Origin of the sequence: Aciditerrimonas ferrireducens, assembly GCF_023130475.1 — a bacterium.
Taxonomy (GTDB): domain Bacteria; phylum Actinomycetota; class Acidimicrobiia; order Acidimicrobiales; family UBA8190; genus Aciditerrimonas; species Aciditerrimonas ferrireducens.
In genome coordinates, this window is record NZ_JAKHEX010000007.1 from 1 (window position 1) to 57,415 (window position 57,415).

Here is a 57,415-nt window from a genome sequence, read left to right on the forward strand (position 1 = left end):
GGCCGAGGCCGTCGCCCAGCTGGCCCCGGCCGCCCGGGTGGTGGTGGGCATGTCGCTCGGGGGCCTCACCGCCCTGGCGCTGGCCGGCCAGCGCCCCGAGCTGGTCCGGGCCCTGGTGCTCGTGGACATCACCCCGGGGGTGACCCCGGAGAAGTCCCAGGCGGTGAGCGCCTTCGTGCGGGGCCCGAGCACCTTCCCGAGCTTCGAGGCCCTCCTCGAGCGGACCGTGGCCCACCACCCCCAGCGGTCGGTGGCCTCCTTGCGGCGGGGCATCCTCCACAACGCCGTCCAGCTCGAGGACGGCACCTGGCGCTGGCGCCACGCCCGGGGCGGGACCGGGGTGTTCGACGCAGAGGCCCGCATGGATCCCCGCCCCCTCTGGGACGTGCTGGGGTCCTCCAGCATGCCCCTGCTCCTGGTCCGGGGCCTGCGGGCGGACTCGGTGGTGGACGACGAGGACGAGGCGGAGCTGCGCAGGCGGCGACCCGACGCCCAGGTGGTCCACGTGCCGGGGGCGGGCCACTCGGTCCAAGGGGACGCCCCGGCCGAACTGGGCAGGATCCTCCGGAGCTTCCTCGACCAGCTGGCCTGAGGGTCGGACCGACGAGCGATCCGGCTCGCCTCGGGCGGTCAGCTGGGGCACGCTGTCCCCGACACTGGGGGGGACGCGAGGAGGGGGGCGAGATGATCGCTGCGGAGCTGGTCCACCGGGGAGCCCGCCGCTTCGGCGAGCGGACCGCGGTGCGCTTCGAGGGCCGGGAGCTGTCGTTCCGGGAGGTCGAGGCCAGCGCCTCGCGATTCGCCCACGTCCTCCAGGGGGTCGGCGCCAGCAAGGGCGACCGGGTCGCCTTGCTGGTCGGCAACGAGCTCTGGTCGATCCCCTTGGACTTCGCCTGCCTGACCGCCGGGTTGGTCCGGGTGCCCTTGAACCCTCGGCTGGCCGCCGAGGAGCAGGTCCGGATGCTCGAGGAGACCGAGCCCCGGCTGCTGGTCCACAGCCCCGAGCTGGTCGAGCGAGCCGAGGAACTCCTGGCGCGGACTCCGGGTCTGGTGGCCCTGGGCCTGGGGTGTCGCGGGGCCGGGGGCGGCCTCGACCTCCTGGCGGCGGCCGAGCAGGCCGCGTCCACCCGGCCGGCGGTGCACCTCGAGCCGAGCGACCCGATGCTGCTGCTCTTCACCTCCGGCACCACCGGGCGCCTGAAGGCCGTGGAGCACACCCAGGGCTCCTACGCCGCCATCTGCGCCAACATCCTCGCCAACCTGCTCTCCCCGGGCCCCGACTCGGTCATGCTGCACGCCGCCTCGCTGATCCACGCCAGCGGGACCTTCGTACTGCCCTACTGGATCCGGGGCGGGGCGGCTGCCGTGCTGCGGCACTTCGAGCCCGAGGCATACCTGGCGGCCATCGAGCGGGAGCGGGCCAGCGAGGTGAACCTGGTCCCGACCATGCTGGCCATGCTCCTCCAGGCCCTGCCGGACCATCCCGCCGACCTCTCGTCGTTGCGGCTGGTGGTCTACGGCGCGAGCCCCATGCCCCGCCCGGTCCTGCGCGAGGCCATGGACCGCTTGGGTCCGAAGTTCCGGCAGTACTACGGGCAGACCGAGGCTCCCTTGTGCATCAGCGTGCTCGACGAGCGGGACCACCAGGACCCGTCGCTGCTCGGCTCCTGCGGCCAGCCGGCGGTGGACGCCCAGGTGCGGCTGGCCGACGACCAGGGCCAACCGGTGGCCCCCGGGGAGATCGGGGAGGTGCAGGTCAAGGCGCCGTTCCAGATGGCCGGCTACCACCGGGCCCCGGAGCTGAACGCCGAGATGCACACCCCGGACGGCTGGCTGCGGACCCGGGACCTGGCTCGGGAGGACGAGCAGGGGTACTTGACCCTGGTCGACCGGGCCAGCGACATGATCGTGACCGGCGGCTACAACGTGTACCCCCGGGAGGTCGAGGACGTGCTCCTCGCCCACCCGGCGGTGGCCGAGTGCGCCGTGGTGGGTGCGCCGGACCCGACGTGGGTCGAGGCGGTGGTGGCGTTCGTGGTCCCCGCCCCGGGGCGCTCGGCCGACGAGGACGAGCTGCGATCCTGGGTCCGGGCCCAGCTGGCCGGCTACAAGGTTCCGAAGCGGATCGAGTTCGTCGACGGCATCCCGAAGTCCGCGGTCGGCAAGGTGCTGCGCCGCGCCCTCCGGGACCCCCTCTGGGCGGACCGCTGAGCGACGGCACCCCCCCGGGCGGGCAGCGGGTCGCCGACCCGCTGGGTCCTCACCCCTCGGGACGGTCCTGGAGCACCCAGCTGGCCCCCCCGTCGGTGGTCTTCTCGATCACCCCTTGGCTGGGCTGGAGGCTGCCGCCGGTGGCGGCCACGCCCACCACCCAGCCCTCCTGCCCGGACAGGAAGGCCAGACCGGTGGGGTCCCCGAGGCTGGGCACCCCCCGGGCCGGCTGGAGGACCGTGCCGTCGGTGCGGAGGACCTCCACCTTGGCCATCTCGGGAGCCGAGGCGGCCGGGGTCCAGCCGGCAGCGGCAAAGACCCCGTTACCGATGACCGAGACGACACCGGGATAGCTGCCCGGGCTGACCGGCGTGTCGAGGGGAGCCCCGTCGAACATGTCGGCCTGGAGCACCCCGAGGCTGGTTCCCCCACTGCCAGCAGCCAGAGCCCAGGGCTGGTTGCCGGCAGCCGCCCCTCCGGTGTTGACCACCGCCGCCAGCTCGGTTGGGGCCCCGCAGTCGAGGTCCACGAGGTCGGTGCCGGCCGGTGCCCGTCCGCTGGCTGCCCCCGGGTCGGCGACCAGGGTCCAGCTCGTGCCCCCGTCGGTGCTGCGGTAGAGGCCACCGCCCGCCCCCAGCCAGCCGAGGGTCGGGGAGACGAAGCAGACGCTCTGGGCGTTCGCTGGAGCGCCGCTCAGCACCGTCCAGTGCCGGCCGCCGTCGCTCGTCATGACCAGCTTGCCACCCTGCCGGGGCGGCACCGGGGCGAAGGCTTGCCCGAAGCCCTCGTCACCCGGCGGCGTCTCGCCCTGGCCCAGCAGCGGGGCGGTGCCTCCGGCCACCCCGAAGCCCAGGGTGGGGGAGACGAAGTGGACGGTCCGAAGGTGCCCGACGCTGGGCTCCCCGAGGGCCTGCCAGCAACGGCCCCCGTCGGTGGTCCCGAGCAGCTCGTCCTCGGCGACGGCCCAGCCGTCGGCGGCGGAGACGAAGTCCACCTGGCCGACGACCTGGCTGGTGCTCAGCTGGGTGCGCCAGAGGGTCCCGCCGTTCGTCGTGGCCAAGATGCCCGCCGCCCCGGCCGCCCATCCCGTGCTGGTCGAGACGAACTGCACGCTGGCCAGGGCCGGGGCGGTGAGGGACGAGGGGGTGGGCTCCGCGTCGCGCAGGCAGGCCGCGGTGGTCGAGCTCGGCGTGCTGCTCGAGCCGCGAGCGCTGCTGGTGCCCCCGGCCGCGCTGGTCCCGGCCGAGGACTGCCGGGGGGTCGAGCTGCTGGCGGTTCGGGCCGGGCCGCTGCTGCCGCAGGCCGCCAGCACCAACCCGACACCGGCTAGGACGCCGACCGCCCAGCCCCGGCCCGGCCGGCGCCGAGTCGGCGAGAGGCGGAAGCGGACACGAGAAGCGCTCACCTCCGCCACCGTAGTGAGCGGCGAGACCCACTGGGTGCCAGGGCTCCGGTCACAGCCAGGGTCGCGAGCAGCGAAGGCGCCGACCCTGACCGGGAGCCAACCACCACGGGCCGCTCGGCACGAGCGCCGCCGAAGGAGTTGTCCGGAGGGGACGGGGGCGTGGGAGACTGGGCCATGGCCAGGGGCCAGGGGGAGGGGCAGATCAGCACGGTGCCCACAGCCCTTCCCGAGCCCGTGGCCCTGCTCGTGGGGACCCTCGGCCCGGACCGGGTCCTGACCGACCCGGACCTGGTGGCGAGCTACCGCTTCGATCGTTCGAACGACCCCTCGGCCGGCTGGCCGCTGGCGGTGGTCCGGGCCACGAGCGCCGAGGACGTCCGCCGCACCTTGCAGTGGGCCAGCGCCCACCGGGTGCCGGTGGTGCCCCGGGGAGCGGGCACGAGCCTGGCGGGCGGCTCAGTGGCGGTGCAGGGCGGCGTGGTCCTGAGCCTGGAGCGCATGCGGGCCATCACGATCGACCGGCTCGCAGGGGTGGCTATCTGCCAGCCCGGGGCCCTGAACGTCGAGGTGAAGCGGGCCGCCGCGGCCGAGGGCCTGTGGTACCCGCCGGACCCCTCCAGCTTCGAGATCTGCTCCATCGGGGGCAACGTGGCGACGAACGCCGGGGGCACCTGCTGCGTGAAGTACGGGGTGACCACCGACTACGTCCTGGGCCTCGAGGTCGTCCTGGCCGACGGCCGTCTGCTGCGCCTGGGGGGCCGAACGGTGAAGGACGTGGCCGGCTACGACCTGAAGCGGCTCTTCGTGGGGTCCGAGGGCACCCTTGGGGTGGTGACCGAGGTCACCCTCCGCCTGCGTCCCCAGCCCCCGCCGGCGGTCACCATGGTGGCGAGCTTCGCCGACGTGGCCGACGCCGGTCGGGCGGTCAGCGCCCTGACCGCCACCCTGCGACCCTCGGCCCTCGAGCTCATGGACCAGGTCAGCGTGCGGGCGGTCGAGGCACAGCTGCGCATGGGCCTGGACACCACGGCCGGTGCCCTCTTGCTGGGCCGTTCCGATGCCGGCGGGGATCGGGGGCAGCGGGAGCTCGAGCAGATGGTGGCCTGCTGCCGGGCCGAAGGCGCCCTGGAGGTCTTCTGGACCGCTGACGAGGAGGAGGGGGAGCAGTTCATGGCCGCCCGCCGCCAGGCCATCCCGGCGGTCGAGCGCCTCGGCCGGGTCCTCATCGAGGACGTGGGAGTGCCGCTCCCGAAGGTCGCCGAACTGGTCAGCGGGGTGGCGGCGATCGGGGAGGCCCACGAGACCACGATCGCCACCATCGGCCACGCCGGCGACGGCAACTTCCATCCCCTCGTGGTCTTCGACCCCCTGGACCCCCAGGCGACCGAACGGGCCCAGCGAGCCTTCGGCGCGGTCATGGACCTGGCTCAGCAGCTGGGGGGCCTGGGCATCCAGCGCCAGCTGAAGCAGCTCTTCGACCCCCTCGGCATCCTGAACCCCGGCAAAGCCCTCTGAGCGGGGCCCCGTTCGCTCGGGTGCGGCGGGCGGCCCCCGGGCCCGGCCAGCACGACGGGGCCAGCGGGTCCCCGGCCGTTGTTCGAACCCCTTGTGACCTCCCCGACCTCTTCCAGGCGGCTGATGACGCGTGCTACCAGGCCAAACGAGACGGCGGTGGCGCAGTCGCGGTCGAGTCGACCGGCTCGGACAGTCGGGTCCGCACCGCGTCCATCGCCTCGGCCAGCGGGGCATCCCCGATGGTCCAGACCAGGACCCCGGTGCCCTGCTCCCAGGCGTCGGGCCCCTCGTCGGCGCCGGTCTCGGGCGGGATCGGCCGGGCCCCGGCGGGAGCCCGCAGGAACACCAGGCTGGCCTTCCTCACCGGTCGGTCCAGAGCCAAGGAGAACGCCAAGGCGTAGGCCGCCAGTTGGGGGGTGTAGCGGGCCACGGCGTCCCGCAGCGCCCCCTCGTCGGCCAGCCGGTCGGTCTTCAGGTCCACCAGGTGCAGCCCATCGGCGCCCTCGACCAGCAGATCGGCGATGCCCTCGAGGAGACGCTCCCCGACGGGGACTGCTACGTGGACCTCCCGCCGGGCCCGGCCCGCGCCCAGCAGCGAGGCCACCGCCGGGTCCTCCAAGGCCCTTGTGGCCAACCGGGCCACGAGGCCAGCCTGGGCAGCGACCCCCTCCTCCCGGGCCACGGCGCGGGCCAAGGCGTCGATCGGGGTGCCTCGAAGAGCCCCGAGGGCCACCGTCCGGTGCACGGCCCGGCCGAGGGCCGCACCCCCCCGGTGCGCGGCCCGGCGTGGCGGCCGGTCGCACTCCTCGTCCGTCGGCGTCGCAGCAGAGGCGGTGCCGCCGAGCTCCGCGGCCAGCTCGGTGGCGCTGACGATCCGCTTCGCCGCCCACGTCGCCCGATCCCGCAGCTGCCGCTCCTCGGCAGCGAGGGCCTTGGCGTCGCCGACCCCGGCGAGGGTCGCTGGCCCATCGGGCGGGAGCGGCACCGGACGCTCGTGCTCGGCGCCCGGCGGCGCCCCGGCGGCGGCCGGCCGGGTGCTGGGGGGAAGCGGCCTCGTGAGCTCGGGCCGCTCGGCCACCAAGGCGGCCACCCGCTGGGCGATGCTCGGATCCCCTTGCTCCTTGTCGGACCGGTGCAGGGAAAGGACCACGTGATCCCGAGCCCGGGTGCAGGCGACGTAGAAGAGCCGTGCCCGCTCGGCGGCCTGGGCCCTGGCCTCCTGCTCCTTCGCGGCGTCGTAGCCGGGGGTCGACGCCCTGCCGACTCGGAGCTCCAGACCCTCGGGCCCGGCCAGCACGACGGGGCCAGCGGGTCCCCGGCCGCTGTCCCCGAACCCCAGCACGGCCACGATCGGGAACTCCAGGCCCTTCGCCCCATGCACCGTCGTGACCTGGACCGCGTCGTGCCCCTCCTCGGGCAGCTCCAGGTCCGGCACTCGCACCTGTTCGTGTTCCCGCTCCCCGATCCAGGCCAGCAGGGCCCGGAGGTCCCCACCCTGCTCGGCCTGGTGCCGCTGGACCTCCATGCACAGGAACCGCAGCCGCCGCCATCGCTCCCGCCACTGTTCAGCCGCCAGGGCTCGGCCGACGATCCCGAAGGTGGCCAGCACCCGGTCCAGCACCTCGTCCGGGGCCATGGCCCAGCACTGCGCTGCCAGGTCGGCCAGGGTGCCCAGACCGGCCACCACCGGGTGGGTGGTCGGCAGACCCCTGGGGGTCGGTGCCCGGCAGTCGAAGACTCCCCCGGCCAGCCGGTACTCCGCCAGGGAGGTGTCCGAGCAGCGAAGCAGCTCGCTCCGCAGCGCCCCGACCGTGGCCACCGGGTCACCGGGGTCGGCCAGGCAGCGCAGCACCGCCAGCACGTCCCGCACGAGGCGGCTCTGGTAGAGCAGGCCGCCCGAGTCCAGCCGGTACGGCAGGCCAACCGCCTCCAGGGCGGCTTCCAGCTCGCTCAACCCCGTCCGGGTGCGCAGCAGGACACAGAGGTCGGACGCCCGTGCGGGCCGCTCCTCGTCGCCGACCGGCCAGGTCCCCACCGCCCCGGCCAGCACCTCGGCGACCTCCTGCGCCGCCAGCCGCCGCCGTTCCCTGGCCGAGGCCGCCACGGCGTCCCCCACCACCACGACCCCTGGAGCGAGGCTCCCCTCGTCTCGGACCGCGACCGCGTCGACCGGTCCCAGGCCGTCCAGCACCGTCCCGTCCGCTCCCCCGGTCGATCCGATCGCCGTCATGGCCTCCCGCACGAAGGTCACGATCGACGGCCTCGAGCGAAAGTTGGCCCGCAGGGTCAGCGGCGCTGTCCCGACCACCTGTGCCGTGGCGCCCATCACCGCCGGATCGGCCCGCCGGAACCGGTAGATCGACTGGGTCGGGTCCCCGACGACCACCAGGCGACCGGACCCCACCCTGGCCTCCTCCCAGGCGTCCTCGGCGAGGAGCGCCGGCTCGGCGGTCAGCCGGACCGCCAACTCGGCCTGGATGGGATCGGTGTCCTGGAGTTCGTCGACCACCACCAAGCCGATCCGGCTCCGGACCATCCCCAGGACCGCCGGGTGCTGCCGGAGGAGCCGCCTGGCCAGGACCACGAGATCGTGGAAGGTCAACGTGCCCTGCGAACGGCGCTCCTCGGCGGCCCGCACCACCGCCTGGCCCAGCCACCCCTGCCACGCCCGCAGGCACCAGACCTCCGCGGCGCGCAGCTGCTCGCTCCGGGCTCGCGACGCAGTCGCCAACGCGTCGCGGACTCCCGCCAGGCTCTCGCCCCAGTTCTCCTTCTTCCCCAGCTTCGTCCGGATCGTCGGCATCGCGCCGAGGGCCCGCAGGAACCGTTCCTCGTCGTCGCCGGCCTCCTCCAGCGGGGTGAGCGACTCGGCCAACGCCACCAGATGCTGGGCCAAGAGGTCGCTGCTGTCCCGACAGTCCTCCAGGAACCCCAAGGCTCGCCGGAGGGGGTCGACCACCGCCGTCGGCTCGACCCCTGGCCAGGGCCCGGGGTCGGGAACCGGCTGGTCCTCCAGGAGATCCCAGTTCCCGCTCAGCCACTCGAACACCTCGGAGAGCTGCCGGCTCCGGATGCCGCGCAGGACCCGGGCCCGGCGGAAGGCCTCGGTCGCCGTGTCGCTCGACGAGAGCGCGCCAAGCGTCCGCTCCCACTGGGCGACCAGCATGCGCCGAGCGGCCGGGCCGTCCAGGACCTCGAAGGTCGCCGGCAGGCCCACCGCCTGGGGCTGGGCTGCCAGCAGCTGGCGTGCGAACCCGTGGACAGTGGTCACCACGGCCTCGTCCAGGCTCTCCAGGGCGAGGGCAGCTCGCTTCGTCGCGTCCGCCGGCACGTCAGCGGGCAGGCCCGGCAGGCTCCGGGGATCCTGCCCGTCGGCCACCATCCGCAGCACCCGGCGAAGCCGCCGGCGCAGCTCGCCAGCCGCCGCCTCCGTGAAGGTCACCGCCACCAGTCGGTCCGGGGTGACCCGACCGCTGAGCAGGGCCCCGACGATCCGCCCGACGAGGGCCGTCGTCTTGCCTGACCCGGCCCCTGCGCTCACCACCACGCTCCGGTCGAGGGTGTCGGCGAGGAGCCGGCGGGCCGTCTCGTCGGGGATCGTGCCGCTCATCGGGTCTCGTCCTTCTCCAGGTCGCTCGGCTCGGTCTCCTCGAGCAGGGCCACCAGCCGCCGGAAGCCGGGGAGGGACTCGGCTTCCTCCCAGGCGTCACGCCGGTCCGGAGGACAGGCCGCCGCAACCGGGCACCGGGGACACTGCCCCTGCCCGTCGCCCCGATCCGCTCCGCGTCGCTGCGGGAAGGCCCCCGAGGCCAGGGCTTCGGCCAACGCCCCGAGGACCTCCGTCGCCTCTTCCCGGGCCTCCTCGTCCCAGGCCAGGGGCAGACGCCGACCCGGGTCGTCACCGACCACGAACTGGTACGCCCCCCCGGCCACCGCTTCGCCGGTGGTCACCTCCGTCGCCGTGAGGTAAGCGCACAGCTGCACCCCGCCCGCCTTCGCCAGGGCGCCCGGACTGAGTTTCTTGAACCGGTCCGCCTGGCCTGTCTTGTAGTCCTCCACCCAGAGGCGTCCATCGGCCAGCCGGTCGATCCGGTCAGCTCGTCCGCGAAGGACCAGCTGATGGCCACCGGGCAACGGGACCGCCACCCCCCCCGGACCCCCGAGCGCCTGCTCGACGGCCACCACCCGGACCTGTGCTCGGGCGCGCCGACGGGCATCGGCCCGCACCGCCTCGACCAGCTGGTCGGCCAGGTCGCACAGGTCGAGCTCCCACAGCAGGCCCCCTGCGCCGAGCCAGCCGGCCGCCACCGAGGCTTCCCGATCGACGACGGCCCGGACGCGCTCCTCGAGCCCCGACCTCCTGCAACACCCGGTGGGCCAACCAGCCCCGTCCTCGACCGTCGAGACCCTCGGGGCCCACCGGCGCAGCCATCGCTTCGAGGCCCAGGACCCGCTCGAGGAAGAACCGCTGCGGGCACGCACAGAAGTCCGCCAGGGCAGAGGGCGCCAAGGGCCGATGCGGCCATCCCTCGGGCAAGGCGTCGGCCGGGATCACCTCCAGCGCGGCCCGCCGACCGTGCTCGCTCCCGGGGGGAGCCAGGGGGTGCGTGGCCAGCGATCGGCCGGCCAGCCGCCAGCGAACCAGGCTTCGCTGCCGGGCATCGTTCGGGTCCAGCGCCGGGCCCGGTTCGGCGACGAGCACGGGGTGGCTGGGCACCTCGACCGCCTCGCCCGGGTCGGGCACGCCCGGGGGCTGCTCCCACCACGCCGACGGCTCCGCCGCGCCGCCAGAGGGGTCGGACCGACTGGTCGTCAAGAGGACGTCGGGGCAGCTGCGAACCACCCACGCCAGCGCCCGCCGCTGGGCGTCTCGCCGCCGCTGGGCTCGCTCCCCGAGGGAGCCCAGTATCTCCCTTGGGGCGACAGCCAGCAGCCCGTCGGGCTGCACCGGCCCGGGCACCACCCCGTCGGTGAGGCCCACCACCGCCACGGCCTCCAGGGGCAGCCCGACGGCCGCCGTCAGCGGGGCCACCAGCAGGCCCCGGCCGGCCCGGGTGGTGCTCGGAGCCGGGGCCGCCAACGCCTCGGCCAACGCCGTCCGCACCACCGCTGGCGCAGGACCCGGCTCGATCCGGTCCAGCCCGCCGAGCTCGTCGAGCACGGCGAGCACCGACTCGCGGGCCTCGCGCTCCTCCGCTGGCCAGGTCTCGACGGCCCCCCCGTCTCCCAGGAGGCCCTGGAGGAGCTCGCGACACCAGCGGCTCCAGGCCCGCCAGCTCCCCTGGGGCTCCTCAGCCACCCAGGCCGCCAGCCAGTCGACGAACGCCCGTACGTCTCGGACGACCTGGATCGCCGCCGCCCGGTCCCCGACCACCTCCCCGAGGGTCCGGGCGGCCGTCTCGGGTCCCCAGGGGCTGGGCCCCCCGTCCGCGTCCTCGCTTCGCCCCAGCTCCCCCTCGCCCGACGCCCACGCGCCGTGCCGCTGGCCCCCGAGCACGCCGCCCAGGGCCTCGAGGCGCGCCTGCCAGGTCCCCGGGTTGCCCCGGCACCCGGCTGCCACCACCGCCGTCGACCACGCTGCCACCGGCACGGCGCCGCCGCGCACCGGGTCCCGGATCGGGCCGCTGCCGAGCATGCCGAGCACGTCCTCGGGCTTCCAGCCGGTCCTGTCCAGGGCCACGGCGCCCAGCAGCAGCCGCCCCGCCACCCGATCGGCCAGTCGACCCCCCCCAGGTCGGTGATGGGGAACCCCGGCCGCCGCCACGGCCCGTTCGGCTGCCCGAGCCACCAGGCCCTGGCCGGGGTGCAAGAGGGCCAGGCGCTCCAGGGGGACCCCCCGCTCCCAGGCGGAGGCCAGGAACCGCAGGGCCGCCTGGATCTCGCTGTCCACGGCCGGCAGCCGCAGTCGACGCAGCCCCTGGCCCGACCCCGGCGCTCCAGGGGCCCGACGACCCGCCGAAGCCTGCGAGGCCTGCCCGGAAGGCCTCGGCCCCCGGCCGGCACGGGGGTTCCCCCCGGCGGCCAGCTGCGCCGCCGCGTCCCGCGTCGCCCGATCCGCCGGCCCGTCCCCCGTGATGCCCACCAGCACCCGCACCGGCACGACGTCCGCCACGGCCCGCAGCACGTCCGCCCGGGCCAGGGCACCTCGGCTCGGCTCCATCACCAGCACCGGGCCGAGGGCCTCGGCCACGACCGCTGGGGCAGCCCGCACTGCAGCGGCCAGAGCCCGGTCAGGCTGCCCCTTGGGCCCCGGCCCCAGCACCTCGTCGAGCCGGGCCAGGGCAGCCAGCACACAGCGCACCGCCGCACCGAGGCCCTTCGACCCCGCGGCCCGCTCGGCAAGGGCCCTCCGTTCGTCGGCCGGGAGCGCCTGGACCTCGCCAGCCAGCGCCGTCAGGCCTCGCAGGGTGCCTGGCCGGGGGACCGGGCCCTCGCCGAGCTCCGCCGCCGTCTGCGGATCCCCCGCCAGCACGGCCCGCAGCGCACTCGCCACCTGGAGCGGACTCGCCGCCGGGGCCGGCTCGACCCCCAGCTGTAGCGCCAGGGTCGCCAAGGCGTCCTCGACCGTGGTGCACTGCAGCCCGACCACGCCCCGTCCGCCTCGGGCCGTCTCTCCGAGCCAGCGACGCACGACGATCGCACCCATGGCGCTCGGGGCCAGCACCGTGACCGGCTGGAGAGGATCGAGGGCCTGGGCTTCGGCCCGGTGCGCCTCGATCGCCTGCCAGAAGGTCGGCCCGACCGGCACCTCCCGAAGCTCCACGGCCATGCCCGGCATGGTAGGGGCACGGTGCGCGCCGACCCCCGGCCACCCCGCAAGCCGGCCCCGCACCGGGGCGCGACGCCTGCGTCCAGGGCTCGGACCGAGGGGCCCGGGCCGAGGGGACTCAGGCCACGGGATCCAGGGCCTCGACCACCGGCGCCAGGGCCTCCAGATGCCGAGGGTCGCTGGCGGGCACGATGAGAGTCAGGTCGGTGGCGCCAGCCTCGACGAAGGCCGCCAGCTGCTCGGCCAGCGCCTCGGGAGGACCGAACAGGCTCGAGCGCTCGAAGCGCTCGAAAGGCAGCCGGTAGAAGGCCTGCAACCGGGCGGCCAGGGCCTGCCGGGCGGCCGCCGGCTCCCCGACCGCTGCCCAGGCCACCAGGCCGCTGCTCACCACCCGGCCCTCGGCGCTGGCCAGCTCCTCGAGCCGGGCCCGGCGGGCGGCGAACTGGGGTGGGCTGAGGAAGATCCCGTCCCAGCGCTCCCCGAAGCGGGCGGCTCGTCGCAGGGCCGCTTCCGAGCGACCGCCCACCACGATCGGCGGCCCTGGGCGCTGCTTCGGGAGCAGTGGCAGCAGGACCCCGGCGAGGGGGAACTCCGGACCGGGGGCGTCCACCAGGCCGCCGGCCCACAGGGCACGGAGGATCGCCAGGGCCTCGTCGGCTCGCCGGCCCCGCCGCCGGGGATCGACCCCGAGGGCGTGGTAGTCGGCCGGCCACTCGCCGCCGACCCCCACGCCGAGCTCGACCCGGCCGGCCGAGAGCTGGTCCACGGACGCCACCGCCTGGGCGACCTGCAGGGGGTGCCGAAGCGGGAGGAGGAGCACGGCCGTGGCCAGCCGGACCCGCGTCGTCGCCTCGGCCATGGCAGCCAGGCAGACCAGCGGCTCGGGGGTCGGCACGTGGAAGAGCAGGTGGTCGCTGACCGCCACCCGGTCGAAGCCCAGGGCCTCGGCCCGCCGGGCCAGGCCCGGCAGGCACGTCAGGTCCATGCCGAGGGGGTCCAGGGGGTCGGGGACCAGCGATACCCCGACCCGGACCCCCCGGCCCGGGCGGCCCGCAGCGCTCTCGCTCACCCCTCGAGCCGCTCCAGCACCGTGGCGTTCGCCATGCCGTGCCCGATGCACATGGTGGTGAGGGCCACCCGACCGCCGCTGTCCTCCAGGGCGTGGAGGGCGCTCACCAGCAGCCGGGCACCGGTCGCGCCGAGGGGATGGCCCAGGGCGATGGCCCCCCCACGCGGGTTGATCCGCTCCGCCGGCTGGTCGAAGGCCCGGAGCCAGGCCAGGGCCACCGAGGCGAAGGCCTCGTTCACCTCCACATGGTCCACTGCCGCCAGGGAAAGCCCGGCTCGGTCCAACGCCTTGCGGCTCGCATCGATCACCCCGGCCAGCTGCAACACCGGGTCCGACCCCACGGTCACCGAGGCCAGCACCCGGGCCCGCGGACGCAGGCCCCGCTCCTCGGCGAACCGGCGCGAGGCGAGGACCAGGCCCGCTGCCCCGTCGCTCATCTGACTGCTGTTCCCGGCCGTCACCCAGCCGTCCTGCTGGAACGCCGGAGGCAGTGCGGCGATGGCGGCGAGCGAGGTCCCGGGGCGGGGCCCCTCGTCGGCCTCGAGCTTGGCCACCACGCCGTCCTCCCCCGTCAAGGAGACGGGCAAAAGCTCGCGGTCGAAGGCCCCGGCTCGCTGCGCCGCCACGGCACGCCGGTGGCTCGCGAGGGCGAACTCGTCCATCTCGACCCGGGAGATCCCGAAACGCTCGGCGACGAGCTGGGCCGAGAGCCCCTGCATGATGAGCCGGTAGGGCATCCTCGGGCTGAAGCTGACCCCGTCGGAGGTCATGGGGACCCGGCTCATGCTCTCCACGCCGGCCGCGATGACCACGTCGGCGTCCCCGCAGCGGATCGCCTGCGCCGCGTACCGGACCGCCTGGTCGCTCGAGGCGCACATGCGGTTGACCGTCACCGCCGGCACCTCGACCGGGAAGCCCGCGAGGAGGACGGCCTGACGCCCGATGTTCCAGCCCTGCTCGCCCACCGGGGTGGCGCACCCCATGATCACGTCGTCGACCCACCCCGGTTCGATGCCGGTTCGTTGGCAGAGGCCCTGCAGCAAGAACGCCGCGAGGTCGTCGGGTCGCACCTGGGCCAGCGCGCCGCCCCGCTTGCCGATCGGGGTCCGTAGCGCGCCGACGATCACCGCCTCGTTGTCGTCGCGCATCGCCGCAAAAGCCTAGCGACGGCCTGCTAGCGTCCGGCCGTGGACCGCCCCGGCCCGGCCGGCCTCGCCCAGCGGGTGCCCGACCGGGCCAGGCGCGCCGGCCACGTGCTCCTCGCCACGATCCGGGCCGCTGCCCAGGACCGCATCACCCAGAACGCCGCCAGCCTGGCCTTCCATCTCTTCCTGGCGGTCTTCCCCGCAGCTTTGGCTGCCATCGGCGCGGCCCGGCTGGTCGGCTTGCCCCCGGGGGCGCTCCAACGAGCCGTCCACGACGCCCAGGTCCTCCTGCCGGCCCAGGTCGCCCAGGTCGTCGATCAGGCCCTGACCGCCCCGAGCGCCAAGAGCACCGACGGCATCGAGCTGGCCGCCGGGGTGCTCGTGGCCCTCTGGAGCGCCGTGGAGGCCATGGCTTCATTGCAGGTCGGCCTCGACGTGGCCTGCGAGGTGCGCCGCGACCGGGGTTTCGTCGGCCGTCGTCTCTGGGCCCTCCCCCTGCTCGGCGCGACCGTGGTCCTCGGTGGGGCAGCCACCGGCCTGCTGGTCCTCGGCGACCCCATCCGCCGCCTCCTGCCTGCCTCCGTGCCCCTGGCGCGTCCGGCCGCCGCCGGTCTCTTCGACCTGCTCCGCTTCGCCGGGGCCCTGGCCTGCCTGCTCCTGCTGTTCTCCACCTTCTACGCTCTCGGCCCCCACCGGGAGCGTCTGCGTTGGCGCTGGGTCACCCCGGGATCCGCCCTCGCCGCGACCTTCTGGCTCGCCGCGTCGGCTGGCTTTGCCTTCTACCTCGACCACTTCGGGCACGAGAGCCGCACCTACGGGGCCTTCGCCGGGGTCGCCATCCTGGCCCTCTGGCTCTTCCTCACCGCCACGGCGGTCCTCTTCGGGGCCGAGCTCGACACCGTCCTCGAACGCTCGGCCCCCGACCGGCGTCCCTCGCCGGCCCTCGGCCAGCCGGCTCGGACCCCGCGCTAACCCCCGAGGGCCTGGGCAACCCTGGAGCGAAGCGGTCGGCCCAGCTGACCGCGTAGCCAGTGGTTGGTGGCCACGAGGGCCCCGAGGTCCACCCCGGTGCGGATGCCCAGGCCCTCGAGCATCCACACCAGCTCCTCGGTCGCCAGGTTGCCGGCCGCGCCCTCGGCGAAGGGACAGCCACCCAGGCCGCCGATGGCGCTGTCCACCGTCCGCACCCCGGCCAGCAGCCCGGCCAGCACGTTCGCCAGGGCCTGCCCGTAGGTGTCGTGGCAGTGCAGGGCCAGGCGCTCCACCACCACCCCAGCCTCCCCGAGGGCCTCGACCAGGCCTCGGACCTGGCCCGGGGTGGCCACCCCAATGGTGTCCCCCAGGCTGACCTCTCGGCACCCCACCGCCAGCAGCGCCTGGACGGTCTCTACCACCGCGGCCCGGTCCACCGACCCCTCCCAGGGGTCGCCGAAGCACATCGACACGTACCCCCGCACGGCCACCCCGGCCCGGCGGGCCCCCTCAGCCACCTCGCTGGCTCGGGCCAGGGCCGTGGCCCGGTCGCAGCCGAGGTTCCGCTGCGAGAAGGTTTCGGTGGCGCTCAAGAAGACCGCCACCTCCCGGGCCCCGGCACGCAGGGCCCGCTCGAGGCCCCGGGGGTTGGGGACCAGCACCGGCAGCCGAACCCCCGCCTCGTCGGCCAGCTCGGTCAGCACCGCTTCGGCATCGGCCAGCTGCGGGACCCGGTCCGGGCGGACGAAGCTCGTGACCTCCACGGCCGCCAGCCCAGCGGCGATCAACCGCCGGGCGAGGGCCACCTTCAGCGGGGTCGGGACCACCCCCGGCTCGTCCTGCAAGCCGTCTCGCAGCCCGACCTCGTACACCGTCACCGCCTCGGGCAGCCCCGGCAGCGGCTCGGCGAAACGGCTGGGATCCCTGGGCAGTCGGGTGGTCCCGCCAGGGTCAGCGCCGGGCATCCTCGGGCGCCTCCACTCGCTCCTCGGCCGTCGGGCGCTGGTCAGCAACCTGGCGGGCGAAGTCACCGAGCGCGCCGGCCACCGCGCCGGGGTGCTGGGCGTGGACGTCGTGGTCGGCGGGCTCGAACCAGCGGACCAGCACCCCCGGGTGCGCCGCCACGACCTGGGCCACCGTCGCCCGCTTGTCCGCCGACCAGGCCGATCCTTGACCGTCGTCGGCCATCAGGAGCAAAAGCGGCACCGTGAGCACCCGGATCCGCTCGAGCGGACGGTGGGCCCAGAGCCCTGCCAGGATCGCCATGTGCCGATCTCGCGGCAACCGGGGAGCCACGGTGCCGTCGTCCCGCACCTCCAGGTTGTCCAGGGCGGCCTGCAGCGCCCCTTCGGGCCACCCCGGGTGGAAACGCCGCAGGGCTGCCTCCACCTCCTCGAGCCGCCGACCAGCCAGCGGCGGCGGGGCCAGGGCGGCGAAGCAGGCGTCGGCGTCGGGAAAGCGGGCCTGCAGGTCGATCACCCCACCGTCCACCCCCACCACCCCCCGGAGCAGTTCGGGGTGCTGGACGGCCAGTTCGACCACGACGTTGCCGCCCCAGGACTGGCCGGCCACGACCGGACGGTCGAAGTGGTCGGGGTCGGTCCTGGCCAGGGACGCGAGGACCTCGGCGAGGTCCCCGGCCACCTGGTCGGTGCCGTAGCCGGTTGCGGGCTTCGCCGACCGACCGTGCCCCCGGAGGTCCACGGCGACCACCGGGTGCCCGGCAGCCACGAGGCAGGCCGCCACGGCGTCCCAGAGCCGGGCATTCGAGGCCAACCCGTGGACCAGGAGAACGCTGGGTTCGACCGGCGTCGCCGGCACGGGCCACCGATGCAGGGCCAGCTGCGTGCCGTCGGTGAGCCGGTACGGTTCGACCAGGACCGCCGGTCGCAGCCGGCTCGCTTCCGCCCAGGCCCCCTCGTCGGTCCAGCCTGCGTCGACCCCCACGGCTGCACCCTACCGGGACCCGCCCCGCGGCCTCGAGCAGCCGGACCCGAGCCGACCCTCCCGCCTGGTCAGGCGGTGCTGGCCAGTTGGGCTTCCAAGCGGGTCACGGCCGACTCCACCTGGGCCACGACCCGCCCCAGATCGGCCGCCGCAACCGTCCGCTCGTAGGCGCCGACCGACCGGGCGACAGCCAGACGACCAAAGGCTCGCTGGGCCAGCACGGCGTCGGCCACCAACGCCCGGCGATCGGCGGCGGCACCGGCGGGGACCGCGAGGAGGCTGACCCGGTGGGCGAACGCCGCGAAGGCAGCCACCGCCGTCCGGTCCGCCGCCGTCACGCAGGGCAGCGGCTGGCTCGCCCCTCGGCAGGCCACCGTCTCGGTCTCGTAGGTGCCCACCGCCCGGTCCAGCTCGGCGTAGGCCTGGGCCAGCTGGCTGCCGGCCCGGCTGGCAGCCGCCTCCTGGCCAGCCGCTGCCGCCTGCTGGGCGGCAGCGACCCCGCCGCCGACCCCCAGCAGCGCGAAGACGGCGGCCACCACCACCAGCCGGGACGCCACCCCGTCCTGCCAGGCCGGGCGCGGAGGAGCGGGCACCACCCCGAGCAGCTCCGCCGGCACCCCGTCGGGAGCCCAGCGCCGGAAACGCGCCCAGGCCTCCCTCTGGCGTTCCAGCGGCCAGAGCTCCGCCCTCCGCTTGGTGCCCGGCCGGGGCCAGCAGCCACAGACGAGGCGGGTGGCGTCGTAGCCCCAGACGACCCGCACGCCGGCGTAGACCACCGCGTCGGGCCAAGGCTCGGCGAAGCCGAAGCGCCGCGTCGCCTCGCCGGGCCGGTCCCCGAGCACGCCCCTCGGCCATGCCACCGGGGCCACGGCTGCGACCGCCGCCGCCCGGACCTGGATCCGCAAGGCGCAGGCCAAGGCGACGTGGAGTGGGCCCGGGAGCCGGCCTCGAAGGCCCAACCAGAGCCAGCCCAGCACGGCGAACGGCCACGAACCGAGCCAGAGCAACGCGCCGAGGACCAGCGCCACCAGCCCACCCGGGAACCGCAGGACCGCCCGACGATCCGCCCGCTGCTCCGCCAGGCCCAGGGCCACGTTGGTGCCCTCAGCCCGAACGGTCGGCCAGGGCGTCAACCCGAAGGCGTAGGCGCCGGCCCCGGCCCAGCAGGCCAACGCGGCCCGCCGGAGCCAGCCGGCCGACACGCTGCCCCGGCCCCGCAGCAGCGCCCAAGGCCCGTCGACCAGCACCAGCACCAGCGCGACCCCGAGGCCGAGCGCCCCGAGGGCCAGCACCGGCCAGGTCAGCACCGCGCGAACCAGGGCCGCCGACCGGGGCTGCTCGTAGGGGCCGGCGGCGACCAGGGCCAGCGGCTGTCGAACCCCTCCCTGCTGCGCCTCCCGGCCTGCGTCCGCCACTCTCCCTCCTGGCACTGGCCCTCCTGGCCGCTGGCCCTCCTGGCCGCTGGCCCTCCTGGCCGCTGGCCCTCCTGGCCGCTGGCTGCCGTACCAGGGGCGGGATCCTATTCTCGCCCCGTGGACCCCCGGACCCCGGCCCCGCCGGCTTCCTCCCCTTCCCGGGCCTACCTCGACCACGCGTCGACCGCGCCCCTTCGCCCCGAGGCAATCGCGGCGCTTCGCGACCTGCTCGACCTGGCGGGCCAGCTCGGGGACCCAGGGCGCCTCCACGTCGAGGGCCGAACGGCCCGGGACCTCCTCGAACAGGCCCGGAGCCAGGTCGCGGCCTGGCTAGGGGTCGGCAGCCGGCAGGTCGTCTTCACCTCCTCGGCCACCGAGGCCATCCACAGCGCCGTCCACGGGGCGATCACCCGGGCCCCAGGCCGACCGATCCTCCTGGCACCGGTCGAGCACAGCGCGGTGCAGCGAGCCAGCGCCCGGGCGGCCCCCACCGTGGCCCTGCCGGTCGACCGCCGTGGGCGGGTCGCGCCGGAGGCGGTGGCCGAGGCCCTGGGGCGAGCCGGAGCCGACGGCGGGCAGCCGGCTGCTGCCCTGGTCCACTGCCAGCTGGTCAACCACGAGCTCGGCACCCTCCAGCCGGTGGCCGAGATCGCCCAGGTCTGTCGGCGCGCCGGCGTCCTGCTCCACGTCGACGCGGCGGCCGCTGCTGGGCACCTGCCGGTCGCCTTCGAAGAGCTCGGGGCGGACCTGCTCTCGGTGAGCGGTCACAAGCTCGGCGGTCCGCCGGGGATCGGCTGCCTGGTCCTCCGCCGGGGCCTCCGGCTCCCCCCGCTGTTGCTCGGCGGCGACCAGGAGCGGGCCCGGCGGGCCGGCCTGGAGAACCTCCTCGGTGCGGTCGGCCTCGGCGCGGCCGTCGCTGCCCTCGGTGACCGGCGGGCTCAGCAGGACGAGGCCACTCGGCAGCGGACCCTCGTCGCCACCCTCCAGGCGGCTGCCCTGGCCGTGCCCGGCGTCCAGGTGCTCGGCGAGCCCGACCCCGACCAGCGGGCCCCCCACCTCCTCTGCCTGGGGCTCGAAGGGGTCGAGGCCGAACCGGTCCTCTTGGCCCTGGACCAGGCCGGGGTGGCCTGCCACTCCGGCTCCTCGTGCGCGTCCGAGGCCCTGGCACCCTCCCCGGTCCTCGCGGCGATCGGCGTCGACGCCGACCGTTCCCTGCGACTCTCGGTCGGCTGGTCCACCACCCAGGACGAGGTGGCGGCCTTCACCCGGGCGTTCGGCCCCGCCCTCGCCCGCCTCCGAGCGCTCCGCGCCGCGCTGGCCGACCCCGACGGCCCGGGGCCTGGGCGCTGAACCGAGCGACCCTCGAGGGCACGAGGCCCCCTCCTGCGGGGTCCCCCTGACCGGGTCAGCGCCCGGTCGTCGAGGGCCCGAGGCCGCTCGCCTGGGCCACCGCCTCGGCCTTCCGCACCGCCGCCGGGACCGGCAGGTGGAGCTGGCCGTCCACCTTTTCGATGGTGCTGGCGAACGCGGCCAGGGTGTCGGTGGAGGCGTGGTCGGCCAGCGCCGCGTCGAACTGGCTGGCCGCCTGGGACAGGCTGCCGTCCTGGGCCAGCATGGAGCCCAGGAAGAGCCGCGGTCCAGGGTCGCTTGGATCCTCGGCCACCGCCTTGGCCTCCTCGCTCTGCCCCGCCGAGACCAGCGCAGGTCGACGTGCCCGCACCCCCGCGGCGTACTCCAGCCACCCGGCCTCCGAGAGGGCCTCCTCCTCGGTGGGCTCCAGCTGCAGCACCGCACGGTAGGCGGCCAGGGCGGTCGCTGGCTGCCCCTCCAGCAGGGCCTCCTCGGCCTGGTCCAGCAGGCGCTGGACATGCTGGCCCTTCGTGAGGGTGATGGACCCGGTCACCGGTTGCCCGGGCAGTCCGACGCCCAGGTCCGAGCTCACCAGGACCACGGCGGCCGCGGCGAAGCAGGCCAAGGCCCCGACGACGAACCAGCGTCGCCGCCGCCACCGCCACCGCCGCCGCGAGGAACCCCCCTCGGCCGACCCGGCCGCCGGCTCCTCGCCCCGAGCGGGTTCGTCCCTCGGGGTCGGCCCGTCAGCGCTCGGCGCGCCAGGGGCCTGGCTCGGGGCGGTCCCGGCCTCGGTTCGGCCCTCCAGGAGTCGCAGCACCTCGGCAGCCCGGGCCGTGTAACGGGCCCGGAGGGCCTCGTAGTCGGCCGGCTCGATGTCCCCGGCCTCCCGCTCCCGCTCGAGGTCAGTCAGGGAGCGCAGCAGGAAAGCCCGCTCCTCTTCGAGGGCCTGCCGGTCCCCCTCCCCGGTGTTCCCCAGGGCCACCTCGGTCCGGCTCACGGCCCGGGCTCCACCGGCCGGCCGGTCTCTGGCGACCCGTGGGTCCTGCCGTTCCCCGCAGCACCAGCCATGGCCGCCAGGGCCGCACGCACCAGGGCCTCGTCGTCGGCCTCCACCGCCACGGCCGCCGCCCGACTGCGCCGCCAGAGGAAGCCGCCGAGCGCGCCCGCCGCGACCACCCCGGCCAGCCCCGGTAGGACCCAGACCAGCAGGGTCGGCCCGCTCGTCGGCGGATCCAGCAAGATCGCCGTGCCGTAGCGGCTGATCAGGTACTGCTCGACTTCCGTCGGCGTCTGTCCCTCGTCGATCCGCCGCACGATGGTGTGCCGGACGGCGATGGCCGTCGGCGCGGTGGACACGGCCACCGAAAGGTCGTCGCAGCTCGGGCACTTGATATCCCGCTCCAAGGTGGCGATCTCCTGGGCCCGTGGGCTGCCGCTCGGCCGGTGCCAGCCGACGACCAGCGCCACGGCCACCGCGACCGCCAGGACGATCCAGGCAGCCCGCTCGAACGCGGGCCGCCGCAGGGATCGCCGGGGGACCTCCGAACTGGCCAGGCCAGCAGCGCTCGTCATCCGAAGCTCCGCTCTGCTCGGGCCAGCTGGCGGTCCAGGAAACTCGTGGTCACCGCCCCGTAGATGTGGGCCGCCACCACCCCGGTCGGGGAGATCAGGAACGTCTCGGGCGGCGAGGTCACCCCGTAGGCGAGGGCGATCTTCGTTCCCGGGTCCGTCAGGGTCGGCCAGGTGGCACCCTCGGCCCGCTGGAAGGCGGCTGCGGCCGCGTCGGTGTCCTCGAAGACCACCGAGACCAGCAGCGGGCCGCCGGCCTGGCGGTGCTGGTAGGCGAAGGCCACCAGCTCGGGCTCTTCCTCCTGGCAGGGCACGCACCAACTGGCGAAGAAGTTCAGGATGACCCAGCGACCCCGCTCGGCAGCCAAGGAGAAGCGCTGACCGGTGACGGTGGTCGTCGAAATCGGCGGCGCCTGGTGCCCCACCAAGGGGCTCAGGGCCTCTTCCGCCTGGTAGGAGGGCCGGGTGGCCAGCACCGCCACGACCGCCACCACGACCACCAAGGCGATGCCCGCCACCCACCGGGCGGTCCGCCGCCGGCGGGGCCGGCCCCCTCCGGGGGCGGGGGGCGCGGCGGTCGCCGAGGAGGGTGCGACCTCGGTGGTCATCGCCCGAGCCACCCCAGTCCCCAGGGCCGCCGCCCACTAGCTGCCCGGTCATCGGACGGCCCGGCCCGGCTGGTCACTGGGACCGGCGAGGCGTCCGGCGCCTCGGCTTCCTCCGCGACCAACCGCCGCCCTCCGGGCCCCGCCCCGGGCTGGAACGACGTCGGATCGGTGGGCCGGCGCCGCCGTCCGGGGAGCAGCGCCAGGACGGAGCCCACCACGAGCATGAAGCCCCCCACCCACAACCAGGCCACCAGGGGCTGGATGGTCACCCCGATGGTCACTGGCCCGTTCGCCACCAGGTCACCGTTCTTCGCCGTCGGCAGCGCGTCCACCGTCAGGTAGACGTCCCGGAACGGGGTCGAGGAGAGCGCTGGCGTCCCCACCGGGTCCTGGTCGTTCCCGAACGACGAGACCGCCGGCTTGAGCACCCCGTGGCCCGCCACCGCCACGTCCAGCTCCGTGGCGCTGCGGGCCGGGGTCTGGACCTGCCGCATGCCCAGGTAGGTGAGCCGCTGGCCGTCGAAGGTGGCCGACTGTCCCGGCCGCAGCTCCAGCTGGGTCCGGTGGGCGTAGGCCGTGGCCGCCGTCAGGCCGATGGCGATCACCACCACCCCCAGGTGCACCACCATCCCGCCGTTCGCCCGCCCCAGGAACCCCCGCCACCACCCCACCCCGTGGCGATGGGCCGCCCGGGCCGCCAGGACGAGCTGCCGGACGTTGGCCGCCGCCGCCATGCCCCCCAGGCCGAAGGCCAGCAGCGGCACCAGGCCCCGAACCCCAGCCGCCACCAGGACCAGCACGACCGCCCCGCCGAACCAGGCCGGCAGCAGCAAGCGGTGCCGCAGCGTCCCGGCCGTGGCCTTCCGCCAGGGCAGGGCCGGACCGATCCCCATGAGGACCAGCAGGCAGATGGCGATCGGCATGGTCATGGTGGCGAAGAACGGGGCGCCCACCGTGACCTGCTGGCCGCTGAAGGCCTCGTAGAGCAGAGGGAAGAGGGTGCCGAGCAGGATGACGAAGGCCAGCAGGACGAAGAGCAGGTTGTTCACCAGAAACGCGCCCTCCCGGCTCAAGGGCGCGTCGATGGTGCCGGGGGCCCGCAGCCGGTCGCCACGCCACGCGATCAGCCCGACCCCCAAGGCCACCACCACTCCGAAGAGACCCAGCAGCTCGGGTCCGATGGTCGAGTCGCTGAACGCGTGCACCGAGGCCACCACCCCCGAGCGGGTCAGGAACGTCCCGAGGATGGTCAGGCAGAACGTGGCGATCACCAGCGAGAGGTTCCAGACCCGCAGCAAGCCCCGGCGCTCCTGGACCAGCACCGAGTGCAGGTAGGCCGTGGCCGTCAGCCAGGGCAGCACCGCGGCGTTCTCCACCGGGTCCCATCCCCAGAAACCGCCCCAGCCGAGCACCTGGTAGGACCACCACGCTCCCAGCAGGATCCCCAGGGTCAGGCACCCCCAGGCGAACAGGGTCCAGCGCCGCGTGGCGACCTGCCACCCCTCGCCGAGCCGGCCCGTGATCAAGGAGGCCACGGCGAAGGAGAACGGCACCGTGAAGCCGACGAACCCGAGGTAGAGCAGCGGCGGGTGCACGGCCACCAGGACGTTGTCCTGCAGGAGGGAGTTCGGGCCCAGGCCGTTGCTGGGCACCGGGCCGGTGACGTGCACGAACGGGTTGGCCGGCCCGACCAGCAGTGCGAAGAAGAAGACCGCCACCCCGAGGGAGACCAACGTCGCCCAGCCCACCAGCTCGTCCTCTGCCCGCCGTCGGAACCGCCAGGCCATGGCCGCCACGTACCCCGCCAGGACAGCAGCCCACAGCAGGAGCGAGCCGGCCAGCGCCGACCAGAGCCCCGTGATGGAGAAGAGCAGGGGGGTCTGCCGGCTGTTGTTGTCCGCCACGTAGGCGATCCGGAAGTCGTGGGTCAGCAGGGCGTGCTCCAAGGCCCCCACGGCAATCACCGCTCCCAGCAGCATCAGCCAGGCGTAGGTCTTGCCGCTCTTGATCAGGTCGGGCCGGTGCCGCAGCAGGCCGACCGCCAGGACTCCCATGCCCACCACGCCGGCCACCAGGGCCAGCAGCTCGCCGGTCCAGCCCAGGGCCGCGTTCACCGCTGCGCGACCCCCGTGGCGCTCGTGCCCTTCGGCAGCGGCCCGTCCCGCGACGGGAGGTAGTTCCCCGTGTGGTCCACGATCACTTCGTGCGAGACGAACGTGGAGCCGACGAAGGTGCCTTGGACGATCACCGGGATGCCCACCTGGAAGAGCTGCGGTGGCTCCCCGATGTTCTCCACGGCGATCCGGTCCCGGCCCTCGGCCACCGTGAAGTCCACGATGTCGCCCTGGTGGTGGACCGTGCCCGGTTGCACGATCCCCTTCAGCCGGAACGTCCGACCGGCCAGCTTCGTCTTGTCGGCCAGGGCTTGGCGCACCGTCACGTAGTAGTCCAGGGATGTGCCGATGCCCTTGTAGAGCAGGAAACCGGCGGCGCCGGCCAGCACGACCGCCACGGCCCACAGCCGCCAGCTGGCCCGCCGGCGAACCCGGGGGGGCGCCGCCCCCCTGCCTGGCGGCGTCGGAGCCAGCCAGTTCCCGTCCCGGCTCCCCTCGGGCCCGGACGCCCCCGACGGGGTGCCTCCGCTCGGCGGGGCCTGCAGCTCGGTCACGCCCCGCCCTCCCGCCGCCGACGAAGCTCTGCCACTGCCCGCTCCAGCCGTCGCCGCCGGAAGGCCAACGTCACGCCGTAGACGGCCAGCACGCCCAGGGCCACGATGTAGCCAGCGTCGATGTAGCTCATCCCTGCCTCCTGGCGCTCGACGGCGCTGCCCACCCCGGCGTGTCCTGGGCCTGGAGCACCCCGGGCAGCACGGGCACGTCCCGGCCCGCCGGCTCGCCCGCCCCGAGCACGACGCCGCTTGGCACCTCGGCCCCCGGTGCCGCCTCGGCGTGCCGATCGGCCAGCGCCACCTCCAGCTCGTGGGCCTCCAGCTCGGCCCGCAGGGCTTCGATCCGCAGGGCGGTGGCCAGCATCCACGCGAAGACCAAGGTGAAGGCCACGAAGCCCAAGAGCATGGTGGCCGTGCCACCAGCTCACCGAGAAGTAGACGATCGGGACGTCGAGCAGGGCCACCAGGGCGGCGATGGCCGACCGCCGGGCCCGCGTGTCCGGGTCCGCCGGGACGCGCCGCAGCGCCAAGTAGCCGAGGAGCAGCACCAGCAGCAGGGCCGACGAGGTCAGTCGGGCGTCCCAGGCCCACCACACTCCCCAGGTCGGCCGGCCCCAGATCGACCCCGTGGCCAGGGTCAAGGCGGTGAACACCGCCCCCACCTCACCGGCCGCCGCTGCCAGCCGGTCCCAGAAGGGGTGTCGAGTCCGGGGCCAGAGCCACAGCACGCTCCCCAGGCCCAGCGCGCCGAAGGCCAGGTAGAGCGCCACCCAGGCCACCGGCGGATGGACGTACACCAGCCGCACCAGGTTCCCCATGACCTGCGAGGGCGGGGTCACCCACAGGCCCAGCCAAACCGTCAGGCCCGTGGTCACCACCGCCGCCAGGCCGACCAGCCGCACCGCCCACTCGGCCCGAGGGGACCACGGTCGCACCCCGGCCCCCTCGCCGGCCCCTCGCTCCTGCACGATGCTCCTCATGGCGCCTCCTGGATCGGACCGAAGACCACGACGCCCAGGGCCAGGTAGGCCAGGCTGAACGCCGTCAGCAGCGCCAGCCAAGGACCGTTGCCGACCACCGGGGCTCCCGACAACGCGCTCGACACATCCCGGCCCCGCAAGGCTGCCTGCCAGAGGTGCGAACCGGCCAGCAGCACCGGCACTGCCACCGGCAACAGCAGGAACGGCAGCAGCGTCTCCCGCCCCCGCACGCTCTGGGTCAACGACCCGTAGAGGGTGCCGGCCGCCGCCAGGCCCACCGTCCCCGCCAGCGAGGCCCCCACCAGCAGCCCGGGCTCCCGGATGCCCGCGCCGTAGAGCAGGTCCACCCCCACACCAAGCAGGACCTCCACGACCGCCAGCTCCACGACGACCGCCAGGGTCTTGCCGAGGAACACCCCCGGCGGTTCCAGACCCGAGAGCCGCAGGGTGTCCCGGGCGCCGGGCCCGGCCTCGATCGCCGCGCTCCGCTGCACCGCCAGCACGGTGAGGAAGAGCACTGCCACCCAGAACAGGCCAGGCGCCGCCCCGGAGAGGACCCGGTGGTCGGGGCCCAGGGCGAAGGCGAACAGGAAGAGGACCAGCGCAGCGAAGGGCAGCACCTGATGCAGCAGCACCCGGGAGCGCAGCTCGATCCGCAGGTCCTTCCCGGCGACCAGCCAGGCGTCACGCCACATCCCGGCCTCCTGGGCCCCCGGCCACCACCACCGGCGCCTCGTCCTGCCCCTGGCTCGTCGCCCCGGCGCCCCCTTCGGCCCACCCCTCGGGCCGCCAGACCTCCAGCACCCGGCCCCCGCCGAGGGTCACCACCTGGTCGGCCATCGGCACCACCGTGCTGAGCTCGTGGCTGGCCACCACCACCGTCGCCCCACCGGCCGCCGCGTCCTTGATCACCCGGTCCACCAAGGCCCGGCCCGCTTGGTCCAAGGAGGCGTGCGGCTCGTCCAACAGCCACAGGGCCGGGCGCCTCGCCACCAGGACTGCCAGGTCCACCCGTCGCCGCTGGCCCGCCGACAGGCGCCCGGCAGGGGTTCGTCGCAGCCGACCCCCGAGCCCGACCACCTCCAGCGCCAGGCCGACCCGCCCCAGGTCGCCCCGAGCCGCCCGCAGGGCGAAGCGGACGTTCTCCTCCACCGTCAACTCGTCGTAAAGAGCGGCCGCGTGCCCCACCATCCCCACCAGGTGCCGCACCTGTCGGCGGTCGCTCCGCAGGTCCACCCCCAGGACCTGCCCCTCGCCCCCGCTCAGCGGCAACAGGCCGGCCAGGACCCGCAGCACGCTGGTCTTCCCGGCACCGTTCGCACCGGCCAGCACCACCACCTCGCCCGGCTCGGCCACCAGGTCCACCCCGGCCAGAGCCGGGAACCGACCGGCCAGGGCGACAGCGCCACGGAGGCAGAGGGCGGGGGGCATGGCGGCCCTATGCTACGAGGCTCGTCCGTCGGCGCACCAAGCGCGCCGACGGGCCTCAGTGACCGGACTGGGCCACCAGGGCCATGTCGGCGTCCACCATCATCTCCACCAGCTCCACGAAGTCCACCGTCCGCTCCCAGCCCAGCTCCTCCTGGGCCCGCCGAGGGTTGCCGACCAGCAGGTCGACCTCGGCCGGCCGCAGGAACCGCTCGTCCACCACCACGTGCTCGGTCCAGTCCAGGCCCACCCGGCCGAAGGCCACCTCGCAGAGCTCCCGCACCGGATGCGTCTCCCCGGTCGCCACCACGTAGTCCGCCGGCTCGTCCCGCTGCAGCATCAGCCACATCGCCCGCACGTAGTCCCCCGCGAACCCCCAGTCCCGCTGGGCGTCCAGGTTGCCCAGGGCCAGCTTGTCCTGCAGGCCGTGGGCGATCCGGGCCACCCCGTGGCTCACCTTCCGCGTCACGAACTCCAGGCCCCGCCGAGGGCTCTCGTGGTTGAACAGGATCCCCGAGGAGGCGTGCAGCCCGTAGCTCTCCCGGTAGTTCACCGTGATCCAGTGGCCGTACACCTTCGCCACCCCATATGGGCTCCGGGGGTAGAACGGGGTCGTCTCGTCCTGGGGCACCGCCTGGACCTTGCCGAACATCTCCGACGAGGAGGCCTGGTAGAACCGGATCTCGGGGTCCACCATCCGAATGGCGTCCAGCAGCCGGGTCACCCCCAAGGCCGTCGTCTCCCCCGTCAGCACCGGCTGCCCCCAGGACGTCTGCACGAAGGACTGCGCCGCCAGGTTGTACACCTCGCTCGGCCGGTGCTCCCGCAGCACCCCGATCAGCGACGCCTCGTCCAAGAGGTCCCCGGCCACGATCGTCAGCCGATCCTGGATGTGGGCGATCCGCTCGAAGTTCACCGTCGAGGAGCGCCGCACCATCCCCACGACGTCGTAGCCCTCGGCCAGCAGCAGCTCAGCGAGGTACGACCCGTCCTGGCCGGTGATCCCCGTGATCAGTGCCCGCTTCGTTCTCTTCGCCATGACCAGCCACCTCGCCTTCCGAGCCGTCGGACCGAGCCGCAGCGCCGTTCGAGCCTCCCCGCCTCGGCCCGCCCCAGCGTAGAGGCCCGCCCGAGGGGCCCCGGACCAGCGGTCCGGCCCCGACCCCCCACTAGGCTCCCCACCCCGTGGACCCCGATGTCCGAGCTGGGCACCCCGCCACGGCTTCCCGCCAGCCGCATCCAGTCAGCGCCGTCCTCCTCGTGGCCCACGGCAGCCGCTCCCCCGAAGGCCAGCAGGAGATGCTCGCCTTCGGTCGTCTCCTCGCCGCTGCCGCCCCCGAGGTGCCGGTGGCCACCGGCTTCCTTGAGCTCTGCCAGCCCCCCGCCGACCAGGCCCTCGACGACCTCGTAGCCGCCGGGGCCACCCAGGTGGCCGTCCTGCCCCTCATGCTGGCCCCCGCCGACCACACGAAGTCCGACGTGCCCGCAGTCGTCCTCCTAGGCCGCCGCCGCCACCCCACCGTCCAGCTCCTGCCCGCCCGACCCCTCGGCACCGACCTGGCAGTCCTCGCCACGGCTGCCGCCCGGCTCCACGAGGCCGGGGCCACCGGCCTGCCCCTCTGCCTCGTCGCCCGGGGCACCTCCGACCCCGAGGCCAACGCCGAGGCCTACCGGGCCGCCCGCCTCCTCGCCGAGGCCAACCGCAGCCGCCTCGTCGAGGTCGGCTTCGCCGGGGTCACCTGGCCCACCACCACCGAGGCCCTCGAGCGGCTCGTCGCCCAAGGCGCCCGGGAGATCGTCTGCCTCGCCTGGTTCCTCTCCACCGGCCTCCTCGTCCAACGCATCTGGCAGGACTGCGCGGCCTTCAGCCGAGCCCGAGGGCTTCCGGTCCGGGCGGCCGGCCACCTCGGTCCCGACCCCCGCCTCGGCCCCCTCCTCCGGGACCGCCTCGAGGAAGCCCTCGCCGGCCGCGCCACCATGACCTGCGATGTCTGCGCCTATCGGGCCCCCTTCCCCGGCCTCGAGGACCGCCTCGGCCATCCTCTCGGCGTCGGCCGGTCCCACCTGGCCGCCACCCACCGCCATCACCACCACCCGTGAGCACCGCCGTCCTCGTCTCCTTCCGCCTCGGGGGGACCGACGGGGTCTCGGTCGAGGCCGCCAAGTGGGCCTGGGCCCTCGGCCAGCTCGGCTGGCGGGTCCGGACCCTGGCGGGCACCGGCTGCGCCGACCAGCTCCTCCCCGGCCTGGCCATCGACGCCGACCAGCCGCCCACGTCCCGCGAGCTGGCCGACGCGCTCGCCGACGCCGACCTCGTCGTCGTCGAGAACCTCCTCTCCCTCCCCCTCAACCCCCCCACCGCCCAGCTGCTCGCCAGGGTCCTCGCCGGCCGGCCGGCCCTCCTCCACCACCACGACCTGCCCTGGCAGCGCCCCCGCTTCGCCCGCCTCCCCCCGCCGCCCGACGACCCCGCCTGGGTCCACGTCGCCATCAACGCCCTCAGCCAACGCCAGCTCGCCCGTCGCGGCCTGCAGGCCGCCCTCCTCCGCAACGCCTTCGACCCGTCGGCCTTCGCCGCAGGCCGCCGGCAGGCCCTCCGCGACGCCCTCGGCGTCGAGCCCGACGAGCTCCTCCTCCTCCAGCCCACCCGGGCCCTGCCCCGCAAGAACGTCCCCGGCGGCCTCGCCCTCAGCGCCCACCTCGCCCGCCAACCCCTCCTCCACCGAGCCGGCTGGCGGGCCGTCCGCTACTGGCTCGCCGGCCCCCCCGAGGACGGCTACGGCCCCGAGCTCACCCGCCTCCTCGCCGACCCGCCCCTCCCCGTCACCCACGGCCTCCCCCCCGGCGGCCCCTGGGACCCCGCCGACCTCTACGCTGCGTCCGACGCCGTCGTCCTCCCCTCGTTCTGGGAAGGGTTCGGCAACCCCACCATCGAGTCGGCCCTCGCCCGCCGCCCCCTCGCCCTCGGCCCCTTCCCCGTCGCCCGCGAGCTCGCCGCCTACGGCTTCTCCTGGGCCCTCCCCGACGACTGGACCCCCGCGACCCACGCCGCCCTCGCCGCCGACCTTGCCGAGTGGCTGGCAGAGCCTCAGAAGTGGCGAACGGATCGGAACGAGGCGGTGGCCCGGCGACACTTCGCCCTCACCGACCTGCCCCTCCGTCTCGACCCTCTCCTTCGACGGGTCCTCGGCCGGTCGCCCCTGCCCTAGGCTGCACGCCGTGGCGGCGCTCCCCGACCCGGCCCCGCGGCCCGCCGTCGGCCGGCCTCCCAAGCGACTCCCGGCCCGCAAGCGGCGCCAACAGCTCCTCGACGTCGCCCTCCGCGTCTTCGCCGCCAAGGGCTACGCCGCCACCACCATGGACGACATCGCCGAGGCCGCCGGCGTCACCAAACCTCTTCTGTACCAGCACTTCGCCTCCAAGCGGGCCCTCTACCTCGAGCTCGTCGACGCCGTCGCCCAGGACCTCCTCCAAGCCATCGCCCAGTCCACCGCCGGCGCCGCCGGGCCCCGCCAGCAGGTCGAGGCGGGCTTCGCCGCCTACTTCCGCCTCGTCGTCCACCACGCCGATGCCTTCCGCCTCCTCTTCGGCAGCGAGGCGCCCGCCGACCCCGAGCTCTCCGACTGGCTCCGCCGGGTCGAGGACGTCCTGGCCGGCGCCGTCGGCAGCCTCATCGAGGCCGGCCTCGACGACGAGCATCGTCTCCTCCTCGCCCACGCCGTGGTCGGCATGGCCGAAGGGGCCAGCCGCTTCCTCCTCACCCGCCAGCCCGGTCGGGACCATCTCCCCCCCGAGGACGCGCCCGAAGCCGCCAAGGACCTGGCGGCCGACCGCCTCGCACGCCGCCTCGCCGATCTCGCGACCGGTCCGAGCGGTCCCCGCCACGACGACGCGGGGCTGTCGCACCTCGGGACACGGGGTCCGAGCAGCCAAGGACCGCGCTGGTTCACGGCGAGCCATCGGGGCCCTCACCAGTCGTTGTGGAGTTTGTGTGACATGTTGTGAAAAGACGAGGCCCACCGCTCATCCCCCCGCCCCGCCTCCTCACACCCGCGTCTTTCCCCATAAAGCCGATCATAATGGTAAGATTTTGCCGTGCTTCGCTCACTGCTGCGGTTCCCCGACCCGGTCAACGAGCTCGCCGCCCGGGTCGTCGCTGCCGGGGTCGTCGTCCTGACCCTCGCCACCCTGGCGGGCCAGGAGGGTTGGCTCCTCGTCCCCCTGGCCGCCGGCTTCTGGGCTCGGGTGGCGAGCGGCCCCCGCTTCAGCCCCCTGGGCCGGTTCGCCACCCAGGTGGTCGCGCCACGGCTCGGATCGCCGAGGCTCGTTCCGGGACGTCCGAAGCGTTTCGCCCAGGGCATCGGGGCGCTCTGCTCGACCACCGCTGCCGTGCTCTGGCTCGCCACCGGAGACCGGTTGGCCGCCACGGTCGTGCTGGTCGCGCTCCTGCTGGCTGCCGGCCTGGAGGCCGCCTTGGGTCTCTGCCTGGGCTGCCGCCTCTTCGCGCTGCTGGGCCGGCTGGGCCTTCTCCCCGCCACAGCCTGCCCAGAGTGCGCTGACCTCAGCCGCCGGTGGGCGGAGCGGGTGTGAGCCGGCGGGCCAGCTCGTCGACCAGCGTACGGATGCGGGCAGCCAGGGTCTGGTAGCTGGCGGGGTCCTCGGGGTCGGGCTCGGCGACCTCGTCCTGCTCGGAGAGCCTGGCCGTCGAGAGGTGTAGCGCGCCGAGCCGTTCGGTGAGGGGCGCGGGGCCGAGGGGGAGACGGGACGCCAACCAGGGGAGGGTGGCGGTCCGCTCGGCGGCACCGGGGCACCACTGGCGGACCCAGGCGACGTGCTCCCGGGCCATGGCCACGACGAGGGTGGCCTGGTCGAGCAAGGCAGGGGTGGCCTGCCGGGAGCGGTGGGGCGGCACCGGGAGCCCCAGGGCGACCAGGGCGTCTCGGGTCCGCCATCCCATGGGTTGCCCGGGCACCGCCAAGGTCCCGGCACTGGTCGCCTGGTAGGGCCCGCCGTGGGCGTCGAGCACCGCCGCCGCCATCACCGAGCGGACGGCGTTGCCGGTGCAGAGGAAGAGCACTGAGGGCCGGGTCACGGCCCGAGGCTAGGACCCCATCGGGGCCAGGACGCGCCCGTGCGGCCCGCCCCGGGGGAGGCCGGGGGCGCGGACCGCACGGGGTCGCCTGGTGGTGGAGAGGCGAACGGCCGGGTCAAGCGCCAGGCGGCACCGCCCCGGGGACGGGCTGCTGGGCAGCTCGCACCACCTCGCCGGCGGCCTCGACGACATCCTCGGGGGAGAGCTCGTCGAGGCTCCGGCGGGCGGGCTCGGGCACCAGCAGGGTGAGCAGGGCGCCCACCAGGGCGAAGCCCGCCGAGAGCTTGAGGGCACCAGCGACCCCCAGGTGGTCCTTGATGACGGGGAAGAGGTAGACGCCGATGAAGGCCCCGACCTTCGCCACCCCGGCGCTGATGCCATGGCCGGTGCTGCGGGCACTGGTGGGGTAGACCTCGCCGGCCAGCACGAAGGTCGTGGTGTTGGGCCCGAACTCGGCGAAGAAGTAGCTCATGCCGAAGAGGATGAGGAAGGGGCCGACTGCCGCCGTGATGCCGGGGATGACCCCGATGAGGAGGAAGGCCAGGCCCATGAGGGGGAAGCCGATCAGCTGAAGGCGCCGGTGCCCGATGCGGTCCATGGCGAAGGCCGCCAGGTAGTAGCCCGGCACCGCGGCGACCGAGAAGACGATGAGCTGGAGGGCCAGGGCCTCGGTCAAGACGTGGGCCCCGTGGCTGCCCAGCACGCTCTTCACGATGAGGGGGGCCGAGACCGAGTTGCCGTAGTAGGCGTAGTCGAACACGAACCAGGCGCCTGCGGTCCCGGCCAGGTAGAGGAGGTAGCGGGGGGTGCTCAGGAACTGCCAGAGGCCGATCCGCCGGCCAGGACCGTCGCTGATCCCCTGGAGGTCGGTCTGCACGGCACCCTCGGAGTAGGAGGCGACCGCCACGGCCGCCTCCCGCCGCTGGCCCTCCACCTTGGCCTGGTAGCGGGGGGACTCGGGCATGCGCCGACGGAGGAGCACCACGCCGGCGGCCGGCAGGGCACCCAGGCCGAGGAGGATCCGCCAGGTCACGTCGTGGTTCACCCCGGCCGACAGCAGGGCCAGGGCAGCGACGTAGCCGGCCACGGTGCCGAGGGCCTGCATGGAGAAGACCAGGCCGACGAGCTTCCCCCGGTTGCGGCGGTTGGAGAACTCGCTCATGAGGACGGCCGACATCGGATAGTCACCGCCGACCCCGATGCCGAGGATGAACCGGAACGCCAGCAGCCAGGCCAGGCTCGGGGCGAAGGCCGAGGCCAGGGCACCGCCCACCATCAGGGCGGCTTCGAGGCCGTAGATCTTCTTCCGACCCAGCACGTCGGCGACGCGACCGAAGATGAAGGCCCCGACGAAGGCCGAGATGAGGGTGATGGAGTTCACCAGCCCGGTCTCCGAGGAGCTCAAGTGCCACTGCTTGGCGATCAGGGTCGTGGCCGTCCCGATGATGAACAGGTCGTACGCGTCGGTGAAGAACCCCATCCCGGCGACCACCACCGACCGGGTGTGGAACCGGCTCAAGGGTGCTTCGTCGAGGGCGGTCGTCAACTGATCGGACACGGGCGCCCTCCTTCGGGGCGCTCGTCGCAGGCTCGGGACTTCCGGCCGTTGCCGCCATTGTCCGAGGCCCAGGTTGCCCCGAGGCGACCCCCGGATGGCCGGGGGGTAACGCCTGGGTGAACTCTTCGCGACATCGGGGCGGGGCCGTCGGCGCGGTGGTCGATCCGGGGGCGTCCGACCCGAACAGGCACCCATCCCAAGCCCCTGACCAGGGCCATCGCTCAGCTGGTGGGCTCGGAGTACCCTGGGGACGTGGCGGCGGACGCCGCCGCCAACCGAGGAGGACTAGACCGTGACCACCACCGCTGCCGCCCAGGGGGCCACCGAGCGCCGAGAGGACGACGCCCTGCTCCAGGAGCTCCGGGCCTGGCTGAAGGACAACTGGGACCCGGACCTGTCCGTGGGCGAATGGTGGGAGCGCCTCGGGCTCGCCGGGTGGGCGGCCCCGAGCCTTCCGGCCAACGCCTACGGCCGGGACCTGTCCCGGGCCGACGCGGTGCGGGTCGAGCAGGAGATCGCGGCCCACGGGGCCCTGGGCGCCCCGGGTGGCCTGGGTCTGTTGCTGGCCGCCCCGACCATCGCCGTCCACGGCACCCAGGCCCAGATCGACCGCTACGTCCGGGGCATCGTCACCGGCCAGGACGCCTGGTGCCAGCTCTTCAGCGAGCCCCAGGCCGGTTCGGACCTCGCGGGGCTGCAGACGAAGGCGGTGCGGGACGGCGACGAGTGGGTCGTGACGGGGCAGAAGGTCTGGACCTCGGGGGGACAGATCGCCGACTACGGGATGCTCCTGGCCCGGACCGATCCCGAGGCGCCGAAGCACCGGGGCATCAGCTACTTCGCCCTCCCGATGCACCAGCCCGGGGTCGAGGTCCGGCCCCTGCGGGAGATGACCGGGCGGGCCCTGTTCAACGAGGTCTTCCTCACCGAGGCCGTCGTGGCCGACGATGCCCGCATCGGGGACCTGAACGACGGGTGGCGGGTCGCCAACACCACGTTGGCCTTCGAGCGCGCCGGGCTCGGTGCGGGCGGGGGGTCGGCCGGTGGCGGCAGCGGGGCCATGCCGGGCTCGGTGGCCGGTCACCTCGAGCGCCGGGCCGGTGACTTCGTGGCTGGCCCGGGCCGGCGGGCGGCGGGCAGCGACGCCGCCGGCCCCGGCTCGTTGGCCCGCTCGGGCACCGCGCTGCTCGTCGAGGCCGCTCGGCGTCGGGGGCTCCTCGAGGACCCCGTCATCCGCCAGGGCCTGGTCCGCCTCCACATCCTGAACGAGCTCGGTCGCTTCAACACCGCCCGGGTCAAGGCCGCCCGGGAGGCCGGCCGGGACGTCCCCGGCATGCCGAACATCGCCAAGCTCACCATGAGCGAGGTGGTCCGCCTCGTCCGGGACCTCGGTCTCCAGATCCTCGGCCCCTACGGCACCCTCCACGGCTACAGCGAGGACGACCGACGCCAGCTGGCGGAGGCCACCGGCATGGCCGAGCTCACGGCCATCACCGAGGCCGCCCTCTTCGCCCAGGCACCCCCGATCTACGGCGGCACCGACCAGATCCAGCGGAACATCCTGGGCGAGCGGGTCCTGGGCCTGCCGAAGGAGCCCGGCCCGGACCGGGATACCCCCTTCTCGCAGCTGCCCAAGAACGCCTGAGCCGCTGGTCAGCGCCGAGGCGGCGGCCAGGGACGCCGGGCCTCGAAGTGGGCCACGCGGGCCACCTCGACCTCCAGCTCCTTGAGCCCAGGCACCAGGTGTCGCGCCGCGACGGCCAGCAGGCTGCCGGTGAGCGGGGCGGCCCAGTAGAGCCAGTAGGCGTGCCACTGGCCGCTCACCACCGCCGGGCCGAGGCTGCGGGCCGGGTTCGTGCTGGTGCCGGAGTAGGCCGCTTCCAGCCAGACCATCAGGCCGTACATGGGGGGCAGGGTGCACGGCGTCCAGGCCCGCAACCGGGGATGGGCGACGAAGACGACGACCGTGGCCACCAGCACGAAGGTGGTCAGGGTCTCACCCAGGTAGGCCGGGCCGATCCCGGCCGGTCCGGGCATCGTCGCCCCGTAGGCCACCTGCTGCCCGAGGGAACCGAAGGCCAGGAGCGGCAGGGCCCCGAGGACCGCTCCTGTCAGCTGTGCTGCCACATAGCCCAGCAAGGCGGCACCCGGCAGGGTGCCTTCGCACCAGAACGCGAAGGACACCGCCGGGTTGAGGTGGGCACCGCTCACCCTGCCGACCGGCGAGAGCGTCACGGTCATGCCCACCGCCCCGAACAGTCCGCCGGTCAAGGCCCGCCGGGCAGCCAGGGATGGCAGCACCGACGCCAAAGGCCCGTGGGGCGCGCTGGCCACGATGACCACCGAGAGACCCACCCCGACCAGCACGGCGGTGCCCACCAGCTCGGCGGCACACGCTGCCAAGAGGTGGCGGTGACCCACCGACCCATCCTGTCGCATGCCGCTCGCCGGCGGGGCGGGCCGACTGGCCGAGGCGCAGCAGGACCCTCTCGCCAGCCGGTCAGGGGACCAGGGGGCTCAGGGGATGTGGATGCCCGAGATGGCCCGGGCGATGATGAGCCGCTGGATCTCCGAGGTGCCCTCGAAGATGGTGTAGATCTTGGAGTCCCGGTGCCAGCGCTCCACGGGGTGCTCCCGGATGTAGCCGTAGCCGCCCATGATCTGGATGGCCTGCTCGGTGACCCAGACCGCGGTCTCCCCGGCGAAGAGCTTCGACATCGACCCCTCGCCGGCCGTGAAGGGCTGGCCGCTCCGGCCCATCCACGCGGCCCGCCAGACCAGCATCCGGGAAGCGTCGATCCGAGTCTTCATGTCGGCCAGCTTGAAGGCGATGCCTTGGTTCTCGATGATGGCCCGCCCGAAGGCCTTCCGCTCCTTGGCGTAGTCCAGGGCGTACTCGTAGGCCGCCCGGGCGATGCCCAGGGCCTGGGCGCCGACCGCCGGCCGGGACGCCTCGAAGGTGGCCATGGCCGCCTGGGACTTCGACCGCTTCCCTTCCCGGGCGCGGGCCAGGCGCTCGTCCAGCTTCTCCTTCCCGCCCAGCAGGCAGCGCCCCGGGACCCGGACGTTGTCCAGAACCACCTCGGCGGTGTGCGAGGCCCGGATCCCCATCTTCTTGAACTTCTGCCCCTGGCTCAGCCCCGGGGTCCCCGGGGGCACCACGAAGCTGGCCTGTCCGCGGGAGCCGAGTTCGGGGTCCACGCTGGCCACCACCACGTGGACGTCTGCGATGCCCCCGTTGGTGATCCAGGTCTTCGTCCCGTTCAGGACCCACTCGTCCTTGGCCTCGTCGTAGACCGCCCGGGTCCGCAACGAGCTCACGTCGGAGCCGGCGTCGGGCTCCGAGACGCAGAACGCCGCGAGCTGGATCTTGTCCGGAGTCCCGTAGCACTGGGGGCCCCACTCCATCAGCTGCTCAGGGGTCCCGTTCGCCGCGATCCCCGCCAGACCCAGGCTCGAGCCCAAGATGGCCAGGGCGATCCCGGCGTCGCCCCAGGCCAGCTCCTCGCAGGCGATCGGGAGGGTCAGCCCGGTCTCGTCGGCGAAGGCCTGGGCCATGAAGTCGAAGGAGTAGAGCCCGATCTTCGCCGCCTCCTCCACCACCGGCCGGGGGAACTCCTCCCGCTCGTCCCACTCGTGGGCCACGGGCCGGATGGTCTGCTCGGCGAAGTCGTGGACCCACTTCTGGATCTGGAGCTGGTCCTCGTTGAGCTCCATCGAGAACGGCTGCGGCATCGTGCTCTCCTTCCGACCCTCCCTGGGTCCCTCGGCCACCACCCAGTTTACCCGACGGTAACAAGGCGGGTGGGCCGGATCGGACCGCTCAGCGGGGTCGCAGGCGGGAGCCTTCGGGGCTGTCCTCGACCGTCCACCCGCGGGCCGCCAGCTCGTCCCGCAGGCGGTCGGCTTCCTCGAACCGCCGGGCCTGCCGGGCCTCGTCCCGGGCCGCCAGCAGGGCCTTCGCCTCCTCGTCGGGCTCCGTGCGACCGGGTCCAAGGGCGTGGTCCCCGAGGGCCAGGCCCAGCGCACCGGCCAGGCAGCCCACCGCCCGGGCCAGCCCCAGGGCCTCGTTCTCCTGCCCGGCGTCGGCCGCCTGGTGGGCCTGGCGGACCAGCTCGAAGATCCCCGCCAGGGCCCCCGGCGTGTCCAGGTCCTCGTCCATGGCCCGACAGAAGCCCTCCAGCGCTGCCGCTGGCACCCCGGCCCGGATGGCCTCGCTCGCCCGGTCGACCTGGGCGCCGGCCGCCACCGCCTCCGGGAACCGCCGGGCCAGGGCGTCGAGGCGCGCTAGGCCGCTCTCGGCGTCCCCGACCGTCGCCGGGGTCACCTCCAGCGGACGCCGGTAGTGGGACCGCAGGACCAGCAGCCGGTAGGCCCGGGGGTCGGCCTGGGCCAGGAGGTCGGGCAGCGAGGTGAAGTTCCCGAGGGACTTCGACATCTTCTGCCCCTCGACCTCCACGAAGCCGTTGTGCACCCAGTGCCGGGCGAAGGCCCGGCCCAGGGCGACCGCCTGGGCCCGCTCGTTCTCGTGGTGCGGGAACCGCAGATCCTGCCCGCCGCCGTGCAGGTCGAAACCCTCGCCGAGGAGGCCCAGGGACATGACCACGCACTCCGTGTGCCACCCGGGCCGGCCCGGGCCGAACGGCGAGGGCCAGGATACCTGGTCCTGAGTCCCCGGCACCTTCTTCCAGAGGGCGAAGTCGAAGGGGTGCCGCTTGGCCTCGCCGCCGGCGACCCGGGCGCCGGCCCGCAGGGACGCAAGGGGCTGGAGGGCCAGCAAGCCGTAGTCCGGCACCCGGCTCACGTCCAGGTAGACCCCGTCGGGGGCCTCGTAGGCCGCGCCCTTGGCCACCAGCTCCTCGACCAGGGCCACCATCTGGGGGACCCAGGCCGTGGCGTGGGGCACCTCGTCGGGTCGCTCCACCGCCAGCTGGGCCATGGCCTCCCACCAGACCGCCTCGTAGCGGGCTGCGACCTCGGTTGCCGGGCAGCCCTCCTGCCGGGCCCGTTCCAAGATCTTGTCGTCGACGTCCGTCACGTTCGAGACGTAGCGGACCCGCAGGCCCACGAACCGCAGGTAGCGGCGCAGGACGTCGAAGACGAGGGTGAAGCGCCCGTGGCCCAGGTGCGGTACGTCGTAGACCGTGGGCCCGCAGACGTACATCGAGACCTCGCCGGCCTGCCGCAGGGCGAGGGGACGGACCTGGCCCGTCGCCGAGTCGTGCAGCCGCAGGGTCAGCGTCGACGAGGAGGTCGGGCGCGCCGGGTCGCCAGGCACTCGGATACGGTAACCGCACCGTGAGCCCCCTCCGTCCCCGACCCGACCAGCCCGCCCGCCGCCCGGTCCTCCCCGAGCGGCCGGCCCTCGAGGGCCTGGAGGAGAAGTGGTCGGTCCGCTGGGAGCAGGCCGGCACCTACCACTTCGACCGCACAGCTCCACGGGAGGCGGTCTTCGCCATCGACACCCCCCCGCCGACCGTCTCCGGTTCGCTCCACGTCGGCCACGTCTTCTCCTACACCCACGCCGACACCATCGCCCGCTACCAACGCATGCAGGGCCGGGAGGTCTTCTACCCCATCGGCTGGGACGACAACGGCCTGCCCACCGAGCGCCGGGTCCAGAACTACTTCGGGGTCCGCTGCGACCCGTCCATCACCGAGGACAGCGGCCCACCCGACCGGGCCGGCCGGCGAGGGTCCGAGCCGCCGGTGCCGGTCAGCAGGCCGACCTTCGTCGCCCTCTGCCACCAGCTGACGGCCGAGGACGAAGGGGCCTTCGAGGCGCTCTTCCGCCGCCTGGGCCTGTCGGTCGACTGGCGCCACACCTACACCACCATCTCCGACCGGGCCGTCCGGGCCAGCCAACGGGCCTTCCTCCGACTCCTCCGGTCCGGCCACGCCTACTCGACCGAGGCCCCCACCCTCTGGGACGTGGACTTCCAGACGGCGGTCTCCCAGGCGGAGCTCGAGGAGCGGCCGCTGCCCGGCGCCTACCACCGCCTCCGCTTCCCCCTCCTCGGGCCAGCCGACCGGCCCCTTCCGCTCAGCCCCCCGGACCCCGCCGGCCCGGCCGTAGAGATCGAGACCACCCGGCCCGAGCTCCTGGCGGCCTGCGTGGCCCTGGTCTGCCACCCCGACGACCCCCGCTACCAGCCCCTGGTCGGCCAGCTCGTGGCCACCCCCCTCTTCGGCGTGCCGGTCCCGGTCGTCGCCCACCCCCTGGCCGACCCCGAGAAGGGCTCGGGCATCGCCATGGTCTGCACCTTCGGGGACACCACCGACGTCGTCTGGTGGCGGGAGCTCGCCCTGCCAACCCGGACCCTCGTCGGCCGGGACGGCCGGCTCCAGCCCGCCCCCTTCGGCAGCCCGGGCTGGGAGAGCCTGGACCCCGCCGGGGCCCAGCGGGCCTACGCCGAGCTCCAAGGACGCCGGCCCGAGGCGGCCCGCCGACGGATCGCCGAGCTGCTGGCCGAGGCCGGGTACCTGGTCGGGGAGCCCCGGCCCATCACCCACCCCGTCAAGTTCTACGAACGCGGCGAGCGGCCCCTCGAGATCGTCTCCAGCCGGCAGTGGTACGTCCGCACCCTGCCCCTCCGCCAGCGTCTGCTCGAGCGGGGGCGGGAGCTGCGCTGGCACCCGCCCCACATGCGGCACCGCTACGAGGCCTGGGTCGAGGGCCTCTCCAGCGACTGGAACATCAGCCGGCAGCGCTTCTTCGGCGTGCCCTTCCCCGTCTGGTACCCCCTCGACGACGAGGGTCAGCCGGACCACGACCACCCGCTGGTGCCCCCCGAGGAGGCCCTGCCGGTCGACCCCTCGGTCGACACGCCCCCCGGCTACCGACCCGAGCAGCGGGGCCGACCCGGTGGCTTCGTCGGGGACCCCGACGTCATGGACACCTGGGCCACCTCCTCCCTCACCCCCCAGATCGCCGGCGGCTGGGAGGACGACCCGGAGCTCTTCGGGCGGGTCTTCCCCATGCACCTGCGCCCCCAGGCCCACGAGATCATCCGGACCTGGCTCTTCTCCACGGTGGTCCGGGCCGAGCTCGAGCACCGCTCCCTGCCCTGGTCCGACGTGGCCATCTCCGGCTGGGTCCTCGACCCCGACCGGAAGAAGATGTCGAAGTCCAAGGGGAACGTCGTCACCCCCCTCGACCTCCTCGAGCGCCTCGGCACCGACGCCGTCCGCTACTGGGCCGCCTCGGGCCGCCCCGGGGTGGACACCGCCTTCGACGAGGCCCAGATGAAGGTGGGTCGGCGCCTGGCCATCAAGGTCCTCAACGCCTCCCGCTTCGCCCTCGGGCGCCTGGCCGACGAGGGCGCCGAGACCCTTCCGGGCCCCGAGGCCGTCCGTCACCCCCTGGACCTCGCCATGCTGGCCGAGCTCGGAGAGGTCGTCCGCGAGGCCACTGCGGCCTTCGAGGCCTTCGACTACGCCAGAGCCCTCGAGCGCACCGAGGCCTTCTTCTGGCGCTTCTGCGACGACTACCTCGAGCTCGTCAAGGCCCGGGCCTACGGGGAGCCCGGGGCCACGACCCCGGACCCCGAGGCCAGCCGGTCGGCCCGGGCCGCCCTGGGCCTGGCCCTCTCGATCCTCCTCCGGCTCCTCGCCCCCTTCCAGCCCTTCGTCACCGAGGAGGTCTGGTCCTGGTGGCACGACCAGGACGCCTCCATCCACCGGGCCCCCTGGCCTCGCCTCGAGGAGCTGCCGGTGGCTGCCCGGGAGGCCTCCGCGGCCGACGGCCAGGGGACCTTGGCCCTCGCCAGCTGGGTCCTCGGGGCGATCCGCCGGGCGAAGACCGATGCCCGCCGCTCGATGCGCTCGCCGGTCGCCCAGGCGGTGGTCCGCCACCGGCCGGAGGCCCTGGCCGCCTTGGACCCGGCCCTCGCCGACCTTCGGGAGGCAGGCGCCGTTCTCGAGCTGCGCACCGAAGCCCTCCCGGACGGCCAGGAGCCGGCCGTGGCCGTCGAGCTGGCCGAGCTCAGCGAACCATGACCCGGCGGGCCGCCAGCAGGAACGGCAGGGCGGCCACCGCCAGCACCACCGCCTCCAGCCACAGGGGCTGCCCCGGCCGACCCAGGAGCGCCAGGTGCAGGTCCTCGACCGGCGCAGCGGCCAGCTTCCTCGGGTCCAGGAACCCCGGCAGGTAGACCGCCGCCAGCAGGCCGGCGATCCCGGCCAAGGGGGCCATGAGCAGGGGACCCGAGGCGGCCACCACCATCCCGGCCACCGCCAGGGCCAGGACCACGGTGCCCGCGGCGGCGCCCGCGGGCAGGTAGACCGCCGACACCACCCCCACCAAGGCCACCAGCAGGGCCAGCAGGACCCGCAGCCAGCGGACCGCCCGGGCCGCGGCCACCAAGCCCCACGCGGCCACCCCCGGCACGAGCACCCCGACCAGCGCGCTCAGCCCGAGCACCACCCGTCGGGACGCCCCGTGACGAGCCGCGTCGTGCACCAGGGTCAGCCCACCGGTGTGGACGATCCGAAGGCTGGTCTGCGCCAAGGTGAAGGCCGCGCCCGCAAGATAGGGGACCTTGCCCAGGCCGACCGCCACTCCGAGCAGCCCGCCCACGATCAGCCAGATCCTGGTCCCCATGGCCCGTCCCCTCGCGCGCCCGCCGGCCCGGGCCTGCCTGCCGCTGCCTTCGAGCCCCGAGGCCGGTCCGGGGTCCGCCTAGCATGACCCACCCCGCCCGGCGAGCGGGGGATCTCCCTCGGCGCGCTGCCAGGATCCGCCGACCCTCGCGCCCAGCACCAGCAGCACTAGGGCTGCCACGCCGGCACCCCACCCCATGGCAGCTTGCCGAACCCATCGGGACCGGCGCTGTCCAGCTCGCCCTGCAAGCCGCCGAGCAGGGTCGTCGACCGCCCCCCGTCGACCGGCACGCTCTGGACGCTCGTCGGGGTGGCGTAGACCACCGTCGTCCCGCCTACCCCGAAGCGGGGCGCCGTCGCCCCGGCCCGGGCACCTCGCACCGGTCGACCCAGACCCCCCGAAGCCGGGACGATCCACAAGCGTCGTTCCTGGTCCCACCCGTCCAGGCCGCTCCCCGTCCCGTCCCCCAGTACCGGCGCTCGGACGACCACCAGGGAGCGCCCGTCCGGCGACCAGGCCGGGTCCAGGGTCACCCAGCCCCGAGGGTTCGGCAGCGCCCGGCACCGGCCCGTGGCCGGGCGACAGACCTCCACCTGGCTGCCCGACCACGGGAAGGCGCCGTGCTGGGCCACCAAGGCCAGCCGCCCGCCGCCGGGGGACCAGACCAGCCAGGGCAGGTAGACGAACGTGGTCGCCACGGGGCGAACCGGGCCCCCGGCCACCGGCACGGCAACCAGCTCCAGGCCTGTGGCCTCGGCCGCTGCCGAGCGTCCGGGATCCAGCCAGGCCAGGAGACCCGCGCCGTTCGGCCAGAAGCCGGCCAGCTGGATGCCCGTACCCGCTGGCGGCTCGTAGGCCAGGACCGTTCGCCGGCCGTCCACCAGGTCCGCCAGCACCACCCGATCCGGGGCCGAGCCCACCCCTGGCACGCTGTAGGCCAGCCGATGCCCGTCGTCGGACCAGACGAAGGAAGAGGCCACCGGGGCGACGACCTCCGGCGTGCTCGATCTCGACCCGCCGGGCGCGGCACTCACCACCACCAGCCCCCCGGCGTCCGGCCCGGCCGCCGGGATGGCGGCGACCAGATCGGCCGCTGGTGACCAGGTGAAGGCCGTCACCGGCCAGGGAAGGGCTACTCGCCCTGGACCTCCGCCGGCCGGCACCACGTGCAGGTGCTGACCAGCACCCAGGAAGGCCAGCCACGCCCCGTCGGCCGACCACTGGGGCGCGGAACCTGGGGCGCGGTCGGCCACCGGTCGAGGTTTCGCCACCCCGGGGGAGAGCACCAGGAGCCGGTCACCCCGGAACACCGCCAGCGGACCCGGGAGGGCGTTCAGCGCAGCCTGCTCGGGACCGGGCCGGACCGTCCGGTAGGGGGCGCCGCTCCCTGCCAGGGCCAGCCCCATGACCACGCCCCCGCCGAGCAGCAGCACCGCGCAGGCCACCCAGAGCCCGACGAGCAGCCCGCGGGCGGAACGAGACCAGCCCGGCAGCACCCGCCCGAGGCCGCGCCGAGTGGGCCGCGGCAGCTGGTACCAGCGCGGACGGCGATCGACCGCCGCTTCGATCTCGGGGCCTGGCCCCTCGATCAGTTCGTCGGCCAGCCGTCGCAGGTTCCGCCGCAGTCGCTGCTCGAAGAGCTCGTCCCCGCTCACAGCTCCAGCAGACCGCGCAACCGTGCCAGCGCCTGGCCGAGACGGGCCTCCACCACCGCCTGTCGCCACCCCAGGGCGTCCGCGACGGCACCGACCGGCAGGTCGCAGAAATAGCGCAGCACCAGAGGCGTCCGCAGCCGCTCCGGGAGCAGCCCCAGGACGGCTGCCAGCTCCTGGAGCTCGGGCGCTGAGGCCAACGACAGGCCTCCCCACGGTTGCCCCGGCCCGCCCCGACGCCGCCGTGCCACCAACCGACTGGCCCGCACCACCCAGTGGAGCTGCTCCCGAGGATCACCGGGACCTCCCCGGACGACGGCCTCCTCGGCCAGGCGGCCGGCCACCGCGGGGTCCCCGGTCAACAGGGCCGCCGTCCGCACCAGCTCGACCGGTGCCGACGCAGGCGCAGGCAGCCGGGCGAGGTGGCTCGCCCCGCCCCGTCCCCCGGTCGTCCCCCACTCGCCCACCCGGTCTCCTCCCCGCTCGCTCGCCGCCCCTTCCAGCCTGGCACAGCACCGCCCGCCCACGCGTCGACGGCGCCGACGCGACTGGAGGGGCCTTGCGGGCCCCTCCAGCGCACCATGGAATCCTCGGCCTGCGGTCGGACCGGAGAGCCAACCGCCGAAAGGGTGGGAAGACGTCGTCCGCGACGGGCCGAACCCCGGGGTCCGGCAGCCGCCCGCCCCGGCTGCACCACCGCACCAGGCACCAGATGCGTCCGGCCTCGGACTCGCAGCGACCGTCCTCGACGTGGCGGGGACCGGTCGGTCCCGCAGGCCCCGGTCAGTTCCGGGCTCCCGCCCTTCCCCGAGGCGGCGACCGTTCGAACACGCTGCTTCCCACGACTCGGACACCTCCTTTCCCTAGGGTCCTTGCCGGAGGCGCTGTTCGCTTCCACCTTCATTGGTACGCCTCTTCGCCGGTGAACGCAACGGGTTTTTCGTGGCGACTCCGTGACGATCGCGTGAACGGGCCATGCCCTGGCCAGCGCCGGCGACTCGCCTGGTGGTAGTCTTGATGCACGAATCAGTCGGTGTTACCTCCCGGGTTGCCAGCCTCGCGGGCGCGGGCCGTGCTCGGCGCCGTGGCCGCTGTCCAGAGCGCCGCCTCCGTCCGGGAGGTCCAGCTCGCCTGGCTCCGATCCGTCCCTGAGGTCGTCTCTGCCGCTGGCTACGGCTTCTACCTCCTCGAACCGTCCAGCCTCCGACCGCTGGACGTCGCCGCCAACGTGCCCGACCGCTTCCTCCAGCGCTACGAGGACGAGGGGCGTCAGGACGACCCGGTCCTCCAGGAGGCCGTGGCCCGAGGGGGCCCGATCGACTCCAGCCGCCTCGGGCCGCCCTGTCGCTGGCAGCACTCGGCCGTCTGCGCCGTCCTCGAGGAGGCCGGCTACCACCACTCGCTCGAGGCCCCCATCATCGTCGACGGGGTGGTCGAGGGGACCTTGAACATGGCCCGCCGCAAGGAGGATCCTCCCTTCTCCCTCGAGGACCTCGAGGCGCTCGGCCTCGTCGCCGAGCAGGTCGCCGCCGCGGTGACGAGGGCGCGCCGTTACGACCAGGTCAGCGAGCGGACCGTCCTCCTCGCCGACGCCCTGGACGCTGCCGCTCAACCCGTCGTCGTCACCACCGTCGACGGCGAGCTCATCTTCCAGAACCGCATGGCCCTCCGGGCGGTCCCCGGTTCCCACCAGACGTACCTCGAGCGTGCCCATCCTGTGCTCCACGAGGCGCTCGAGCAGCTCCGCCAGGGCCACCAGCGGGTGGTCACCGCCCAGGAGGCGAACACGACTACCCCGGTCGCTGGCAGCCGGGACGAGCGACCCGTGGCAGACCTCGGGGGCGCGGTGGCCGTCAAGGCCGTTCGGCTCCGCTCCCGCCAGGACGCCGTGGTGTCCTTCGTCTCGTTCCGTCCGGCGGGTGCTCCGGGACTCCCCGACGCCGCCCTGCCCCTTTCGCCTCGCGAACGGGAGATCGCCGACCTCGTCAGCCAGGGCCTCACCACCCGTCAGATCGCCGAGCTCTCCTTCGTCAGCGAGAACACCGTCAAGCAGCACCTCAAGCGCATCTTCGCCAAGCTCCAGGTCAGCTCGCGGGCCGAACTCGTCCAAGCCGTCTGGCGGGCGGCCGCCGACCACCGGGACCGGCCCGCGGACCTCGACGCGGCCACCTGAGCGTCCACCGAACCGACCGGCAGCCTGGCTGGACCGTCGCCACACCGGCCGCGGCGCCCCGTCCTTCCTCGTGGGGGTCCTTCAGGCGGGGCACCGGCCCTCGAAGAAGGCCCCGAAGTCCTTCGGGACCTCCGGGATGAGTCCGGCCGCCACCAGTCCTTCGGCCGCACGCCGCATCTGGGCGTCGGTCAGCTTCATCGCCGGCGCTCGCACTGGGCCGCCGTTGTACCCCTGGAGCCAGGCCTGGAACTTCCAGAGGTAGCGGTGGTTGAAGTTCGCCCCCGCCGCCTGCGCTCGGAGCTGCTCCCGGGCGAGCCGGGCCGGCTGGATCGCCCAGTAACGGGCCAGCGCTTCCTCCCGTCGCCCGGCCCGTGCCAGCTCGAGGTACTCCGGCACGGTGGTCCCGTAGTACTCGTAGTTGCTCGTCCCCACCCAGGGGGTGCCGTAGAGCTCCTCCCACAAGAGCACGTTCGGCTCGTAGGGATCGCAGACCAGCAGTCCCCGGCCGGCCAAGGCCTCGAACGCCTGCCGACTGCCCACCACCCCCGGCTGTCCCACCTCGTACTTCGCCGCCACCACGTTCGGGACATCGGCCAGCTCGGTCCAGACCTCGATGGGGAACCCGCTGGGGTGCAGCCGGGCGAAGTTGTAGTGCGGGGCGCAGAACAGGATCACCGCCAGCTCGGTTCCCTCGCACAACGCCCGGGTGTAGGCCAGCAGCTCGGCAGTCGAACGGGGGTAGAAGCTGTTCGGGTAGGCCACCAGCAAGCCGTCCACCCCGATCGCCCGGGCGTCCCGGGCCACCGCCAGCGTCGTCTGCAAGGAGTCGAACGAGCCGTGCAGCACCGTGTAGTGCCGTCCTCGGCCCTCGTCGACGGCGATCTCCATGAACCGCCGCATCTCCGCCGGCGTCGTGCCGGCCTCCGAGACCAGCAGGGCTCCCCAGAACCCCAGCTCCATGTTCCGCCGGACGTCGTGACGAATGCCGGCCTCATTGAGTCCCCGGGCCCCCTCGGTGAACGAGGGGATGATCACGTTGCAGACTCCCCGCCACTCCTCCTGCGCCCAGGCCTTCATGTCGCTCGGCGCGACCTTCGCCCCCGCTGCCATCGCTCTCCGTTCCTCCTCTCGTCCTGCCGTCCAAAGCAGCTCAGGCGTAGGGCTTCACTGCTGGGAACGCTCCGATCTCCTGCCCCAGGCCACCGGCCACCGCCAGGTGGTAGGCGCCGACGGCCACGGCGATGTCCTGCAGGGCGTTGCCCGAGGACTTGAACAGGGTCACCTGCCGCTCATCGGTCCGGCCGACCTGGCCTGCCTCGAGTTGCCAGAGCTCGGGCACTTCGGCGAGCCGGATCGCCCCGCTGGCCTCGGCGGAGCGCCCGTCACCGGACTGGCCGACGGTCCCCCGGTCGTCCACGACCACCAGGTCCGCCCGTCGCCAGCACTCGTCCTCGACCTCCCGGGCTTCGGCTCGCACCGAGCTCAGCCCGGTCACGTGGACGCCGGGCCGGAGCCAGGCGGCCCGGTAGACGGGCTCCCGGGGCGCCCGCATGGCCAGGACCGTCACCGGGCACGCCTCGGCAACCGCTTCCGCCGATCCGACGGCCTCGGCCCGCACACCCAGCTCTTGCCCGATCCAGGCTGCGAACGCTTCGCGGCTCTCCGCCCGAGGGCTGTGGACCACCACGTCCTCCAGTGGCCGGAGGTGCAGGTAGGCCTCCAGGAACGCTCGGGCCTGGACCCCCGCACCGATCACCCCTACCCGCCGTTCCTCCGCCGGGGCCAGCAGGTGGGTCCCGAGTGCCGACGTGGCCGCGGTCCGCCGCGTGGTGATCCAGTTCGCGTCCATGAGGGCCAGCAGCTCCCCCGTGGCGATCCGGTACAGACCCACCAGGTACCGCATGCCGATCCCCGCTGCCCGGTTCATGGCCTTGAAGCCCATGTAGCCCGAGCCGTTCAGGAACGCCTGGCTGATGCGGAGCCAGTTCTGCCCGTCTGCTGCGTCCGTCGTCTGCCGCGGCGGCATCTGCACCAGCCCTTGGGCCTGTTCCGCCAGCGCCTGGCGGAGCTCCTCGATGGACCGCCCCACGTCCAGCAGGGCGGTCATCTGCTTCTCGTCCAGGATCAGCGTCATCCTCGCCTCTCTCGCACCGGTTCAGGCGGGGAAGCGCCCGGTAGCGAACCCGCTGTCGTCGCTCGGCACCTCGAACCCCGATGCCTCCACGCCGGCTCGCAGCATCCGCATCTGCCCTGGGTGCAGGCGCATCTGCGGCATCCGCAGCAACCCGCCGTTGTAGCCCTGCAGCCAGCCCAGGTACTTCCAGCCGACCCGGTGGATCAAGTTCGACCCGGCCCAGGTCTGGCTCCACGCCCCCTTCGCCTCTCGTGCCGGCTGGTAGCTCCAGTAAAGCTCCATGCCCTCGTCCCACTTGCCCTCGTGCAGCAGCGAGAACCAGCGCGGCACCCGGTCGCCGAACGCCTCGTAGCCGCTCGTGCCCATCCACGGCATGCCGAACCACTCGATCAGGGCCGGCGCCGTGTGCTCCATCGGGCACTGCACCACGATCCGGTCCCCGCACCGGCGCAGGACGTCGGCTAGGCCAGCCACGATCCCCGGCGGGTTCGCCTCGTACTTCACCGCGGCTGCGGTGTCGATGTCGGCCATCTCGACGATGGCCTCGTGGGGGAAGCTCTGCGGGGACATCGACCGATAGCCCCAGGTGGTCACGGCAAAAACGATCAGCGCCAGGTCCGTCCGTTCGGCCACGTCGCGGGTCCAGGCCACCACGTCACTGGGGGCCTTCGGCACGAAGGACGGCGGGTACGCCAGCAGACCGGCCTCCACCCCGATGGCCTCCGAGGCCTTGGCCACCTGGACCGTCTCCTCGAAGGTGGAGAAGCTCAGGTGCGCCACGATCCGGAAGCCCTCCGGCGCGGCGTCAGCTGCCACCTCCAGGAAGTGGAGGTACTCCTCGAGGGTCGTCCCGCACTCCGAGGCCACCAGCGTGCCCCAGAAGCCCATCTGGGCTGCCAGGCGCACGTCGTGACGGATTGCCTCGTCGTTCAGACCCCTGAAGTCGCTCGTGAAGCTCGGTAGGGTCACGTTGCACATGCCGCGCCAGGTGCGTGCCCGCTCCTTGGCCTCGCTCCTCGTGTAGGGAAGTGCCACTTCCATCTCCTCCTCGAATGGTTCGTCGCTTCCGTTCTCGGTCCCACCACCGCCAGCCGTCACGCCGCTCCCTCGGCGGCTCCCGACTTCGCCTCGAGCCGGGTCCGCGCCTCTTCGAGGCTCAGTCCCCCGAGCCGGGCATGGAGCCGCCCTCGGTTGGCCACGGCGGCGATGACCACCAGCTCGTCGGCAAGGGGCGCGTCGGGGACTCGGACCTCCACGGCGTCGTAGTGGCTCCGGACCCAGAGCTCGTCCTTGTAGGCCAGCGGGACGTCGATGGCGCAGCCGGGCCCGCCGACCTTCGTGGTCGAGGTGATCCAGGCCAGACCGCCTCCCACGGCCTTGCGGAACGCGTCGCCGAACGCCGAGGTGAGACACGCGTTGGCATGCTCCTGCTCGCCAGCGGTCCCGCAGATCGCGGCCTTGCCGTAGCTCTGGACCTCGTCGCCCAGGGCCTCACGGGCCAGCGTCCCGAGCTCCTCGCCGAGGGCCGCCGAGGGCTCGACCAGTGGCGAGAGGTCCTCCACGAATCCCTGCCCGGCCAGCGGATTGCTCACGACCGCCAGCGCCGCCACCTTCCGGAGCGGTCGCAGGCCGGGCCGGCCCGCCGCCAGCCTCACCTCCTCCACCACCAGCTGCACCTTTCGAATCGTCAGCACGTCTCGTTGCTCCTCCTTCCGCTCCTCAACCCACCCGTTCCTCGCCGACCCGGGGCGTCCTGTTCGCTTCGATCCGCTCGCCGCGCCCCCCGTCCGAGGGCACCACCGTGCCGGTCACCAGCGGGGACAAGGCCCGACTCACCAGGTACAGGTAGGTCCCTGCGTGGTCCGCCGGACTGGCAGCCACGCCGAGCAAGGTCTGGGCGGCGATCCGCTCGTCCCGTTCCGGACCGTCGGCGACCCGACCGTCTTGCCCCAGGCTCCGCAGCCCGACCAGCCGGGTCCGGGCCGTCCCCCCGGGGGCGACGCCGTTCACCCGGACCTCCGGGGCGAGCTCCCGGGCCAGGTGGGCCACGAGGCCACGCACCGCCCACTTGCTCGACCCGTAGAGCACGCCGCCACCCTCCGGCCACCTGGCCGAGCTGGAGACCGTCAGCACCAAAGACCCCCGGCTGGCCCGCAGGGCCTCGGCCGCGACCCGGGCCACGACCAAGCCGCTCAGGACGTTCACCCGGTAGATCTCCTCGAAGGCCTCGACCAGGTCGCTCGGCGAGAGCGAGCAGATCGGCTGGTAGAAGTCGAACCGTCCGGCACAGCAGACCACGCTGTCGAGCCGGCCCGCCGCCGCCTCCGCTCGTTCCACCGCCTCGGCCACCACGCTCGGGGCGCAGGCGTCGCCCACCACCCGGTCCGCCAAAGGAAGGTCGCCGAGGCGCTCCCCGTCCAGGTCCAGGCCGACGACCAAGGCACCCTCGGAGGCCAGTCGCTCGGCGACCGCCCGCCCGATGCCCGAACCGGCACCGACGACCAGCACGCCCTGCTCCGCCAGGAGTCCCGGTTCAGGCAACCCAGCCTCCCTCCTCGTCGTCCTCAGGCAACCGGCCACCTGTCGGGTCGGTCGGCCCGAAGGGCTCCTCGAGGAGATCGGAGAACAGCGCCGGCGTCTGCCACGTCAGGGCCTCGAGCTCCAAGGCGTCGAGCAGGATCCGCCGGCCCAGCCGGGGCGCGAAGACCTCGAGCCGGACACCGTTGCGGGTGGGGACCCGCCGGACGAGCACCTCGGCGAACTCGTTGGCCACGATCACCGGCGTGGTCGGGGCCGCCGACCACGCCACCGGCTCCGCTTGCCGTCTCCCCTCCGGGGTCATAGCAGCACCGAAAGGCTGTTCCCGGTCAGGTTGGCCTGGTCCACCACCAGGATCCGCCGACGGATCCGGAAATCGTCGCCTTCCTCGACCAGCTCGTCCATCCGATCCGCCGAGTAGAGGTCGGCCCGGGGATCCTCCCCCCGGTTGCGGTAGACGAGAAGGTTGCACCGGGCCTGGATGACCCCATCGGCCCGCCAGGTCCGCACGTTGGTCACGAAGTGCCGCGTGCGCGACGGTGGCTGCTCGGCCCACGCGAAGTCCGAGCAGAGGCGCTGCACCCGCACCCCCAGGGTCTGCTTGGAGTCCCAGAAGATCCTCCCGGTCGGGGACAGCTCCGAGTCGACCTGCCGCTCCCGGGTGATTCGCAGGGGCGCTTCGTAGCTGGCGTCCTCGCAGAACAGCGCCAGCCACTCCTCGAATCGCCGCTCGTCGAGCAACTGAGCCTCCCGGAAGAGGAACTGCTCGACACGCCGCGCCAGCTCGACCGGCAACCGCTCCTGATCGAGTGCCTCGCTCGCACCGTTGCTCGTCATGGCCGCTCCAGGTACTCGAGCCAGGTCTGCCACATGTTCCGGAAGTTCGTCTCCGTCATGTACGGGGTGACGGCCACTCCCGGACCAGGGAAGTCCGCGATCGGTTCACGGTCCAACCCCATCAGGTACGGGAAGGACAGCTCCTGGGCGGCAGGGTTGCCGGCCATCGCCGTCACCCGACTCCAGTTGTCGAAGTCGTCCTGCTCGAACATCCCGCCGTGCCCGAACGCCAGGGTGTAGGCCCGGTAGGCCTCCGCCTTGTAGGCCTCCGGGGCATCTTTCGGCACGAGACACCACGAGAGCATCTGCATCCGCCCGACCCCGATGGGCTGCCACAGGCGCATGGTGCAGAACCGCACCCCGGGCTCTCCAGGGGTCGCGCTGAAGGGCTGGATCAGCAGCGAGAGGTTGGGGAAGACGGTGCTGACCGCCGTCCTGGTCTCCTTGAACAACTCCAGCTGCGCGGGGCTGAGCGCCTCGGCCATTCCCTGCACGACCTCGTCCGGGTAGCCGAAGAACGGGGTCATGCCCGGGGTCCGGCCCAAGCCGATGCCGTGGCCTCGGTGGGGGAAGTGGACGGCGTAGCCCTGCGAGTGGGTGGACGCCGAGGACGCGTAGTAGCCGAGTTGGAAGCCGAACTGGTGGGCGACCGGGGTGTGGTAGCCGTCACCGGCGAAGTTCTCCGCACAGATCTTCCAATCCGTCTCCGTCACCCACTGGTTCGGGGGCGCGTAGACCTCCGTTCCCCCTGGTCCCGGCCGCAGATAGATGTCGAGGTAGAACTGGAAGCCTCCGAGGTACTCCTCCAAATCCGGAGCGCCGGGGTCGAGGCACCCGAAGACCAGCCCCTGGTAGCTGTCGGTTCGGACCTCCAGGAGGTTCCAGTCGGATCGTCGCAGTCGACCGTCGTAGACCGTTCGGATGTGGGGCACCCCGATCAGCCGACCGTCGTTGGCGTAGGTCCAGCCGTGGTAGGAGCACCGGAAGTGCGAGGCGTTGCCCATGGCCGCCTTGCACACCTGGTTCCCGCGGTGTCGGCACATGTTCAACAGGCACCGGACCGTCCCCTGCTCATCGCGCACCACGATGACCGAGTTCCCGGCAAGGTTGCGCAGCACGTAGTCGCCCGGTTCGGGGATCTCACTGTCATGGGCCAGGAACAACCATGCCCGTCGGAACAGGCGCTCCTGCTCTGCCGCGAACACCGCCGGGGAGTTGAAGATCTCGACCGGCAGCCGGCCCTCGGCCAGCTCCTTGCGGACCCGATCCAGCACCTCTTCGACGCTGGTCAGCTCGGCTCCTCTCATCGCCCCTCCTCCTCCGACTCGCCCCCTGGCTTTCTGGCCGCCACGACGGCCGTGCCGGTCAGCCACGCTGGCACCGGCCGGTAGGCCAGGACCTCCCATCGCCAGCCGGCCAGGGCCGCCCCGGCCACGACCCACGCCCGGATTTCCGCCGCGCCGTTGCCCGCCTCGGCCAGCCGCGCCTCGGAGAGCTTGGCCAGCTGCGCCACGTCTCCCTTCTCCAGCAGGCCGAGGACGAGCTCGTCGAAGGCCTGGTCGATCTCACCGGCCCGGGGGAGACCGACCCAGTGTGAGAGCCCCCCGCTGGCGACCACCGCGACCCGCGCCGCTGCCTCCTGGGCGCCAATGATCTCCCCAAGAGCACGACCCAGGGCGGCGCAGCGGGCCAGGCTGGGCATGGGAGCCTGGACGGCGTTCACCACCACCGGCACGACCGGCACGGGATCTGCCGGGTCGACCAGCAGGGACAGCGGCACCGCGAACGCCTCGTCGAACCCGTAGCCGCCGCCGACCAGCGCCGGATCGAAGCCCTGCGCCAAGAGTCCCTCGGCCAAGGCCCTACCTAAGGCCGCCTGCCCCGGATACCCCCGACGAGGCACCTGAAGGAACCGTTCGAATCCCTCGCTGGCCGGACAGGCGTACTCCTCGGCCATCCCCACGGCCACCGTCGGGAGGTTCGCCGGCGAGAAGTTCGTGAAGTGCTCCGAGGAGACCATCACCAGGGCATCCGGTCGGGCAGCTCGAATACGCCCGGCCATGTCCTCGAAGGCGCCGAGGACGGCCTGGCGGTCGGCTGCCGGAGCCCGCTCCGGGAAGCCGGTCAGACCGGGCGAGTGCGAGACACAGGCCCCGGCCACCAGGTGGCCGGTCATCGCCCGACCCCGCTGGCTCGGCCCAGTCGGGCGTAGTAGTCCTCCCGGGACATCCCCATCTCGATCATGCTGAGGTACAACAGCAGCGGGTTCACGCCAAGCTCGAGGAGACGGTCCACGGCCCCCTCGGCCAGGGCCTGGGCAGCGTTCGGGTCCACGCCTCGGGCGCAGGCCACCGCAACCGGCCGTTCCCGCAGGGATCGGGCGAGCGCAGGGTCGCGTCGGGCTTCGAACAGGAGCTGCTCCAGGGCGAAGCACCCGGACATCCAGCACGCACCTCCCCTCCCCACGACGATCCCGGTGTGACCGGCTCGCTGGCATCGAACACCGCCCTGCTCCGGGCCGCTATTCCCCAAACGGGTACATTCGCCCGGCTGGAGGCCAGCGGCCCCCGGCCATCAGGCGAGCCTGTCCCCCGAACGGGTACATTCGTTCCTCCCCTCTGGCCTCGGCGTCGCTCTTCGTTCATCCTTCGCTCAAGGACGACCTCGCGAGGTCGGGAGGAGGGGAGGAACAACCGTGCGTCTCCGGTTCACTCGGCGCCACACCAGCCGTCGCCGTTCCAAGACCGCGGGCCTCGTGCTCGCTGCCGTGGCCCTCGGGGCCGCGGCGTGCAGCTCGTCGAGCAGCTCCAGCTCGACCAAGCCAGCGGCCAGCACGGCCCACCAGGGCTACACCATCGGCTTCTCCAACCCACAGGGAACCCAGCCGGTGCTCGACACCTTCCAGCAGGCCTTGACCGAGGCGGCCAAGCGGCAGGGCATCACCGTGACCTCGCTCAATGCGGCCCTCTCCGTTTCCAATCAGGTCTCCGACATCCAGCAGTTCATCAACGAGAAGGTCAAGGCCATCGTGGTCTTCCCCCTGGCCGGCCCGCCGCTCGTGCCCGTCCTCACCGCTGCCCGCAAGGCCGGCATCGTCGTGCTGGGGTACAACGCGGTGACCTCGACGAGCCCGATCACCTCGGCGCAGCAGCTCTACCCCTACAACGCCGACATCAACCAGGGCCTCATCCACGAAGGGGCCAAGCTGGCCGCCCAGTTCGTGGCCAAGGCTCTCGGGGGCAAGGGCAACGTGCTCGGGGTCGACATCGCTGCCCCGGTGCCGTCGCTCCACGCCTTCATGCACGCCGAGGAGGCCGACGTCACCGCCGCCAGCTCCGGCATCCACTGGCTCGAGACGGTCCACGACCAGACCGACGACATCGCTGGCGCAGCAGGCCCGGTCGCTGACGCCCTCACGAAGTACCACGACAACGTCCAAGCGGTCATGGCCTACTTCGACGGTGCCGCCGAGGGCGCCGCCCAAGCCCTGAAGGCCGCCGGCGTCCACGCTGTGGTGGTCGGCCAGCAGGGCAACGCCGACGGCATCGCAGCCATCCGGTCCGGCGAGATGGACGCCACCATCAACGAGCTGCCTTACGAGCAGGCCCTCATCGCCCTCAAGATGGTCGAGGACCTCGTGGCCGGCAAGAGCGTCCCCCCCGTCGTCCACCCGCCGGTCCAGCTCGTCACCAAGGCGAACCTCTCCAGCTACGTCCCCTGGAGCACCGGCCTCAAGGAGGTGGCCGACGGCACCCTCACCCCGCCAGCTACCCTGAGCGCCAACCCGACCGTCGGCTGAGGGTGAGCCTGGTGGCACCCCGCCGCCATCCCACGGAGCACATTGCCGATCGCTCCGGGCCGAGCCTTCATCCCGTGCCGGTCCTCGAGGCTCGCCAGGTCGTCCGTCGATTCGGCAAGGTCACGGTCCTGCGGGGCGTGGACTTCGTCCTCCATGCCGGCGAGGTCCACGCCCTGGCGGGGGCCAACGGCTCGGGCAAGTCCACCCTGGTGCGCATCCTCTCCGGGGCGCTGCGGCCCTCGGAGGGCACTGTCGTCGTCGGGGGCGCCCCGGTCCGCCTCCGCTCGCCCCACGACGGCCTGCACCTCGGCATCGCCACCGTGCCCCAGGAGCTCCCTCTGGTACCCAGCCTGAGCATCGCCGAGAACCTCTTCCTCGGTGCCCTCCCCCGCCGCCGGGGTGTCGTGACCTGGCGAGAGCTGCGTCGACGGGCGCTCGACGCGCTTCGGTCCGTCGACCCCGAAGGCCGCCTCGCCCCTGACCGGCCGGTCGCCGAGCTCGACCTGGCCGATCGCCAGCTCGTCGCCATCGCCCGAGCCCTGCTCCACGGCGCCCGGGTCCTGCTCTTCGACGAACCCACCAGCGCCCTGCCCGGCCCCGCGGCCAACCGGCTCCTCGAGCTCATCCGCCTGCTCCGATCCGAAGGCCGCGCCATTGCCCTCGTCAGCCAGCGGCTCGACGACATCACCGCCGTCGCCGACCGGGTCTCGGTCCTGCGCGACGGGTGCATGGTGGCCGAGCTCCCCGGCGACCAGGCCCGGGCCGCCACCCTGGCCGAGCTCATGGTCGGCCACCCCGTCCACGCGCACCACACCCCGGTCCGTACGAGAGGAGCGGGGGAGCTCCTCTCGGTCGAGGACCTCGACCCCGCCGGTCGAGGGATCCCCATCTCCTTCGGTGTCCGTCCCGGCGAGCTCCTCGGCCTCGCCGGCCTCCCCGGCTCGGGCGTCGACGAGCTCCTCGCCTCGCTGGCCGGGCGGCGCAAGGCCGCCGCCGGCCGGATCCGGCTGGCCGGCCGGGACCTGACCGGCCTCGGCGTCGTCCGTCGAGCCCGCCTCGGCGTCGCCTACGTCTCCGGCGACCGTCGCCGAGAGGGGATCGTCCCGAACGCCACCGTGGCCGAGAACCTCACCCTGGCCCTGACCAGCCGGGCCAGCCTCCGGCCCCTCCGGCGGGCTTCCCTCGTCGAGCGGGTGGCCGGTGTCCTCCGGGATCTCGACGTCAAGCCCAACGATCCCACCGCTCTGGCCGGCACCCTCTCGGGCGGCAACCAGCAGAAGCTCGTCGTGGGTCGCTGGCTCCTCGCCGGGGCCCGGCTGTGGCTCCTCGCCGACCCCACCCGGGGCGTCGACGTCCATGCCCGGGCGGACATCCACCGCCTGCTGCGACACCAGGTCGCCGAAGGCGGTGCCGCCGTCATGACCTCCTCAGAGCTGGCCGAGCTCCTCGAGGTCTGCGACCGCATCCTGGTCGTCCACCGGGGTGCGCTCGTCGCCGAGGTCGATCCTGCGCAGACCAGCGAACACGACCTGCTGGCGCTGGTCGGGGGTGCCGAGCCTGCCAGGGAAAGGAGCCAGTGATGTCCCTCCCCGACACCGCCCGCCAGGACCTCGTCGGTCCCACGCACCCGACCCCGACCGAAACCCCCCGTTCGGGCCTCCGGCACCACCTGCGCCGCGGCCACCAGCATGTCCGCGGCTACCTCGGGGCCCTGCTCGCCCTCGCCGTGCTCGTCGTCGTCCTCGTTGCCACCGAACCCACCTTCCTCACCACCGGCAACCTCAAGAACGTCCTGGTCACCAACAGCTCGCTCTTCATCGTCTCGGTCGGCATGACCTTCGTCCTGCTCTCCGCCGGTTTCGACCTCTCGGTCGGCGCCATCATGGCCGGGGCCGAAGAGGTCCTCTATCTCCTGCTCCACGCCGGTGTCCCCGCCCCTCTCGCCATCGTCGTCGTCCTCCTCGGGGGGTTCCTCC

Annotated in this window: 50 protein-coding genes and 1 pseudogene (1 of these 51 cut by a window edge); 15 read left to right on the plus strand and 36 right to left on the minus strand. The window is 73.9% G+C overall.

Annotated elements, in window-relative coordinates:
* Together Acit_RS05870 and Acit_RS05875 are read left to right on the plus strand one after the other, a co-directional pair.
* A partial coding sequence (locus Acit_RS05870) for an alpha/beta fold hydrolase (protein WP_248106867.1) occupies positions 1 to 592 on the plus strand: 592 nt, incomplete at its 5' end.
* 92 nt (positions 593 to 684) lie between these two features.
* The gene (locus Acit_RS05875; protein ID WP_248106868.1) at positions 685 to 2,211 is read left to right on the plus strand and encodes a class I adenylate-forming enzyme family protein; all 1,527 of its coding nucleotides are present in this window, start codon (positions 685 to 687) and stop codon (positions 2,209 to 2,211) included.
* 49 nt (positions 2,212 to 2,260) lie between these two features.
* Here the strand turns inward: Acit_RS05875 and Acit_RS05880 are convergent, their stop codons facing one another.
* Positions 2,261 to 3,616 (minus strand): WD40/YVTN/BNR-like repeat-containing protein, encoded by a 1,356-nt coding sequence (locus tag Acit_RS05880; protein WP_248106869.1) that lies wholly within the window; start codon positions 3,614 to 3,616, stop codon positions 2,261 to 2,263.
* 174 nt (positions 3,617 to 3,790) lie between these two features.
* Between Acit_RS05880 and Acit_RS05885 the strand changes: the two genes are divergently transcribed.
* Positions 3,791 to 5,131 carry an FAD-binding oxidoreductase gene (locus Acit_RS05885; protein WP_248106871.1) on the plus strand — a complete coding sequence of 447 codons (1,341 nt, stop codon included), beginning with the start codon at positions 3,791 to 3,793 and terminating at the stop codon, positions 5,129 to 5,131.
* 133 nt (positions 5,132 to 5,264) lie between these two features.
* On the opposite strand, the gene Acit_RS05890 is transcribed toward Acit_RS05885, so the two are convergent.
* From Acit_RS05890 to Acit_RS05905, 5 genes and pseudogenes are all read right to left on the minus strand, one after another.
* Positions 5,265 to 8,741, minus strand: coding sequence for a UvrD-helicase domain-containing protein (locus Acit_RS05890; RefSeq protein WP_248106879.1), 3,477 nt, complete (start codon positions 8,739 to 8,741; stop codon positions 5,265 to 5,267).
* A complete protein-coding gene (locus Acit_RS12935) occupies positions 8,738 to 9,439 on the minus strand; it encodes a RecB family exonuclease (RefSeq protein ID WP_312709883.1) in 702 nt (233 codons plus the stop codon). Before Acit_RS12935 ends, Acit_RS05890 begins: the two co-directional genes overlap by 4 nt.
* A 43-nt stretch (positions 9,440 to 9,482) precedes the next feature.
* Positions 9,483 to 11,909 (minus strand): annotated as a pseudogene (locus Acit_RS13545) (PD-(D/E)XK nuclease family protein); the annotation flags it as partial.
* Between the two features lie 109 nt (positions 11,910 to 12,018).
* Entirely contained in the window at positions 12,019 to 12,969 is a 951-nt protein-coding gene (locus Acit_RS05900; RefSeq protein WP_248106881.1) for an LLM class flavin-dependent oxidoreductase, read from the minus strand.
* Entirely contained in the window at positions 12,966 to 14,117 is a 1,152-nt protein-coding gene (locus tag Acit_RS05905) for a thiolase family protein (RefSeq protein ID WP_248106883.1), read from the minus strand. Before Acit_RS05905 ends, Acit_RS05900 begins: the two co-directional genes overlap by 4 nt.
* A 39-nt stretch (positions 14,118 to 14,156) precedes the next feature.
* Between Acit_RS05905 and Acit_RS05910 the strand changes: the two genes are divergently transcribed.
* Positions 14,157 to 15,086 carry a YihY/virulence factor BrkB family protein gene (locus tag Acit_RS05910; RefSeq protein ID WP_248106885.1) on the plus strand — a complete coding sequence of 310 codons (930 nt, stop codon included), beginning with the start codon at positions 14,157 to 14,159 and terminating at the stop codon, positions 15,084 to 15,086.
* Here Acit_RS05910 and Acit_RS05915 read toward each other — a convergent pair.
* The 3 genes from Acit_RS05915 to Acit_RS13550 all read right to left on the minus strand — a co-directional run bounded on the left by Acit_RS05915 (position 15,083) and on the right by Acit_RS13550 (position 18,448).
* Positions 15,083 to 16,051 (minus strand): hydroxymethylglutaryl-CoA lyase, encoded by a 969-nt coding sequence (locus tag Acit_RS05915; protein WP_248106887.1) that lies wholly within the window; start codon positions 16,049 to 16,051, stop codon positions 15,083 to 15,085. The genes Acit_RS05910 and Acit_RS05915 overlap by 4 nt on opposite strands.
* A complete protein-coding gene (locus tag Acit_RS05920) occupies positions 16,038 to 17,033 on the minus strand; it encodes an alpha/beta fold hydrolase (RefSeq protein WP_248106888.1) in 996 nt (331 codons plus the stop codon). The genes Acit_RS05915 and Acit_RS05920 overlap by 14 nt, the downstream gene beginning before the upstream one ends.
* Positions 17,034 to 17,101: 68 nt before the next feature.
* Complete coding sequence (locus tag Acit_RS13550) at positions 17,102 to 18,448, minus strand: hypothetical protein (RefSeq protein WP_248106890.1); 1,347 nt, start codon at positions 18,446 to 18,448, stop codon at positions 17,102 to 17,104.
* 117 nt (positions 18,449 to 18,565) lie between these two features.
* Here Acit_RS13550 and Acit_RS13555 point away from each other — a divergent pair, with 117 nt between their 5' ends.
* Positions 18,566 to 19,798 (plus strand): cysteine desulfurase family protein, encoded by a 1,233-nt coding sequence (locus tag Acit_RS13555; protein ID WP_248106892.1) that lies wholly within the window; start codon positions 18,566 to 18,568, stop codon positions 19,796 to 19,798.
* A 55-nt stretch (positions 19,799 to 19,853) separates the two neighbouring features.
* Here the strand turns inward: Acit_RS13555 and Acit_RS05935 are convergent, their stop codons facing one another.
* Genes Acit_RS05935 through gmd form a run of 9 tightly spaced genes read right to left on the minus strand, consistent with a single transcriptional unit; the run spans position 19,854 to position 28,093 of the window.
* The gene (locus Acit_RS05935) at positions 19,854 to 20,798 is read right to left on the minus strand and encodes a tetratricopeptide repeat protein (protein ID WP_248106894.1); all 945 of its coding nucleotides are present in this window, start codon (positions 20,796 to 20,798) and stop codon (positions 19,854 to 19,856) included.
* Positions 20,795 to 21,373, minus strand: coding sequence for a cytochrome c-type biogenesis protein (locus Acit_RS05940; RefSeq protein ID WP_248106896.1), 579 nt, complete (start codon positions 21,371 to 21,373; stop codon positions 20,795 to 20,797). Before Acit_RS05940 ends, Acit_RS05935 begins: the two co-directional genes overlap by 4 nt.
* On the minus strand, positions 21,370 to 21,978 hold the full coding sequence (locus Acit_RS05945; protein WP_248106898.1) for a TlpA family protein disulfide reductase: 609 nt from the start codon (positions 21,976 to 21,978) through the stop codon (positions 21,370 to 21,372). The genes Acit_RS05940 and Acit_RS05945 overlap by 4 nt, the downstream gene beginning before the upstream one ends.
* Complete coding sequence (locus tag Acit_RS05950) at positions 21,975 to 24,092, minus strand: heme lyase CcmF/NrfE family subunit (protein WP_248106899.1); 2,118 nt, start codon at positions 24,090 to 24,092, stop codon at positions 21,975 to 21,977. The genes Acit_RS05945 and Acit_RS05950 overlap by 4 nt, the downstream gene beginning before the upstream one ends.
* Positions 24,089 to 24,646 carry a cytochrome c maturation protein CcmE gene (locus Acit_RS05955; protein WP_248106902.1) on the minus strand — a complete coding sequence of 186 codons (558 nt, stop codon included), beginning with the start codon at positions 24,644 to 24,646 and terminating at the stop codon, positions 24,089 to 24,091. Before Acit_RS05955 ends, Acit_RS05950 begins: the two co-directional genes overlap by 4 nt.
* Positions 24,643 to 25,626 (minus strand): cytochrome c biogenesis protein CcsA, encoded by a 984-nt coding sequence (ccsA, locus tag Acit_RS05960; protein WP_248106904.1) that lies wholly within the window; start codon positions 25,624 to 25,626, stop codon positions 24,643 to 24,645. Before ccsA ends, Acit_RS05955 begins: the two co-directional genes overlap by 4 nt.
* Positions 25,623 to 26,321, minus strand: coding sequence for a heme exporter protein CcmB (locus tag Acit_RS05965; RefSeq protein ID WP_248106906.1), 699 nt, complete (start codon positions 26,319 to 26,321; stop codon positions 25,623 to 25,625). Before Acit_RS05965 ends, ccsA begins: the two co-directional genes overlap by 4 nt.
* The gene (gene ccmA / locus Acit_RS05970) at positions 26,311 to 27,057 is read right to left on the minus strand and encodes a heme ABC exporter ATP-binding protein CcmA (RefSeq protein ID WP_248106908.1); all 747 of its coding nucleotides are present in this window, start codon (positions 27,055 to 27,057) and stop codon (positions 26,311 to 26,313) included. The genes Acit_RS05965 and ccmA overlap by 11 nt, the downstream gene beginning before the upstream one ends.
* A 55-nt stretch (positions 27,058 to 27,112) precedes the next feature.
* Positions 27,113 to 28,093 (minus strand): GDP-mannose 4,6-dehydratase, encoded by a 981-nt coding sequence (gene gmd, locus Acit_RS05975; protein WP_248106910.1) that lies wholly within the window; start codon positions 28,091 to 28,093, stop codon positions 27,113 to 27,115.
* Positions 28,094 to 28,239: 146 nt separating this feature from the next.
* Between gmd and Acit_RS13560 the strand changes: the two genes are divergently transcribed.
* The 4 genes from Acit_RS13560 to Acit_RS06000 all read left to right on the plus strand — a co-directional run bounded on the left by Acit_RS13560 (position 28,240) and on the right by Acit_RS06000 (position 31,644).
* The gene (locus Acit_RS13560) at positions 28,240 to 29,154 is read left to right on the plus strand and encodes a sirohydrochlorin chelatase (protein WP_312709898.1); all 915 of its coding nucleotides are present in this window, start codon (positions 28,240 to 28,242) and stop codon (positions 29,152 to 29,154) included.
* Positions 29,151 to 30,263, plus strand: a complete 1,113-nt coding sequence (locus Acit_RS13565) for a glycosyltransferase family protein (RefSeq protein WP_248106912.1) — start codon at positions 29,151 to 29,153, stop codon at positions 30,261 to 30,263. Before Acit_RS13560 ends, Acit_RS13565 begins: the two co-directional genes overlap by 4 nt.
* Positions 30,264 to 30,273: 10 nt before the next feature.
* Complete coding sequence (locus tag Acit_RS05995; RefSeq protein WP_248106914.1) at positions 30,274 to 31,059, plus strand: TetR/AcrR family transcriptional regulator; 786 nt, start codon at positions 30,274 to 30,276, stop codon at positions 31,057 to 31,059.
* 90 nt (positions 31,060 to 31,149) lie between these two features.
* Positions 31,150 to 31,644 (plus strand): DUF4395 domain-containing protein, encoded by a 495-nt coding sequence (locus Acit_RS06000; RefSeq protein WP_248106916.1) that lies wholly within the window; start codon positions 31,150 to 31,152, stop codon positions 31,642 to 31,644.
* On the opposite strand, the gene Acit_RS06005 is transcribed toward Acit_RS06000, so the two are convergent.
* Positions 31,616 to 32,146, minus strand: a complete 531-nt coding sequence (locus Acit_RS06005; RefSeq protein WP_248106918.1) for an arsenate reductase/protein-tyrosine-phosphatase family protein — start codon at positions 32,144 to 32,146, stop codon at positions 31,616 to 31,618. The genes Acit_RS06000 and Acit_RS06005 overlap by 29 nt on opposite strands.
* A 115-nt stretch (positions 32,147 to 32,261) precedes the next feature.
* A complete protein-coding gene (locus Acit_RS06010; protein WP_248106920.1) occupies positions 32,262 to 33,704 on the minus strand; it encodes an MFS transporter in 1,443 nt (480 codons plus the stop codon).
* A 292-nt stretch (positions 33,705 to 33,996) separates the two neighbouring features.
* Here Acit_RS06010 and Acit_RS06015 point away from each other — a divergent pair, with 292 nt between their 5' ends.
* Positions 33,997 to 35,349 (plus strand): acyl-CoA dehydrogenase family protein, encoded by a 1,353-nt coding sequence (locus tag Acit_RS06015; protein ID WP_248106922.1) that lies wholly within the window; start codon positions 33,997 to 33,999, stop codon positions 35,347 to 35,349.
* An 8-nt stretch (positions 35,350 to 35,357) separates the two neighbouring features.
* Here the strand turns inward: Acit_RS06015 and Acit_RS06020 are convergent, their stop codons facing one another.
* The 3 genes from Acit_RS06020 to cysS form a co-directional block, all read right to left on the minus strand.
* Complete coding sequence (locus tag Acit_RS06020; protein WP_248106923.1) at positions 35,358 to 36,125, minus strand: aquaporin; 768 nt, start codon at positions 36,123 to 36,125, stop codon at positions 35,358 to 35,360.
* A gap of 96 nt (positions 36,126 to 36,221) precedes the next feature.
* On the minus strand, positions 36,222 to 37,439 hold the full coding sequence (locus Acit_RS06025; protein WP_248106926.1) for an acyl-CoA dehydrogenase family protein: 1,218 nt from the start codon (positions 37,437 to 37,439) through the stop codon (positions 36,222 to 36,224).
* A gap of 88 nt (positions 37,440 to 37,527) precedes the next feature.
* Positions 37,528 to 38,982, minus strand: coding sequence for a cysteine--tRNA ligase (gene cysS / locus Acit_RS06030; protein WP_248106928.1), 1,455 nt, complete (start codon positions 38,980 to 38,982; stop codon positions 37,528 to 37,530).
* Positions 38,983 to 39,002: 20 nt separating this feature from the next.
* On the opposite strand from cysS, the gene valS reads away from it, so the two are divergent.
* Positions 39,003 to 41,702: a valine--tRNA ligase gene (gene valS, locus Acit_RS06035; protein WP_248106931.1), complete on the plus strand. Its 2,700-nt coding sequence runs from the start codon at positions 39,003 to 39,005 to the stop codon at positions 41,700 to 41,702.
* On the opposite strand, the gene Acit_RS06040 is transcribed toward valS, so the two are convergent.
* The 3 genes from Acit_RS06040 to Acit_RS13570 all read right to left on the minus strand — a co-directional run bounded on the left by Acit_RS06040 (position 41,689) and on the right by Acit_RS13570 (position 44,425).
* Positions 41,689 to 42,306, minus strand: coding sequence for a hypothetical protein (locus Acit_RS06040; RefSeq protein ID WP_248106933.1), 618 nt, complete (start codon positions 42,304 to 42,306; stop codon positions 41,689 to 41,691). The two genes, valS and Acit_RS06040, sit on opposite strands and share 14 nt — an antisense overlap.
* A 167-nt stretch (positions 42,307 to 42,473) precedes the next feature.
* Positions 42,474 to 43,961 carry a TolB-like translocation protein gene (locus Acit_RS06045; RefSeq protein WP_248106934.1) on the minus strand — a complete coding sequence of 496 codons (1,488 nt, stop codon included), beginning with the start codon at positions 43,959 to 43,961 and terminating at the stop codon, positions 42,474 to 42,476.
* A complete protein-coding gene (locus tag Acit_RS13570) occupies positions 43,958 to 44,425 on the minus strand; it encodes a sigma factor-like helix-turn-helix DNA-binding protein (protein WP_248106935.1) in 468 nt (155 codons plus the stop codon). Before Acit_RS13570 ends, Acit_RS06045 begins: the two co-directional genes overlap by 4 nt.
* 605 nt (positions 44,426 to 45,030) lie before the next feature.
* On the opposite strand from Acit_RS13570, the gene Acit_RS06055 reads away from it, so the two are divergent.
* Positions 45,031 to 46,131 (plus strand): LuxR C-terminal-related transcriptional regulator, encoded by a 1,101-nt coding sequence (locus Acit_RS06055; RefSeq protein ID WP_248106936.1) that lies wholly within the window; start codon positions 45,031 to 45,033, stop codon positions 46,129 to 46,131.
* An 81-nt stretch (positions 46,132 to 46,212) separates the two neighbouring features.
* Here Acit_RS06055 and Acit_RS06060 read toward each other — a convergent pair whose 3' ends face one another.
* The 10 genes from Acit_RS06060 to Acit_RS06105 are packed head-to-tail and all read right to left on the minus strand — an operon-like array spanning position 46,213 to position 54,082.
* Positions 46,213 to 47,241, minus strand: a complete 1,029-nt coding sequence (locus tag Acit_RS06060; protein ID WP_248106937.1) for a dihydrodipicolinate synthase family protein — start codon at positions 47,239 to 47,241, stop codon at positions 46,213 to 46,215.
* A gap of 40 nt (positions 47,242 to 47,281) precedes the next feature.
* A complete protein-coding gene (locus tag Acit_RS06065; RefSeq protein ID WP_248106938.1) occupies positions 47,282 to 48,265 on the minus strand; it encodes an ornithine cyclodeaminase family protein in 984 nt (327 codons plus the stop codon).
* 21 nt (positions 48,266 to 48,286) lie between these two features.
* Complete coding sequence (locus tag Acit_RS06070; protein ID WP_248106939.1) at positions 48,287 to 49,300, minus strand: dihydrodipicolinate synthase family protein; 1,014 nt, start codon at positions 49,298 to 49,300, stop codon at positions 48,287 to 48,289.
* Between the two features lie 59 nt (positions 49,301 to 49,359).
* Positions 49,360 to 49,959, minus strand: a complete 600-nt coding sequence (locus tag Acit_RS06075) for an amino acid synthesis family protein (protein WP_248106940.1) — start codon at positions 49,957 to 49,959, stop codon at positions 49,360 to 49,362.
* 25 nt (positions 49,960 to 49,984) lie between these two features.
* Entirely contained in the window at positions 49,985 to 50,806 is an 822-nt protein-coding gene (locus tag Acit_RS06080; protein WP_248106941.1) for an SDR family oxidoreductase, read from the minus strand.
* Positions 50,799 to 51,074 carry a hypothetical protein gene (locus Acit_RS06085; protein ID WP_248106942.1) on the minus strand — a complete coding sequence of 92 codons (276 nt, stop codon included), beginning with the start codon at positions 51,072 to 51,074 and terminating at the stop codon, positions 50,799 to 50,801. The genes Acit_RS06080 and Acit_RS06085 overlap by 8 nt, the downstream gene beginning before the upstream one ends.
* 29 nt (positions 51,075 to 51,103) lie before the next feature.
* Positions 51,104 to 51,640: an aromatic-ring-hydroxylating dioxygenase subunit beta gene (locus tag Acit_RS06090; protein ID WP_248106943.1), complete on the minus strand. Its 537-nt coding sequence runs from the start codon at positions 51,638 to 51,640 to the stop codon at positions 51,104 to 51,106.
* Entirely contained in the window at positions 51,637 to 52,947 is a 1,311-nt protein-coding gene (locus Acit_RS06095; RefSeq protein ID WP_248106944.1) for an aromatic ring-hydroxylating oxygenase subunit alpha, read from the minus strand. Before Acit_RS06095 ends, Acit_RS06090 begins: the two co-directional genes overlap by 4 nt.
* On the minus strand, positions 52,944 to 53,816 hold the full coding sequence (locus tag Acit_RS06100) for a DODA-type extradiol aromatic ring-opening family dioxygenase (RefSeq protein ID WP_248106947.1): 873 nt from the start codon (positions 53,814 to 53,816) through the stop codon (positions 52,944 to 52,946). The genes Acit_RS06095 and Acit_RS06100 overlap by 4 nt, the downstream gene beginning before the upstream one ends.
* On the minus strand, positions 53,813 to 54,082 hold the full coding sequence (locus tag Acit_RS06105) for a hypothetical protein (RefSeq protein ID WP_248106950.1): 270 nt from the start codon (positions 54,080 to 54,082) through the stop codon (positions 53,813 to 53,815). Before Acit_RS06105 ends, Acit_RS06100 begins: the two co-directional genes overlap by 4 nt.
* 253 nt (positions 54,083 to 54,335) lie before the next feature.
* Between Acit_RS06105 and Acit_RS06110 the strand changes: the two genes are divergently transcribed.
* The 3 genes from Acit_RS06110 to Acit_RS06120 form a co-directional block, all read left to right on the plus strand.
* Positions 54,336 to 55,439 carry a sugar ABC transporter substrate-binding protein gene (locus Acit_RS06110; RefSeq protein WP_248106952.1) on the plus strand — a complete coding sequence of 368 codons (1,104 nt, stop codon included), beginning with the start codon at positions 54,336 to 54,338 and terminating at the stop codon, positions 55,437 to 55,439.
* 74 nt (positions 55,440 to 55,513) lie between these two features.
* On the plus strand, positions 55,514 to 57,019 hold the full coding sequence (locus tag Acit_RS06115; RefSeq protein WP_248106954.1) for a sugar ABC transporter ATP-binding protein: 1,506 nt from the start codon (positions 55,514 to 55,516) through the stop codon (positions 57,017 to 57,019).
* Positions 57,019 to 57,415, plus strand: partial view of an ABC transporter permease gene (locus Acit_RS06120; protein WP_248106956.1) — the start only. It continues 647 nt past the right edge of the window; only the first 397 of its 1,044 coding nucleotides appear in the window; its start codon is at positions 57,019 to 57,021; the stop codon falls past the right edge of the window. Before Acit_RS06115 ends, Acit_RS06120 begins: the two co-directional genes overlap by 1 nt.

What these genes read in the sequence shown, in the direction of transcription:
- Acit_RS05875 (WP_248106868.1), top strand. Translation starts at nt 685, where the DNA reads ATGATCGCTGCGGAGCTGGTCCACCGGGGAGCCCGCCGCTTCGGCGAG.
- Acit_RS05885 (WP_248106871.1), top strand. Translation starts at nt 3,791, where the DNA reads ATGGCCAGGGGCCAGGGGGAGGGGCAGATCAGCACGGTGCCCACAGCC.
- Acit_RS05890 (WP_248106879.1), bottom strand. Translation starts at nt 8,741, where the DNA reads ATGAGCGGCACGATCCCCGACGAGACGGCCCGCCGGCTCCTCGCCGAC.
- Acit_RS05905 (WP_248106883.1), bottom strand. Translation starts at nt 14,117, where the DNA reads ATGCGCGACGACAACGAGGCGGTGATCGTCGGCGCGCTACGGACCCCG.
- Acit_RS05915 (WP_248106887.1), bottom strand. Translation starts at nt 16,051, where the DNA reads ATGCCCGGCGCTGACCCTGGCGGGACCACCCGACTGCCCAGGGATCCC.
- Acit_RS05940 (WP_248106896.1), bottom strand. Translation starts at nt 21,373, where the DNA reads ATGACGAGCGCTGCTGGCCTGGCCAGTTCGGAGGTCCCCCGGCGATCC.
- Acit_RS05945 (WP_248106898.1), bottom strand. Translation starts at nt 21,978, where the DNA reads ATGACCACCGAGGTCGCACCCTCCTCGGCGACCGCCGCGCCCCCCGCC.
- ccsA (WP_248106904.1), bottom strand. Translation starts at nt 25,626, where the DNA reads ATGAGGAGCATCGTGCAGGAGCGAGGGGCCGGCGAGGGGGCCGGGGTG.
- Acit_RS05965 (WP_248106906.1), bottom strand. Translation starts at nt 26,321, where the DNA reads ATGTGGCGTGACGCCTGGCTGGTCGCCGGGAAGGACCTGCGGATCGAG.
- ccmA (WP_248106908.1), bottom strand. Translation starts at nt 27,057, where the DNA reads ATGCCCCCCGCCCTCTGCCTCCGTGGCGCTGTCGCCCTGGCCGGTCGG.
- gmd (WP_248106910.1), bottom strand. Translation starts at nt 28,093, where the DNA reads ATGGCGAAGAGAACGAAGCGGGCACTGATCACGGGGATCACCGGCCAG.
- Acit_RS06025 (WP_248106926.1), bottom strand. Translation starts at nt 37,439, where the DNA reads ATGCCGCAGCCGTTCTCGATGGAGCTCAACGAGGACCAGCTCCAGATC.
- Acit_RS06040 (WP_248106933.1), bottom strand. Translation starts at nt 42,306, where the DNA reads ATGGGGACCAGGATCTGGCTGATCGTGGGCGGGCTGCTCGGAGTGGCG.
- Acit_RS06060 (WP_248106937.1), bottom strand. Translation starts at nt 47,241, where the DNA reads ATGGCAGCGGGGGCGAAGGTCGCGCCGAGCGACATGAAGGCCTGGGCG.
- Acit_RS06065 (WP_248106938.1), bottom strand. Translation starts at nt 48,265, where the DNA reads ATGACGCTGATCCTGGACGAGAAGCAGATGACCGCCCTGCTGGACGTG.
- Acit_RS06090 (WP_248106943.1), bottom strand. Translation starts at nt 51,640, where the DNA reads ATGACGAGCAACGGTGCGAGCGAGGCACTCGATCAGGAGCGGTTGCCG.
- Acit_RS06095 (WP_248106944.1), bottom strand. Translation starts at nt 52,947, where the DNA reads ATGAGAGGAGCCGAGCTGACCAGCGTCGAAGAGGTGCTGGATCGGGTC.
- Acit_RS06100 (WP_248106947.1), bottom strand. Translation starts at nt 53,816, where the DNA reads ATGACCGGCCACCTGGTGGCCGGGGCCTGTGTCTCGCACTCGCCCGGT.
- Acit_RS06105 (WP_248106950.1), bottom strand. Translation starts at nt 54,082, where the DNA reads ATGTCCGGGTGCTTCGCCCTGGAGCAGCTCCTGTTCGAAGCCCGACGC.